35 protein-coding genes and 1 tRNA gene (1 of these 36 cut by a window edge) are annotated in these 42,267 nt (G+C 72.3%); 19 read left to right on the forward strand and 17 right to left on the reverse strand.

Annotated elements, in window-relative coordinates; all coding sequences use genetic code 11:
• The 4 genes from I5Q34_RS18900 to I5Q34_RS18915 form a co-directional block, all read left to right on the forward strand.
• Positions 1 to 183, forward strand: the final stretch of a protein-coding gene (locus I5Q34_RS18900; protein ID WP_199893508.1) for a serine protease. Its footprint begins 615 nt before the window's first position; the window shows 183 of its 798 coding nt (coding positions 616-798); its start codon lies off the left edge, out of view; its stop codon occupies positions 181 to 183.
• A gap of 274 nt (positions 184 to 457) precedes the next feature.
• Positions 458 to 1,012: a hypothetical protein gene (locus I5Q34_RS18905; protein WP_199893509.1), complete on the forward strand. Its 555-nt coding sequence runs from the start codon at positions 458 to 460 to the stop codon at positions 1,010 to 1,012.
• Positions 1,013 to 1,143: 131 nt separating this feature from the next.
• A complete protein-coding gene (locus tag I5Q34_RS18910; protein ID WP_199893510.1) occupies positions 1,144 to 1,827 on the forward strand; it encodes a response regulator transcription factor in 684 nt (227 codons plus the stop codon).
• Positions 1,828 to 1,901: 74 nt separating this feature from the next.
• Positions 1,902 to 3,083: a sensor histidine kinase gene (locus I5Q34_RS18915; RefSeq protein WP_199893511.1), complete on the forward strand. Its 1,182-nt coding sequence runs from the start codon at positions 1,902 to 1,904 to the stop codon at positions 3,081 to 3,083.
• 57 nt (positions 3,084 to 3,140) lie between these two features.
• On the opposite strand, the gene I5Q34_RS18920 is transcribed toward I5Q34_RS18915, so the two are convergent.
• On the reverse strand, positions 3,141 to 3,431 hold the full coding sequence (locus I5Q34_RS18920) for a hypothetical protein (RefSeq protein WP_199893512.1): 291 nt from the start codon (positions 3,429 to 3,431) through the stop codon (positions 3,141 to 3,143).
• 306 nt (positions 3,432 to 3,737) lie between these two features.
• A complete protein-coding gene (locus I5Q34_RS18925) occupies positions 3,738 to 5,492 on the reverse strand; it encodes a beta-galactosidase family protein (RefSeq protein WP_199893513.1) in 1,755 nt (584 codons plus the stop codon).
• Between the two features lie 143 nt (positions 5,493 to 5,635).
• On the opposite strand from I5Q34_RS18925, the gene I5Q34_RS18930 reads away from it, so the two are divergent.
• Positions 5,636 to 5,947, forward strand: a complete 312-nt coding sequence (locus tag I5Q34_RS18930; protein WP_199893514.1) for a chorismate mutase — start codon at positions 5,636 to 5,638, stop codon at positions 5,945 to 5,947.
• A gap of 344 nt (positions 5,948 to 6,291) precedes the next feature.
• A complete protein-coding gene (pepN, locus tag I5Q34_RS18935) occupies positions 6,292 to 8,796 on the forward strand; it encodes an aminopeptidase N (protein WP_199893515.1) in 2,505 nt (834 codons plus the stop codon).
• 108 nt (positions 8,797 to 8,904) lie between these two features.
• On the opposite strand, the gene I5Q34_RS18940 is transcribed toward pepN, so the two are convergent.
• Complete coding sequence (locus tag I5Q34_RS18940) at positions 8,905 to 9,459, reverse strand: F0F1 ATP synthase subunit B (RefSeq protein WP_199893516.1); 555 nt, start codon at positions 9,457 to 9,459, stop codon at positions 8,905 to 8,907.
• Positions 9,460 to 9,712: 253 nt separating this feature from the next.
• Here I5Q34_RS18940 and I5Q34_RS18945 point away from each other — a divergent pair, with 253 nt between their 5' ends.
• Positions 9,713 to 11,155, forward strand: a complete 1,443-nt coding sequence (locus tag I5Q34_RS18945) for a lysine N(6)-hydroxylase/L-ornithine N(5)-oxygenase family protein (protein WP_199893517.1) — start codon at positions 9,713 to 9,715, stop codon at positions 11,153 to 11,155.
• Here the strand turns inward: I5Q34_RS18945 and I5Q34_RS18950 are convergent.
• The gene (locus I5Q34_RS18950; protein WP_199893518.1) at positions 11,111 to 12,931 is read right to left on the reverse strand and encodes a bifunctional UDP-sugar hydrolase/5'-nucleotidase; all 1,821 of its coding nucleotides are present in this window, start codon (positions 12,929 to 12,931) and stop codon (positions 11,111 to 11,113) included. The genes I5Q34_RS18945 and I5Q34_RS18950 overlap by 45 nt on opposite strands.
• A 201-nt stretch (positions 12,932 to 13,132) precedes the next feature.
• On the opposite strand from I5Q34_RS18950, the gene I5Q34_RS18955 reads away from it, so the two are divergent.
• Both I5Q34_RS18955 and pyk read left to right on the forward strand, forming a co-directional pair.
• Positions 13,133 to 13,831 carry an SIMPL domain-containing protein gene (locus I5Q34_RS18955; protein WP_199893519.1) on the forward strand — a complete coding sequence of 233 codons (699 nt, stop codon included), beginning with the start codon at positions 13,133 to 13,135 and terminating at the stop codon, positions 13,829 to 13,831.
• A gap of 144 nt (positions 13,832 to 13,975) precedes the next feature.
• Positions 13,976 to 15,397: a pyruvate kinase gene (gene pyk / locus I5Q34_RS18960; RefSeq protein ID WP_199893520.1), complete on the forward strand. Its 1,422-nt coding sequence runs from the start codon at positions 13,976 to 13,978 to the stop codon at positions 15,395 to 15,397.
• 14 nt (positions 15,398 to 15,411) lie between these two features.
• Here the strand turns inward: pyk and I5Q34_RS18965 are convergent, their stop codons facing one another.
• Positions 15,412 to 16,200, reverse strand: a complete 789-nt coding sequence (locus tag I5Q34_RS18965) for a helix-turn-helix domain-containing protein (RefSeq protein WP_199893521.1) — start codon at positions 16,198 to 16,200, stop codon at positions 15,412 to 15,414.
• 87 nt (positions 16,201 to 16,287) lie between these two features.
• Positions 16,288 to 16,373, reverse strand: a tRNA-Leu gene (locus tag I5Q34_RS18970).
• A gap of 88 nt (positions 16,374 to 16,461) precedes the next feature.
• Here I5Q34_RS18970 and I5Q34_RS18975 point away from each other — a divergent pair.
• Complete coding sequence (locus I5Q34_RS18975) at positions 16,462 to 17,118, forward strand: ANTAR domain-containing response regulator (protein WP_199893522.1); 657 nt, start codon at positions 16,462 to 16,464, stop codon at positions 17,116 to 17,118.
• Positions 17,119 to 17,179: 61 nt separating this feature from the next.
• On the opposite strand, the gene I5Q34_RS18980 is transcribed toward I5Q34_RS18975, so the two are convergent.
• The 7 genes from I5Q34_RS18980 to I5Q34_RS19010 all read right to left on the reverse strand — a co-directional run bounded on the left by I5Q34_RS18980 (position 17,180) and on the right by I5Q34_RS19010 (position 25,844).
• On the reverse strand, positions 17,180 to 17,896 hold the full coding sequence (locus I5Q34_RS18980) for an ABC transporter ATP-binding protein (protein WP_199893523.1): 717 nt from the start codon (positions 17,894 to 17,896) through the stop codon (positions 17,180 to 17,182).
• A complete protein-coding gene (locus I5Q34_RS18985; protein WP_199894249.1) occupies positions 17,893 to 18,714 on the reverse strand; it encodes an ABC transporter ATP-binding protein in 822 nt (273 codons plus the stop codon). The genes I5Q34_RS18980 and I5Q34_RS18985 overlap by 4 nt, the downstream gene beginning before the upstream one ends.
• A gap of 44 nt (positions 18,715 to 18,758) precedes the next feature.
• A complete protein-coding gene (locus I5Q34_RS18990) occupies positions 18,759 to 20,483 on the reverse strand; it encodes a branched-chain amino acid ABC transporter permease (protein WP_199894250.1) in 1,725 nt (574 codons plus the stop codon).
• Positions 20,484 to 20,488: 5 nt separating this feature from the next.
• Positions 20,489 to 21,418 carry a branched-chain amino acid ABC transporter permease gene (locus I5Q34_RS18995; RefSeq protein ID WP_199893524.1) on the reverse strand — a complete coding sequence of 310 codons (930 nt, stop codon included), beginning with the start codon at positions 21,416 to 21,418 and terminating at the stop codon, positions 20,489 to 20,491.
• 83 nt (positions 21,419 to 21,501) lie between these two features.
• Positions 21,502 to 22,716 (reverse strand): branched-chain amino acid ABC transporter substrate-binding protein, encoded by a 1,215-nt coding sequence (locus I5Q34_RS19000; protein ID WP_199894251.1) that lies wholly within the window; start codon positions 22,714 to 22,716, stop codon positions 21,502 to 21,504.
• Positions 22,717 to 23,019: 303 nt separating this feature from the next.
• A complete protein-coding gene (locus I5Q34_RS19005; protein WP_199893525.1) occupies positions 23,020 to 23,487 on the reverse strand; it encodes a PaaI family thioesterase in 468 nt (155 codons plus the stop codon).
• 50 nt (positions 23,488 to 23,537) lie between these two features.
• The gene (locus tag I5Q34_RS19010) at positions 23,538 to 25,844 is read right to left on the reverse strand and encodes an FdhF/YdeP family oxidoreductase (RefSeq protein WP_199893526.1); all 2,307 of its coding nucleotides are present in this window, start codon (positions 25,842 to 25,844) and stop codon (positions 23,538 to 23,540) included.
• A gap of 266 nt (positions 25,845 to 26,110) precedes the next feature.
• Between I5Q34_RS19010 and polA the strand changes: the two genes are divergently transcribed.
• Both polA and I5Q34_RS19020 read left to right on the forward strand, forming a co-directional pair.
• Positions 26,111 to 28,954 carry a DNA polymerase I gene (gene polA, locus I5Q34_RS19015; protein ID WP_199893527.1) on the forward strand — a complete coding sequence of 948 codons (2,844 nt, stop codon included), beginning with the start codon at positions 26,111 to 26,113 and terminating at the stop codon, positions 28,952 to 28,954.
• A gap of 210 nt (positions 28,955 to 29,164) precedes the next feature.
• Positions 29,165 to 29,371: a hypothetical protein gene (locus I5Q34_RS19020; protein WP_199893528.1), complete on the forward strand. Its 207-nt coding sequence runs from the start codon at positions 29,165 to 29,167 to the stop codon at positions 29,369 to 29,371.
• Positions 29,372 to 29,383: 12 nt separating this feature from the next.
• On the opposite strand, the gene hrpB is transcribed toward I5Q34_RS19020, so the two are convergent.
• Together hrpB and I5Q34_RS19030 are read right to left on the reverse strand one after the other, a co-directional pair.
• Complete coding sequence (gene hrpB / locus I5Q34_RS19025) at positions 29,384 to 31,924, reverse strand: ATP-dependent helicase HrpB (RefSeq protein ID WP_199893529.1); 2,541 nt, start codon at positions 31,922 to 31,924, stop codon at positions 29,384 to 29,386.
• A gap of 193 nt (positions 31,925 to 32,117) precedes the next feature.
• Positions 32,118 to 32,933, reverse strand: a complete 816-nt coding sequence (locus I5Q34_RS19030; RefSeq protein ID WP_199893530.1) for a class I SAM-dependent methyltransferase — start codon at positions 32,931 to 32,933, stop codon at positions 32,118 to 32,120.
• A 385-nt stretch (positions 32,934 to 33,318) separates the two neighbouring features.
• Here I5Q34_RS19030 and rpsA point away from each other — a divergent pair, with 385 nt between their 5' ends.
• From rpsA to I5Q34_RS19050, 4 genes are all read left to right on the forward strand, one after another.
• The gene (gene rpsA / locus I5Q34_RS19035) at positions 33,319 to 34,815 is read left to right on the forward strand and encodes a 30S ribosomal protein S1 (RefSeq protein ID WP_199893531.1); all 1,497 of its coding nucleotides are present in this window, start codon (positions 33,319 to 33,321) and stop codon (positions 34,813 to 34,815) included.
• A gap of 146 nt (positions 34,816 to 34,961) precedes the next feature.
• The gene (locus I5Q34_RS19040; protein WP_199893532.1) at positions 34,962 to 35,906 is read left to right on the forward strand and encodes a PAC2 family protein; all 945 of its coding nucleotides are present in this window, start codon (positions 34,962 to 34,964) and stop codon (positions 35,904 to 35,906) included.
• A gap of 25 nt (positions 35,907 to 35,931) precedes the next feature.
• Positions 35,932 to 36,540: a dephospho-CoA kinase gene (coaE, locus tag I5Q34_RS19045; protein ID WP_199893533.1), complete on the forward strand. Its 609-nt coding sequence runs from the start codon at positions 35,932 to 35,934 to the stop codon at positions 36,538 to 36,540.
• 50 nt (positions 36,541 to 36,590) lie between these two features.
• On the forward strand, positions 36,591 to 36,992 hold the full coding sequence (locus I5Q34_RS19050) for a M48 family metallopeptidase (protein WP_199893534.1): 402 nt from the start codon (positions 36,591 to 36,593) through the stop codon (positions 36,990 to 36,992).
• Between the two features lie 46 nt (positions 36,993 to 37,038).
• Here I5Q34_RS19050 and I5Q34_RS19055 read toward each other — a convergent pair whose 3' ends face one another.
• Both I5Q34_RS19055 and I5Q34_RS19060 read right to left on the reverse strand, forming a co-directional pair.
• On the reverse strand, positions 37,039 to 37,314 hold the full coding sequence (locus I5Q34_RS19055; protein WP_277965347.1) for a DUF6343 family protein: 276 nt from the start codon (positions 37,312 to 37,314) through the stop codon (positions 37,039 to 37,041).
• Positions 37,315 to 37,367: 53 nt separating this feature from the next.
• Positions 37,368 to 38,333, reverse strand: a complete 966-nt coding sequence (locus tag I5Q34_RS19060) for a glycerophosphodiester phosphodiesterase family protein (RefSeq protein ID WP_199893535.1) — start codon at positions 38,331 to 38,333, stop codon at positions 37,368 to 37,370.
• Between the two features lie 227 nt (positions 38,334 to 38,560).
• Between I5Q34_RS19060 and uvrB the strand changes: the two genes are divergently transcribed.
• The 3 genes from uvrB to I5Q34_RS34815 all read left to right on the forward strand — a co-directional run.
• Positions 38,561 to 40,678: an excinuclease ABC subunit UvrB gene (gene uvrB / locus I5Q34_RS19065; protein WP_234429142.1), complete on the forward strand. Its 2,118-nt coding sequence runs from the start codon at positions 38,561 to 38,563 to the stop codon at positions 40,676 to 40,678.
• Between the two features lie 236 nt (positions 40,679 to 40,914).
• The gene (locus tag I5Q34_RS19070) at positions 40,915 to 41,493 is read left to right on the forward strand and encodes a TerD family protein (protein ID WP_199893536.1); all 579 of its coding nucleotides are present in this window, start codon (positions 40,915 to 40,917) and stop codon (positions 41,491 to 41,493) included.
• Positions 41,494 to 41,606: 113 nt separating this feature from the next.
• Positions 41,607 to 42,267: TerD family protein (locus I5Q34_RS34815; protein WP_234429144.1), on the forward strand; the 661-nt coding region annotated here is incomplete at its 3' end.

The raw sequence follows: 42,267 nt of genomic DNA on the forward strand, positions 1-42,267 counted from the left end.
GACACCTGCCAGGGCGACTCCGGCGGGCCGATGTTCCGCAAGGACGACTCCGGCGCCTGGATCCAGGTCGGCATCGTCAGCTGGGGCACGGGCTGCGCCCGGCCGCACTACCCCGGCGTCTACACCAAGGTGAGCACCTTCGCGAAGGACATCGCGGCGGGCGCCGCGAGCCTGGGCGGCTGACCCCGTCCGGTCCCGAACGGCCCCCGGCCGGACTTCCGGCGGTCCCGCCGGGTGGCGGCCCGTCCGTGCGACCGCGGCAGTACGCGGACGGGCCGCCGTCATCCTTTCGGCCGAGGGACGAATGGTCGGACAGTCGAGGTGTGCGCGGCGCGAAGACCCGTAACGTGATGCACGTGCCCGTGGCGGCCCCGACGGCGAGGACGTCCGGAAGCCGCGGCGCAGGACCAGCGGCGTCGCGCCGCACCACCGGACGACCGACAGAAAGGCACCCGACGTGCCCGCCAGGACCCGCACCGCCGCCGTCACCCTCCTCGCCGCCGCGGGCGCGGTGCTCGCGCCGGTGACCGGCGCACACGCCGCGGAGAGCGGGCACCGGGACCACCCGGGCGGGCACCGGCCCGAGGTCCGCCACGAGCGCGTCCACGAACGCGTCCGGGAGGCGCCCCTCCACGGCGTTACCGTGCGGCAGCGCCCCCAGGACCACCCGGCCGGCGCCGTGGCGAAGGACCGTTCCGCGAAGACCGCCCGGCAGCAGCCGTCCGTCACCCACGGGGAGCACCGCGGCGGCGTGTCGCGCCCGGCCGCGCCGGCGGGGGCGGCGGGAGCGGCGGGAGTGGCCAAGCACCAGGCCGAGCACCCGGGCAGGCACCGCGAGGCGGCGAGCAACCCCGTACGGCGCATGGTCCAGGCCGGGCAGACGGTCAAGGGCCACCGCGACGTGGGCGGGCCGCTCGTCGCGGGCGCCGCCGCCCTGCTGGCCGTCGGCGGCGGCGCGTACGGCGTACGGCTCCTCGGGCGGCGCCGTGCCGCGGGACGGGCGGCCGGCTAGGGCGCGTCCGATGGGCCGGCACTCCGCCCGCCGCCCTGCTGTTGCGGCGCCGGGACGCCCCCGGTGACATGGAGGGACGCCCGGACACCCGGCGGAACCACTCGTACCGGCCACCCCGCGGAGGGGACGACATGGCGATCACCGTGGTCATCGCGGACGACCAGGAGATGGTCCGCACCGGCTTCCGGATGATCCTGGAGAGCCAGCCCGACATCGACGTCGTCGCCGACGTCGTGGACGGCGAGGCCGCGCTGGCCGCCGTCGAGGAGCACCGGCCCGACGTCCTGCTCCTCGACATCCGCATGCCCAAGCTCGACGGCCTGGAGGTCACCCGCCGGCTGTCCGGCCTCGCCGCCGCCGAGCCGGAGCGCGGCGGCCGCCCCCGGATCGTCATCGTCACCACCTTCGACCTCGACGAGTACGTCCACTCGGCGCTGCGCAACGGCGCCTCCGGGTTCCTGCTGAAGGACGCCAGCCCCGCCATGCTCGTGGAGGCCGTGCACGCCGCCGCCGTCGGCGACTCCCTGATCTCGCCCGCCATCACCGTCCGGCTGCTGCGCGACCTGGCCCCAGCCGGCGGCGGCACGGCCCCGGCCGTCAAGTCCCCCTCGGAACCGCTCACCGAGCGCGAGGCGGACGTCGTGCGGTGCCTGGCGCGGGGCTCCACCAACGCCGAGATCGCCGCCGAACTGTTCGTCTCCCTGTCCACGGTCAAGACCCACCTGGCCAACGTGCAGATGAAGCTCGACGCCCGCAACCGCGTCGAGATCGCCGCCTGGGCCTGGGAGAGCGGGCTGGCCACGGGCGGTCCGTGATGACCGCGGGCGGTCCCTGATGGCCGCGGGTGCCGTGACGACCATGGACGGTCCCTGATGACCGCGGGCGGCCCGTGAGCAGACGGGCCGGGCGCAGTGCCCGGCGTCCCCGCCGCGTCGCCGCCAAGGCCGCGTTCGCCCTCGTCCTGCTCGCGCTGGTCGGCTTCGAGGGGCTGGTGCTGGCCCGGCAGCCCAGCCCGCCGCACGCCATCGTGCTCGCCTCGGGCGTCGTGGTCTGCCTGTGCGCCGTGCCCTACGGCTGGATCCCGCTGGAGGTGCGGGCCGGCTTCGCCGTGGCCGTCTCCGGGACCACCTCCGCCGTCCTGATGGCCGGGCGGCACCCCGGCGCCGTCTGGGGCATGGGGGAGGACGTGGCGCTGCTCGTCCTGCTGACCGCCGTCGTCCAGCGTTCCACCGCCCGCGTCGCGGTCGTCCTCGGGCCGGCGCTCGCCCTGGCGGCGGTCGCCGCGCCGATGCGCGACCTCGCCCCGGGCCGGTTCACCGCGGTGTTCAGTGTGCTGACCGTCGTCGTGGGCGCCTACTCGCTGATGCTGCGCGGACAGGCGGTGCAGCGGGTGCGGGACATGGCCGCGGTCCGCACCGCCGAACGGCTCGAACTCGCCCGCGAACTGCACGACCTGGTCGCCCACCACATCACCGGCATCGCCGTGCAGGCCCAGGCCGCGCGCTTCACCTCGCTGGAGGGCGAGGCGGCCGGGCGGGCGTTCGAGCGCATCGAGAGCTGCGCGGGGGAGGCGCTCGGCGCGATGCGCCGCCTGGTCGGCGTGCTGCGCGAGGGCGCCGAGCCCGAGACGGAACCGGTCGCCGGCCTGCCCGAGGTGCGGGCCCTCACCGAGGAGTTCGCCCGTACCGGGCCGCCCGTCGCCCTCTACATCGAGCAGGGCATGGAGGCCTGGCTGCCCGGTGACGTCGCCGCCGCCGTCCACCGCGTCGTCCGCGAGGCCCTGACCAACATCCGCAAGCACGCCGCGGACGCCACCGCCGTGCGCATCGGCGTCCGCGGCGTCCCCGAGGGCGTCGAGCTGCGCATCGCCGACGACGGGCGCCGCCCGGCCGCCCTCACCGACCAGGCGCGCGGCGGCGGTTTCGGCCTGGTCGGCCTCTCGGAACGCGCCAAGGCCATGGGCGGACGGCTGCGGGCGGGGCCGGCACCGGAGGGCGGCTGGCTGGTGACGGCGGTGTTCCCGGTGGAACGGCGGGGCGGGGCGGGGGACGCCACGCGCGTGCAGCCGTAGCGGCCGCGGGTGCCTCGGCCATGCGCAGCGTGAGGCCGGCGAGGCCGGCGAAGGCCGTCATGCAGACGAACATCGGGACGGCCGTGTCTCGCCGCCCAGGCCGACCAGGGGCGCGGCCGCGGCGCTCAGGACGCTCCGCAGGGTGCCGAGGACCGCGGACCCGGTGCCGGCGGCCCCGGGGACGCGGCCGAGCGCGAGCGGGGCGGCGTTGACAGTCACCAGGCAGATGGCGGCGAAGACCACGTAGAGCAGGCCGAGCGCGAGGGGGAGGCTCAGCACGTCGGCCACGGCGGCCGCGCACAGGGCGGCGGAGGACAGCAGCATCACGGCCACGCCGGCGCGCAGCATCGCCCCGGCGCGGAAGCGGCCGAGAGGCGGGGCGGGCCGGACCCGCGACCCGCCCCGCGTCGGCCGCTCGTGGGCCCGGATCGCACCGTGCCGCCATGCGCGGCTGCCTCTCCGGTCGTCCGCCGCCCGCCCGGGCGGGGGAGGTGCGGGTGGAACGTGGAGAACCTGGGGAGAAGCGCCGCCGTTTGGTTCCATCCGGACGGCTTCACGTCGCACGATCTAGGGAACAACCCTCCCAACGGGGTTCCGTCCGTCGGTCACCGTCATCGGCCGGTGACCAGCGGGACGCGGACCCGGGGACGCCTCTCACCGGACGTCCCCGTCCAGTCGCGCCAATGGCTCGCCCGCCCGCTCCAACTCCAGTACCACCAGCTCGTTCCGCCCCTCGCGCAGCACCGGCCCGGGGACGTACAGCGTGTCCTGCGGTCCGGCCGACCAGTAACGTCCCGGACAGAATCCGTTGATCCAGACGAACCCCCTCTCCCAGCCCGGAAGTTCGAGCGCCGCATCGCCCGGCTCCGGCACCCGGCAGGAACCCCGGTACAGGCCCGGCCCGCTGCCGGCGACGGCCCGCCAGGGCACCGTGGCGAGCGCGTCCGCGCCCTCCAGCGCCGCCAGCCGCAGACCGCGTGCCCGGACCCCGTGCACATACGCGCCGCCGTGCGTGAGCCCGCCCGTGAGCCCCTTCGTCTCGCCCAGCCGCGGGCCGTAGTTGACCCGGCCCAGCGACTCCACCCACAGCTCCACCTCCGCCGGGCCCGCCACCTCGCCGACGAGCCCCTCCTCGGTGTCGAGCACGGCCGCGCGCACGCCGTCCACGTATGCCACCGCCCGGTCGCGCAGCCCCCGCACCCGCAGTGGGCGCGGCCCGCGCGGACCCCGCAGGGCGAAGCGGTAGCGGACCACGCCCCGGTCCACCCCGAGCTCCTCGAACGACGGCGGCAGCGGCCCCTCCGCCTCCGCCCCGCCCAGCGCGTCTATCACCTCGCCCAGCGGCGCCCACCGGTCGAGCGGCACCCGCACCGGGGCCCCCAGGACCGGGGGAGCGGGCGGCACCGGGGGCAGCGGGCCCGTCGCGTACCCGGCCAGCACGTCGCGGAAGGCGTGGAACTTGGCCGTGGGCCGCCCGTACTCGTCGACCGGCGCGTCGTAGTCGTACGACGTCACCGTCGGGCGGAGCGCCCCCGAATGCTCCTCCCCGGCACGGTTGGCCCCCGACCAGCCGCCGAAGCTCGTCCCGCCGTGCGCCATGTAGACGTTCACCGAGGCCCCGCACTCCAGGACCTCCCGCAGCACCTCCGCCGCCGTGCCGGCGTCCCGCGCCGCCGCCTCGCCGCCCCAGTGCGAGAACCAGCCGCACCACAGCTCCATGCACATCAGCGGCCCGCGCGGCCGGTGGCGGCGCAGCGTGGCGAACGCCCCGCGCGCGTCCGAGCCGAAGTTCACCGTCGCGATCGCCCCCGGCACCGTCCCGCCGGACAGCATGTGGTCCTCCGGGCCGTCGGAGGTCACCAGCGGGACGGTCACCCCCGACGCGCGCAGCCGCCGCACCAGGTGCCGCAGGTACGCCCCGTCGGAGCCGTACGAGCCGTACTCGTTCTCCACCTGGACCAGGACCACCGGGCCGCCCCGGTCCGCCTGCCGGCCCACGACCTCGTCCGCGACCGCTCTCAGCCAGCCGTCCGCCGCCCTCAGGAACTCCGGGTCGCGGGTGCGCACCCGGCGGCCCAGCCGCCCCGTCAGCCAGTGCGGCAGCCCCCCGTTCTCCCACTCCGCGCAGATGTACGGCCCCGGACGGACGATCGCGAGCAGCCCCGCCGTGGCCGCCGCGTCCAGGAACCGGCCCAGCTCGTCCAGGCCGCGCACCGCGCCCTCGGCGGGCTCGTGCCGGTTCCACGGCACGTACGTCTCCACGCAGTTGAGCCCCATCGCGCGCAGCATGCCCAGGCGGTGGGCCCAAAGGCCCTCGTGCACCCGGAAGTAGTGCAGGGCGCCCGACAGCAGCCGCACCGGGCGGCCGTCGATCCGGAACCCGTCGTCGTCGGCGGTGAACTGCGGCACGGACCCCACCCGCCCTCCCGGCACGCGCCCGCGCGGCACGGCCGCGGACATCGTCGCCCAGGACGCCCGCCGCCGTCACCGGGGCCGCCGGCCGTGACCGCTCCGTCTGCGGGGGACGCCGCTTGCGCATAGGCTCGGACACCATGAACGACAGCACCGACCTCCCCGACCCCGAGGCGCTCGCCGAGCTCTCCCGGCTGCGCGACAGCATCGACAACATCGATGCCGCCGTGATCCACATGCTCGCCGAACGCTTCAAGTGCACCCAGCAGGTCGGCCTCCTCAAGGCCGAGCACAAGATGCCGCCCGCGGATCCGGCGCGCGAGGCGCGGCAGATCGAGCGGCTGCGGGATCTGGCGGAGAACGCGAAGCTGGACCCCGCCTTCGCGGAGAAGTTCCTGAACTTCATCATCGCCGAGGTCATCCGGCACCACGAGACGATCGCCCGGGCGTAGGGGGATCGCTCCCCGCCCCGCCCTTTCACCGTTTCCACAGGGGCCGCGCCCCCGCGCCACCGCCGGGGGCCCGCGCTCCGCGCGGGTGGGCGGGGCTCCGCCCCCGCACCCCGCCGGGGGCTCCGCCCCCTGGCCCACCGAAGCGCCCTTCGGGCGCGGTCCTTCAGTCCCCCGGAGCGGGCGCCCCCCGGACGGGCCGAATCAGCCCGCCCGGCGCTTGAGGACGAACGCGGCGCAGCCGCCTTGCCGGGCAGAGGGGCACGGCCCCGGGAGAAACGGTGTAAGGGCGGGACCGGGGAAAACCCGCTTGCCGAGCCGCATACACGGTGCGGCAGCATGCCCCCATGCCCGTCCTCACACGCGCCGAAGCCCAGGCCAGAGCAGACCTGCTCGACGTCCACAGCTACTCCGTCGACCTCGACCTCACTCACGGCGAGGAACACTTCCGCTCCACCACGGTCATCCGCTTCACCGCCCGCGAACCGGGCGGCGACACCTTCGTCGACGTCCGCCCCAAGACCCTGCTCGACGCCACCCTCGACGGACGGCCGCTCGACGTCGCCACCCTCGACGACAACCGGCTGCCCCTCCCCGCGCTGACCCCCGGCGAGCACGAGCTGCGCGTCGAGGCCGGCATGGCCTACTCCCGCACCGGCGAGGGCATGCACCGCTTCACCGATCCCGCCGACGGCGAGACGTACCTCTACACCCAGCTGTTCCTGGAGGACGTCCAACGCGTCTTCGCCGCCTTCGACCAGCCCGACCTCAAGGCCGAGTTCACCGCGACCGTCACCGCGCCGCCCGGCTGGACCGTGCTCGGCAACACCGTCGCCACCCCCGTGGGGCCGCCCGCCGACGGCCGCTGGCACCTGCCCGCGACCCCGCCCCTGAGCACCTACCTCGTCGCCTTCGCCGCCGGCCCCTGGCACACCGTGCGCACCGAACACGCCGGACTGCCCTTCGCCCTGCACTGCAGGCGCTCCCTCGCGCCCCACCTGGACGCCGACGCGGACGAACTCCTCGACATCACCCGCCGCTGCTTCGACCGCTTCCACGAAATCTTCGACGAGCCCTACCCCTTCGACTCCTACGACCAGGCGTTCGTCCCCGAATTCAACTTCGGCGCCATGGAGAACCCCGGCCTGGTCACCTTCCGCGACGAACTCGTCTTCCGCTCGGCCGCCACCGACACCGAACGCCAGGACCGGGCCACCACCATGGCCCACGAAATGGCCCACATGTGGTTCGGCAACCTCGTCACCCTCCGGTGGTGGGACGACATCTGGCTCAACGAGTCCTTCGCGGAATACATGGGATACCAAGTCCTCACCGACGCCACCCACTTCAAGGGCACCTGGACCGAATTCGGCATCAGCCGCAAGACATGGGGCTACGACGCCGACCAGCGCGCCACCACCCACCCCGTGGCCCCCGCACCCGGCGCCGTCCACGACACCGGCGCCGCCCTGCTCAACTTCGACGGCATCTCCTACGCCAAGGGCGCCAGCGCCCTGCGCCAACTCGTCGCCTGGCTCGGCGAGAAGGACTTCCTCGCCGGCATCAACGACCACTTCACCCGGCACCGGTTCGGCAACGCCGGCCTCGACGACTTCATGGACTCCCTCGACCGGGCCTCCGACCGCGACGTCCACGCCTGGGCCGACCGCTGGCTGCGCACCACCGGCGTCGACACCCTCACCCCCCGGATCCGGGCCACCGAGGACGGCCGCTGGCACCTGGACATCGACCACGAAGGCGCCCGCCCGCACCACCTCGCCGTCGGCCTCTACGACCCCGACCCCGCCGCACCCGACCGGCTCGTCCTGCGCGAGCGGACCACCACCGACGTCCCCGGCGAGGCGCTCACCGGCCCCGGACCGCGCCCCGCCCTCGCCCTCCTCAACGACGGCGACCTCACCTACGCCAAGGTCCGCCTCGACCCCGACTCCCTCGGCACCGCCCTCCGCACCCTCTCCGGCATCCCCGGCCCGCTCGCCCGCGCGGTCGTCTGGAACGCCGCCCGCGACATGGTCCGCGACGGCGAACTCGCCCCCGCCGCCCACCTGGAGGCCACCCGCGCCCACCTCCCGCACGAACGGGACAACGCCGTCGTCCAAGGCGTCCTCACCTTTGCCCGGACCCAGATCGCCGACCTCTACCTCCCCGCGGAGGAGCGCGACGCCGCCCTCGCCGGCCTCCGGGAGACCTGCCACGACATCCTGCGCCGCACCGAGGACGGCACCGCCCCCGGACCGCGCCTCACCGCCGTGCGCGCCCTCGTCGACAGCACCACCGACGCCGCGCCCCTGCACGACTGGCTCCGTGCCGGCACCGTCCCCGGAGGCCCCGCCCTCGATCCCGGGCTGCGCTGGCGGATCCTGGCCCGCCTCGCCGTGCTCGGCGCCACGACGCCCGCCGACATCGACGCCGAACTCGCCGCCGATCCCGGCGCCACCGGACAGCAGGGCGCCGCGCGCTGCCGCGCCGCCCTGCCCGACGCCGCCGCCAAACAGGCCGCCTGGCACGCCCTGTACGAGGACGACTCCCTCTCCGCCTACCTGTGGACCGCCACCGCCCAGGGCTTCTGGCAGCCCGAACAGCTCGCCCTCGTCCTGCCCTACCGCGACCGCTACTACCCGGCCGTCACGGCACTCGCCGCCCGGCGCGGCACCGCCCTCGCCAACTCCGCGGGCAACCACGGCTTCCCCCGACCCCTCGTGGACCACGAGACCCTGCGCCTGGGCGAGCGCTGTCTGGAGGGCACCGGGCCCACCCCCGCACTGCGCCGTCAGCTCACGGACCGGCTCGACGACCTCCGCCGGGCTCTGACGATCCGCTACGGAGAGTAAACACCCGCCCACTGACAACGACGCGACGGAGCAGGCGGCCGCACATGACAAAGGCGCCCGCACCCCCGAGGGGGCGCGGGCGCCAGGCCCGAAAAACGCTGCCGTTCGTCAGCCGCGCTTGTCCTCGACGGCGTCCGCCGGCTGCGCCGTGCGGAGCTCCTCGAGGAAGCGGTCCACGATGCCGCTCTGCCGTGCGTAGTCCTCGACCGACTCGCCGACGATCTTGCCCGCCAGCTCCGTGGCCAGCACGCCGACCTGCTCGCGCAGCTGGGCCTCGGCCACCGCGCGCTCCGCGTCGATCATGGCGTGGCCGGCCGAGACGATCTCGTCGCGCTGGCGCTGGCCCTCGGTCCGCAGCTCGGCGATGATCGCGTTGCCCTGCTCGACCGCCTCCTGACGCAGCCGCGCGGCCTCGTGCCGGGCCTCGGCGAGCAGCTCCTGGTACTCGGCGTGGACCCGCTCCGCCTCGGAACGCGTCTCCTCGGCCTCGCCGAAGCGCCCCTCGGTGGCCTGCTCGCGCTCGGCGAGGACCTTGTTGATCCGGGGGAGGATCCCCTTCGCGATCACCGCGAAGACGAGGAAGAAGAGCACCAGCCCCAGGACGAGGGGGGCGAGATCGGGCTTGAGCGGTCCGATGTCGATAGCGAGGTTCATCATGGCCATGGGGTGCAGGGTAGTCGAAGCCGCTCCCGCGCCGCTCCCCGCACCCCGTCAGGGCCTCCGTGCGCCCCCCCGCCGCACCCGTCGCGGCCCGTCAACCGGGGCAGTACCACCATCGGGGGAAACATCCCCCACAGGGCGTCACCGGTCCGCCACGGCCGGTAGCTTGAACCGGCTCTGCAGCGCTCAACAAAAGGGGCACAGCCGGAATTTGGGGCTGCGCCCACCGCCGACCACGGGAAGGCCGCACTCCCGCATGACCAACCCCCCGTCCCCCGACCACACTCCCGACGCGCCCCTGGACCTCGCGGGCATCGGAATCGGTCCCTTCAACCTCTCACTCGCCGCCCTCGCCCACCCCGTCCCGGACCTCAGGGCCGCCTTCTATGACGAGAATCACACCTTCCGCTGGCACCCGGGACTCCTCATCGACGGCACCCGCATCCAGGTCCCGTTCCTCGCCGACCTCGTCAGCCTCGCCGACCCCACCAGCCCCTGGAGCTTCCTGAACTACCTCAAAACCCGCGAACGCCTCTACCCCTTCTACTTCGCCGAGCGCACCCACATCCAACGCGCCGAGTACGACGCCTACTGCCGCTGGGCCAGCGAACACCTCACCGGACTCCACTTCGGCCACCACATCGACGCCGTCCGCTGGAACCCCGAACGCGTCCTCTTCGAAATCGACTACACCCAGCTCGACCCCGACGGCGAAGCCGAAGCCCTCGGCCGCACCTACGCCCGCAACGTCGTCCTCGGCATCGGCACCACCCCCGACATCCCCGAACCGCTGCGCCCCCTCGCCGAAGCCCACGGCGTCCCCGTCCACCACTCCGCCGACTACCTCGACCACCGCGCCGGCCTGCTCGCCGCCGACCACGTCACCGTCGTCGGCGCAGGCCAGTCCGGCGCCGAGATCTTCCTCGACCTGCTCCGCAACCGCCCCGCCGGCCGCGAACGCCTCCACTGGCTCGCCCGCACCCCCGCCTTCGCCCCCGCCGACCACAGCCGCCTCGGCCTCGAACACTTCACCCCCGACTACGGCCAGTACTTCCACGCCCTCCCCGAACCCGTCCGCGACCAGGCCCTGCCCCAGCAGTGGCAGCTCCACGGCGGCATCGACCCCGCCACCCTCACCGCCATCCACGACGAGCTCTACCGCCGCAGCCTCCACGGCGGCTGGCCCGACACCACCCTCACCCCCGGCGTCTTCGTCCGCACCGCCGGACGCGTCGGCACCACCCGCGTCGAGCTCCACCTCGAACACCCCCAGCAGGGCACCCGCTCCCGCCTCACCACCGACGCCGTCGTCCTCGCCACCGGCTACCGCGAACGCCGCGTCGACCGCCTCCTGGCCGCCCTCGACCCCTACATCCGCCGCGACTCCGCCGGCCGCGCCCGCGTCGACGGCCACCACCGGCTCGTCCTCGACCCCCTCGTCAAGGGCTCCATCCACGTCCAGAACGCCGAAACCCACACCCACGGCGTCGGCAGCTCCGACCTCGGCCTCGCCGCCTGGCGCAGCGCCACCATCATCAACGCCGTCACCGGCACCACCCACTACCCCCTCCCCGAACGCACCGCCTTCACCACGTTCGGCCTGGAGCCGCGACCCACGCCGCGGCCCCGCACCCCGATCGGCCCGGCGACCGACTCAAAAAACCGGCGCGCCATCCCGCGTCAGCTTCCAGTCCACTGACGAGAACCGCGCGACGTCGATCACCTTCTGCGCCTTCACCCAGCCGATGATCGTGTTGCGGATCTCCTCCGGATTCGCCCACACCTGCCGGGCCCGCGCCACATGCGGGAAGTTCCCCCCGCCGCTCGCCCGGTAGTTGTTCACCGCCAGCACGAACCGCGCGGAATCCTCCAGCGGCTTCCCGTCGAACAGCAGCTTCCCGATCCGCGCACCCGGCTCCTTCGCCACGTCGATCTCGTAGGAGAGACCGCTCACCACGTCGTAGTTGTAGTCCGGGATGTTCTCGGCATTGGTCAGCCGCGCCGGGTCCACCGGCCCGCCCGCCGGCGTCCGCACGTAGTACCGGGCCGAGAACTCCAGGTACTCCCGCAGCTGGGCGCCGGTCAGCAGCCGCGCCTCCAGCGTGTTCTCGAACGGATACAGCCCCGCCACCTGCCGGACGGACACCTCGCCCGCCGGCACCGCCGCCGTCCGCGAGAAGCACGACGCCTGCGACAGCACCGGCAGCGAGGCGTACTCCGTGCCCTTCAGCGCCGCCCGCACCGTCTCCGCCTGCACATGGTTGATGAAGTCGATCACCGGCGTGTCCTTGTACGGCGCCTCCGCCGCACTCATCGCCGCGGTGGACGTCCCGATCCGCTGATTGACGTACGCCACCACCTTCTTGTGCTGACCCCGCACCAGACGCGTGACCGCGGAATCCTCCTCCACCGCATTGGAGTTCAGCACCTTCGACGACACCGACTCCACCCGCCAGCCGCCCCGCTCCCACACCAGGTCGAAGTCGAACAGCGTCAGCCGCTGCCCCCACTTGAGCGGCTCCGACAGCACCACCGGCCGGCCCGTCTCCCGGTTGACCACCCGGTACTCGGGAACCTCCACATGCGCATGGCCCACCAGAATCGCGTCGATCCCCGGAACCCGCTCCGCCACCAGAGCCGCCGCGTTCTCCACGTGCGGCAGCGCGTCACCGTACGACGACGTGCCGCTCATGCCCGAGTGCGCCGAGACGATCACCACGTCCGCACCCATCGACCGCAGCCGCGGCACCCACTTCGCCGCCTGCTCCTCCAGCCCCGGGAAGACCATCTTCCCCTGCACATTCGCCTTGTCCCAGATCGCGATCCCCGGGTTCGTCAACCCCAGCACCGCCACCCGCACATCCCGCCCGTGCGGGGTACGCATCCGCTTGATCACAAACGGCCGGAAAGCCGGCCGCATCGTCTTCGCGTCCAGCGCGTTCGCCCCCAGCAACGGGAAGTCGCACTGCCGCTCGAACTTCCGCAGCACCGGAATCCCGTAATTGAACTCGTGATTCCCCAGCGCCGCCGCGTCATAGCCCATCGCGTTCATCGCCAGCGCCATCGGATGCACCGGACCGCGCGCCCCGGTGATCGGCTCCACCCGCGCGTAGTAGTACGCCAGCTGCGTGCCCTGGATCGTGTCACCCGCATCGATCAGCAACGTGTTCCGCCGGCCCTTCGCCGCGCGGACCCGGCGCACCAGCGTGGAGATCTTCGCCAGGCCCACGTCGTTGTGCGCCTTGTCGTCGAACTCGCCGTCCGTGAAGTAATCCCAGTTGAAGACGTTCCCGTGCAGGTCCGTGGTCCCCATCACGGTGAACGCGTACCGCCTCGTCCGGCCGTGGGCGTGACCGTGGCCGTCCCGCTCCGGAGAGGCCGCCGCGGCGGGCACCGCCCCCGCCGCCCCCGTCAGAGCCACCCCCGCACTCGTGGCGGCCGTACGGCCCAGAAAACCCCTGCGGTCGATCGGCATCGAACTCCCCATCCTTCGCCGGACACCCCACGGCGCCCACCCGTCCGAACACGACACCGGAGGGCGACGGTCCACGTCACCCTCCGGTACAACGCGCGTAGATTCTGACCTCCCCGAACACTCCCTCACCACCCTCCCAAGGTTGCGATCCGATGACTCCCGTCAGTCCCCCCGGTCAACGGCGACTGGGACGCTGATCCCATGACCACACCCGAGCCGCTGCCCTACGGAACACCCGGCACCCCCCGCCTCGCCGTCCGCGGCGAAGCCCACCTCGAAGTCGAACCCGAAATCGCCCGACTCGGCATCACCATCAGCGCCCGAGGAACCGACCGTCACAAAGCCCTCGACGACCTCACCCGCCGCAACAACCACGTCATCGACCTCCTCAAATCCCACGGCGACGCCGTCGAGAAAATCGAAACCAGCACCATCACCATCACCCCCCAACTCAACGACAAGGGACGCCACGAACGCATCCGCGCCTACCGCGGACACGTCCACCTCGCCGCCACCCTCGGCGACTTCACCGTCCTCGGCGAGCTCACCACCCGCCTCGCCGACCTTGAACTCACCCGCCTCGACGGCCCCTGGTGGGACCTGCGCAACGACTCGCCCGCCCACCGCGAAGCCCGCCGCCGAGCCGTCCACGACGCCGTCCAACGCGCCCGCGAATACGCCGAAGCACTCGGCTCCCGCCTCGTCGCCCTCGTCGAACTCGCCGACACCGAAGCCGAACACGCCGGCCCCATGGGCCCCGTGCCGCGGCCCGCCGCCGGCGCCATGCGCTCCGCCGGCTACGGCGGCGGCGCGCCCGCCACCCTCGACCTCGAACCCCAGCGCCAGACCGTCTACGCCCAGGTCAATGCACGGTTGACGATGACCCCGCCCGTGCTCTGATGTCCCCGCGCGAGGGGTGCTCCACCGCTCATCGGAGCACCCCCGCGCACGTTTCACTAGTTGTCAACAAGCTTTTACCCAACGGACGTTGGGTAGTTACGGAGGCCCGATTCTCTACCGGCGGGTAGGTCATAAGGTCGTGGCATGCGCCGAGCGAAAATCGTCTGCACCCTGGGGCCCGCCACCGACTCGTACGAGCAGATCAAGGCACTCGTCGAGGCCGGCATGGACGTCGCCCGCTTCAACCTGAGCCACGGCACGTACGCCGATCACGAGGCGCGGTACGAGCGGGTCAGGAAAGCGGCCGAGGAGACCGGCCGCAACGTGGGCGTCCTCGCCGACCTTCAAGGCCCGAAGATCCGCCTCGGCCGGTTCGAGGAGGGGCCCGTACTCCTTGAACGCGGCGACCGCTTCACGATCACCGTCGAGGACGTGCCCGGCGACCGGACCTGCTGCGGCACCACCTACGAGGGGCTCGCCGCCGACGTCACCCGGGGCGAGCGCATCCTCGTCGACGACGGCCGCGTCACCCTGGAGGTCACCGAGGTCGCCGGCCCGCAGGTACGGACCGTCGTCCTGGAAGGCGGCATGGTCTCCGACCACAAGGGCCTCAACCTCCCCGGCGTCGCGGTGTCCGTCCCCGCCCTCTCCGAGAAGGATGTCGAGGACCTGCGCTGGGCGATGAGGACGGGGGCCGACATCGTCGCCCTGTCCTTCGTCCGCAGCGCGCGGGACATCGACGACGTCCACCGCGTCATGGACGAGGAGGGCCGCCGCCTCCCCGTCATCGCGAAGGTCGAGAAGCCGCAGGCCGTGGAGAACCTCGACGGCATCGTGGCCGCCTTCGACGGGATCATGGTCGCCCGTGGCGATCTGGGCGTCGAAATGCCGCTGGAAACGGTCCCGATCGTGCAGAAGCGGGCGATCAAGCTGGCGAAGCGGAACGCGAAGCCGGTCATCGTCGCGACGCAGATGCTCGACTCCATGATCGACGCGTCGCGGCCGACGCGCGCCGAGGCGTCCGACGTCGCCAACGCGGTCATCGACGGCACGGACGCGGTGATGCTCTCCGGCGAGACGAGCGTCGGCAAGTATCCGGTCGAGACGGTCCGGACCATGGGCCGCATCGTCACCGCCGCGGAGGAGGATGTCCTGGCGAAGGGCCTCCCGCCGCTGACCGAGCGCAGCAAGCCCCGCACCCAGGGCGGCGCGGTGGCCCGCGCAGCCGCCGAGATGGGTGATTTCCTCGGTGCGAAGTTCCTGGTCGCCTTCACTCAATCCGGTGACACGGTGCGGAGGTTGTCGCGGTACCGCTCACCGATCCCGCTGCTCGCCTTCACACCGGAGCCGGCGACCCGGTCGCAACTCAACCTCACGTGGGGCGTGGAGACGTTCCTGGGCCCGATGGTGCAGACGACGGACGAGATGGTCCGGCAGGTGGACGAGTACCTGCTGCGGATCGGGCGCTGCCGGAAGGGCGACATGGTCATCATCACGGCGGGCTCGCCCCCGGGGACTCCGGGGACGACGAACCTGGTGCGGGTGCACCACATCGGGGAGGGATAGCAGGGCTGGTACGGCTAGTACTTCGGGCCGATGAGGAGATCCATGAGGGCCACGGAGTCGCGGCGAGCGACGGAGATGTTGAAGGGGTCGGTGCCTCGGCGGGTCATCTTCCACTCGACGCCGACCTTGTCGAGTGTGTCGGAGAAGAGCTTGCGGATGTCGTCCGACTTGTTGGTGAAGAAGTACCGCGTGTACTCGTAGCGTTTGCGTTCCCCTGCCACGACTTTGGTCGCCCAGTTGGTGATGCGGCAGCCGTCGGAGTGGACGAGTCCGCGTATGAGCTCCCAGGGGTGCGCGTCGACGATCTTTTGTTGCCAGGCCTCCAAGGCGATCTCTCGCTCGTGCTTTTTGCCCGGACCATGCTGGGGGAACATGCACCAGAGATGTTTCGAGTAGATCTTCACGTTCTGGCAGCCGGTGCGCTTGACGCGGCACACAGAGTTGTCGGGGAAGACTGCTTGCATGGCCGCTTCACATGCGTCCATGAGGCCGGGCCAGTCATCACCGCAGGTGATCATGAGGCTGGGAACGCGGTGCTGGGAGTACTGGATGATGTGGCCGTCGCCCAGGTACAGCCCGAGCAGGTAGACGTAGGCGGCCTCATCCAGGTCCCGGCCGTGGCATCGCGGGCATTTTGGATCGGGGCGCCCTGGACATTCCCCGCGTCTGGATCGGTCCATGTGCAGCCAGTAACTGACCGTACCGACGGGGACGCCCAGTCTGCGGGCGGCTTCGGCGTTCGAGACTCCGGAACGGATCAGCTTGATCGCTTGCGCGCGCACTTCCTCGCGATGTCTCTCCATGCACGACACTCTGTGTGACGGAGAGTGCTCATGCTGTGAAGATCTGTGGAGTTCACGCGAAGGTGAAGGTCCGCTTTGTGTTGAAGGTGCCCGGTGTGGGATTCGAACCCACATGCCCGCAAGGGCACGAGTGTTTGAGACTCGCGTGTCTGACCAAGTTCCACCAACCGGGCCGGTTGCTGTCACACCATACCGTGTACATGCCGCGCCCCGCCGCTAGGTAGGCTGCTATGGCACCGCCTGCCTGGAACGAGGAGTCCCGTGAGCGCCGCCGAGCAGCCCCGCCCTGTTGACGACGAGCAGTCGCACACCCCTCCGCACACCACGCGCGTCGTGATCGCCGAGGACGAGGCCCTGATCCGTCTCGATCTCAAGGAGATGCTCGAGGAAGAGGGCTACTCCGTCGTGGGCGAGGCCGGGGACGGGGAGACGGCGGTCGCGCTGGCCCGGGAGCACCGGCCCGACCTCGTGATTCTTGACGTGAAGATGCCCGTCCTGGACGGGATCTCCGCCGCCGAGCGGATCGCCGCCGAGTCGATCGCGCCCGTGCTGATGCTCACCGCCTTCTCGCAGCGCGAGCTCGTCGAGCGTGCCCGGGACGCCGGCGCCATGGCCTACCTCGTGAAGCCGTTCAGCAAGAGCGACGTCGTCCCCGCGATCGAGATGGCCGTCTCCCGCTTCACGGAGCTGAAGGCGCTGGAGAAGGAGGTCGCGGACCTCGCCCAGCGGCTGGAGACGCGCAAGCTCGTCGACCGGGCGAAGAGCGTTCTGCAGACGCAGTACGGGCTGACCGAGCCCGCCGCGTTCCGCTGGATCCAGAAGACGTCGATGGACCGTCGGATGTCGATGCAGCAGGTGGCCGAGGCCGTCATCGAGGACGCCCGGGAGAAGAAGGCCGCGAAGGAGCAGGAGCAGTAGCAGTAGCGGTTGTTGATCGTTGAGGGGCCCGTGTCCGTCGGTGGACGCGGGCCCTTCGCGTTCAGTCCTCGCCGAGGTACGCCTTGCGGACGGACTCGTCGCCGAGGAGCTGTGTTCCGGTGCCGGAGAGGACGATGCGTCCGGTCTCCATGACGTGGCCGTGGTCGGCGAGGGTGAGGGCGGCCTGGGCGTTCTGTTCGACGAGCAGGATGGTGGTGCCGGCGGCCTTGAGCTCGCGGATGGTGGCCATGATCTTCTGCATCATGATCGGGGAGAGGCCCATGGAGGGTTCGTCGAGCATGAGGAGTTTGGGGCGGGACATCAGGGCGCGGGCCATGGCGAGCATCTGTTGTTCGCCGCCGGAGAGGGTGCCGGCGGGCTGGCGGGCGCGTTCGCCGAGGATGGGGAAGAGCTCGTAGGCGTGGCGGATGTCGTGGGCGATGCCGTCGGTGTCCTTGCGGAGGAAGGCGCCGAGTTGGAGGTTCTCGGCGATGGTGAGGCGGGGGAAGATGTGGCGGCCTTCGGGGGAGTGGGCGAGGCCGCGGGCGACGATCCGGTGGGCGGGGACGCCGGTGAGGGGCCGGCCGTCGAAGTGCATGGTGCCGGTGGTGGGGCGGAGGAGTCCGGAGAGGGTGCGCAGGGTGGTGGTCTTCCCGGCGCCGTTGGTTCCGATGAGGGTGACGATCTGGCCGGTGTGGACGGTGAGGCTGATGCCTTTGACGGCTTCGATCTTGCCGTAGGCGACGCGGAGGTTGGTGACCTCGAGGAGGGGGGTCATGGGGTCTCGTTCTCCTCGGGGTGGGTGCCGGCTGCCCGGGCGGCTTCGGCGGCCTGGACTTCCGCGGCTTCGGCCTGTCCGGGTGCGCCTTCGTAGGGGGTGCCGAGGTAGGCGGCGACGACGCGTTCGTCGCTCTGGACGGTGTGCGCGTCGCCTTCGGTGAGTTTCTCGCCCTGGACGAGGACGGCGACGTGGTCGCAGAGGTTGAAGATGAAGCGCATGTCGTGCTCGATGACCAGGACGGCGATGCCTTGGTCGCGGATGGCGAGGACGAGGTGTTCGGTGGCGCGGGTCTCCTGGGGGTTCATGCCGGCGGTGGGTTCGTCGAGGAGGAGGAGGCCGGGGTCGCTGGCGAGGGCGCGGGCGATTTCGAGTTTGCGCTGTTCGCCGTAGGGGAGGTTGCGGGCGAGGTGGTCGGCTTTGCCGTGGAGTCCGGTGAAGTCGAGGAGTTCGTGGGCGCGTTGGGTGGAGGCGGTTTCGGCGCGGCGGAAGCGGGGGCCGCGGAGGAGGGCGGAGAAGAGGCCCTCTTTGGTGCGGGTGTGGCGGCCGACGAGGACGTTTTCCAGGACGGTCATGCTGGGGAAGAGCCGGATGTTCTGGAAGGTGCGGGCGATGCCGGCCTGGGTGACGAGGTGGGGTTTAGCGGGGAGCCGGGTGCCGCGGTAGGTGACGGTGCCTTCGGTGGGGGTGTAGAGGCCTGTGAGGCAGTTGAAGAGGGTGGTTTTTCCGGCGCCGTTGGGGCCGATGAGTCCGACGATCTGGCGGTCGTGGACGGTGAGGTCGCAGGAGCGTACGGCGGTGAGCCCGCCGAAGCGCATGGTGACGCCGGTGGCGGTGAGGAGGGGTTGGGCGGTCACGGTGCTCACGCTCCCTCCAGTGGGGCGTCGTGGAATTCGAGTTGTTTCCTGCGGTCGGCGACGAGGCCCTCGGGGCGGAAGCGCATGAGGAGGATGAGGGCGACGCCGAAGAGCAGGAGTTGGTAGTCCTGCATGAAGTCCATTTTGTTCGGGATGAGGTAGAGCAGGGCGGCGCCGACGACGGGGCCGGTGATGGTGCCCATGCCGCCGAGGATGACGGCGGCCAGCAGGAAGGCGGAGTTGGGCGGGACGGTGCCGGCGAATTGGTACTGGTCGGGGGTTGCGGTGGTGATGACGTGGGACTGGACGGTGCCGGCTAGTCCGGCGAGGGCGGCGCCGAGGGCGAAGGCGAGGAGCTTGAGGCGGAAGGCGTTGATGCCCATGGCGGTGGCGGCGGTCTCGTCCTCGCGGATGGCGACCCAGGCGCGGCCGATGCGGGAGTCGGCGGCGCGGCGGAAGACGAGGACGACGGCGATGGTGGCGAGGAGCATCAGGAGGTAGTAGTTGCCGAAGCGTCCGATGGTGAAGCCGAGGAAGTCATGGGAGTCGCCGAAGTTGAAGCCGCCGATGGCGAGGTCGGGGATGTTGGGGATGCCCATGGCGCCGTTGGTGATGTCGGGGCCGGTCTTGCCGTTGAGGTTGAGCATGGTGATGCGGAAGATTTCGCCGAAGCCGAGGGTGACGATGGCGAGGTAGTCGCCGCGCAGGCGCAGGGTGGGTGCGCCGATGAGGACGCCGAAGACGAGTGAGGCGCCGATGCCGGTGAGGACGGCGGCCCAGAAGGGGAAGTGGACGCCGGCGGCGGATTCGGGGGAGCCGGAGACGAGGGCGGCGGCGTAGGCGCCGACGCCGAGGAAGGCGACGTAGCCGAGGTCGAGGAGGCCGGCGAGGCCGACGACGACGTTGAGGCCGAGGGCGACGGTGGCGAAGATGAGGATGCTGGTGGCGAGGTTGGTGTAGGTGTCGCTGGTGAGGGTCAGGGGGAAGCAGGCGGCGGCGGTGAAGGCCGCGGCGAGCGTGATGTTGCGGTGCCGGGCGGTGAGGGTGCTGATGCGTTCGGTGAGGCCGGAGCGGCCGAGGGCGGCGAGTCCGGCGACGGCCAGGAGCAGGTAGCCGACGAAGAGTTCGCCGTATTCGGCGTCGACGCCGTAGGTGAAGAGGAGGAGGCCGACGGCGAAGGCGGCGGCGATGAGGAGGATTTCGGCCCAGGCGGGCAGGGGTGTGGCAGGGCGCGGGCGGCCGGTGGTGAGGCTGTGGCGGAAGCGGTGCCAGGGGCCGGTGGGCGCGTCCGGGGCGAGAGGGCGGTCGGGGGGCAGGGCGAGGGCGCCGAGGAGGGTGAGGAGGGCGGCGGCTCCGGCGATCCAGCCGCCGGGCTCGAGGTTGACGAGGCCGCCGAGTTGCTCGGCGATGGCGCCGAGGGTGTACCAGGTGGCGGCGAGGGTGCCCAGGGCGAGGAGGAGGGTGGGCGCGGTGGTTCCGGCGGGGGCGAGCCAGCGCAGTCCGCGGGGGCGGTGGCCGGCGAGGACGTGGAGGAGGGTGAGGGCGGCGCCGGCAAGGGTGATGATCTGGAGGCCGCCGGGGTAGCCGGTGACGGTGAGGTTGCCGGGGAAGGCGGTGGTCCAGGTCCAGGCGAGGAAGGTGGAGGCGAGGGTGAGGGCGGCGCCGGCGGCGGTGATCAGCCGGGCCGGGCCGGCGGGCAGCGGGAGGAGCGGACTGCGGCTGGTATCCATGGCGGTCACGCCCGGTCCGCGACGCGTTCGCCGAGCAGGCCCTGGGGACGCAGCAGCAGGACGAGGATGAGCAGGACGAAGGCCCAGACGTCCTTCCAGGAGCCGCCGCCGAACTGGGACATGCCGGGTATCTCCTCGATGTAGCCGGTGGCGAGCGCCTCCGCCACGCCGAGGACGACGCCGCCGAGCATGGCGCCGTAGATGTTGCCGATGCCGCCGAGGACGGCGGCGGTGAAGGCCTTGAGGCCGGTGATGAAGCCCATCCGGAAGTCCACCTGTCCGTACTTGAGGCCGTGGGCGACGGCGGCGACGGCGGCGAAGGCGGCGCCGATGGCGAAGGCGATGACGATGATGCGGTCGGTGTTGACGCCCATGAGCCTGGCGGTGTCGGGGTCCTGGGCGGTGGCCTGCATGCCGCGGCCGGTGCGGGTCCTGGCGACGAAGAGGCCGAGGGCGAGCATGCACAGCGGTGCGGCGACGAGCAGGAAGATCTCGCCGCGCTGGACGGTGGCGCCGAGGAAGTGCAGGGATTCGCCCTTGAACTGGGGGAAGACGCGGGCCTTCTTGGCGTCGGGGTACCACTTCCAGATGGCCTGCTGGAGGGCGATGGACAGGCCGATGGCGGTGATGAGGGGGGCGAGGCGGGGGGCGCCGCGCAGCGGCCGGTAGGCGAAGCGTTCGGCGGCGACGGCGACGGTGACGGAGGCGGCGATCCCGCCGAGGATCATGAGGGGGAGGGCGAGTGCGAGGGCGGTGCCGTCGGGGAGGGCGAGGTGGGCGGTCAGGGCGCCGAAGCCGCCGACCATGAAGATCTCGCCGTGGGCGAAGTTGATGAGCTGGACGATGCCGTAGACCATCGTGTAGCCGATCGCGATGAGTCCGTACATCGCGCCGAGGATGAGTCCGTTGGCCAGCTGCTGCGGCAGTTCGTGCACCGCCGGGCCTCCGTGGGTGGGAAGGGGTGCGGGCGGTCGGCGCGGGCGGTCGGCCCGCGCCGCGGGTGCGCCGGGTGCGTGGGTCAGCGCTTGTACTCGGCGCTGTGGCGGGCCTTCCAGGCGTTGCCCTCCGCCTGGTAGGCGGTGATCATCGTGTTGGTGGTGTCGCCGTACTTGTCGAAGGAGATGGTGCCGGTGACGCCGGAGAAGGAGACCTTGCCGAGGGCCTGGACGACCTTGGCGCGGGCGTCGTCGGGCAGTTTGCCGCCGTTGTCGGCGACGACGGCCTTGAGGGCCTGGACGACGGCCCAGGCGGCGTCGTAGGTGGCGCCGCCGTAGGCCTCGTAGCGGTCCTTGTAGCCGGCGGCCTTGTAGTCGGCGATGAACTTCTTGGCGGAGTTGAGCTGTTCGACGGGTTTGCCGACGGAGGTGGCGTAGTCGCCGGCGGACTTCTTGTTGAGGCTGATGTAGTCGGCGCTGTACATGCCGTCGCCGCCCATGAGCGGGACGGTGACGCCGCTCTCCTTGAGCTGCTGGCTCAGTGGTGCGGCGGCGGGGTATTCGCCGCCGTAGAAGACGAGGTCGGGGCGGGCGCTCTTGGCCTTGGAGACGATGGCCTTGAAGTCGCGGTCCTCGGGGTTGACGTGTTCGGTGCCGACGATTTTTCCGCCGAGGGAGGCGAACTTCGCGGAGAAGGCGGACGCGAGGCCGACGCCGTAGGTCTTCTGGTCATCGATGACGTAGGCGGTCCTGGCCTTGATCTGGTCGTGGGCGTACTTGCCGCCGAAGGCGCCCTGGACCTCGTCGGTGGTCGCGGTGCGGAAGTAGGTGGTGAACTGGCGCTTGCGCTTGTCCTGTTTCCAGTCCTTGCCCTGGGTGAGGTCGGGGGTGGTGTTGGCGGGGGATATGAGGGCGATGTTGCTGGACTGTGCCACCTGCTGCATGGACTGGGCGACGCTGGAGTTGAGGGGGCCGATGATGGCGACGGCCTTCTTGTCGCCGGCGAGCTTGGTGGCGTTCTGCTGGCCCGAGGTGGGCTGGGCCTGGTCGTCCAGCGGGTTCAACTCGAAGGTGACGCCGGGGACTTCGTTGCTCTTGTTGGCGTTGGTGACGGCGAGGTGGGCGGAGTTCTTGATGCCCTGGCCGAGGGCGGAGAGGTCTCCGGTCAGCGGGGCGTCCAGGCCGATGACCACGGTGGTCTTCTTGTCCTTGTCGCCGTCGCTTGCCTTGTCGTCGCGGGAACCGCAGGCGCTCAGGCCGAGCGCTCCGGCCGTGATCGCGGAGGTGAGGAGGAGCAGGGAGCGGTGTCGCACGGTGAATCCTTTCCCTGGCGCGGCGGCTTCGCTGAAGTGCCGTGTCGCTCGCCGGGCAACGGCGAAAGGTGGGTAGGTGGTGCGAACCGCCCGGCGGGGTGGTGAATGGCCGTGACTCTAGGGCTGTGCGACGTGCCGGGGCAGAGGTGACGCCCATGCTGTGACTGTCTTGTTATGACGCAGATCACGTTCCGCTTCGCGCGGTCGGCAGGGACGTCGTCACCGGCCGCGGGGGTTCCGCGGCCGGTGTGCGGCGAAGGGCAACTCATCTTCCATGAGCGGGAGTTGTCAGGAGGCGGGGCGCTCCGCGTCACGGATGGCGCAGGTGAGGCGGGCGGTGCAGACGCGCCTGTCCTGCTCGTCGGTGATGACGATTTCGTAGGTGGCGCTGGTGCGGCCGCGGTGCGCGGGGGTGGCGGTGCCGGTGACGAGGCCGGAGCGGGCGCCGCGGTGGTGGGTGCAGTTGAGGTCCACGCCCACGGCGATGCGGGTGGGGCCGCCGTGCAGCATGGCGCCGACGGAGCCGAGGGTCTCGGCGAGCACGGCCGAGGCGCCCCCGTGCAGCAGCCCGTAGGGCTGGGTGTTGCCCTCGACGGGCAGGGTGCCGACGACGCGCTCGGGCGACGCCTCCAGGACGGTGACGCCCATGCGCGCGCCGAGCCGTCCCGCCGAGAAGAGGGTGGGGAGGTCGAGGCCGCTGCCGGCCCACGCGTCGATGATCTCCGGTGTGAAGACGGTGCTGCTCTGCTCGCCCATGGTGGCTCGGCTCCCCTGGTGCTCGGCGGTTCTGTCGTGAACGTTTGTTATCAGGAGGCTCCGCCGGGGAGTGCGCCGGGGGCCGCGGTGGCCTCCAGGCGGACGATCACGGACTTGCTCGCGGGCGTGTTGCTCGCGTCGGCGGTGTGGTCGAGCGGGACCAGGACGTTGGTCTCGGGGTAGTAGGCGGCGGCGCAGCCGCGGGCGGTGGGGTAGTGGACGACGCGGAAGCCGGGCGCGCGGCGCTCGGTGCCGTCCGTCCACTCGCTGACCAGGTCGGCGTACGAGCCGTCGGCGAGCTGGAGTTCGCGGGCGTCGTCGGGGTGGATCATGACGACCCGGCGGCCGTTCTTGATGCCGCGGTAGCGGTCGTCGAGGCCGTAGATGGTGGTGTTGTACTGGTCGTGGGAGCGGAGTGTCTGCAGGAGCAGGCGGCCGTGCGGGGCTTCGGGGAACTCCACGGGTGAGGCGGTGAAGTTGGCCTTGCCGGTGGTGGTGGGGAAGCTGCGGGAGTCGCGGGGCGCGTGGGGCAGGGTGAAGCCGCCGGGGCGCTCGACGCGGGCGTTGAAGTCCTCGAAGCCGGGGATGACGCGGGCGATGCGGCCGCGGATCAAGGCGTAGTCGGCCTCGAACTCCTCCCACGGCGTGCCGCTGGACGCGCCCAGGACGCGGCGGGCCAGCCGGCAGACGATGGCGGGCTCCGAGAGCAGTTGCGCACTGGCCGGTGCCAGGCGGCCGCGCGAGGCGTGGACCATGCCCATCGAGTCCTCGACGGTGACGAACTGGTCGCCGCCGCGCTGCCGGTCGCGCTCGGTGCGGCCCAGGGTGGGCAGGATCAGCGCCCGCGCTCCGGTGATCACGTGGGAGCGGTTGAGCTTGGTGGAGACGTGGACGGTGAGCCGGGCGCGGCGGACGGCGGCCTCGGTGACGTCCGTGTCGGGAGTGGCGGAGACGAAGTTGCCGCCCATGGCGAAGAAGACCTTGGCCTGCCCGTCGCGCAGGGCCCGGATGGCGCGGACGACGTCGAGGCCGTGGTGGCGCGGCGGGGCGAAGCCGAACTCCCGCTCCAGGGCGTCGAGGAAGGCCGGCGCGGGGCGCTCGAAGATGCCCATGGTGCGGTCGCCCTGGACGTTGCTGTGGCCGCGGACGGGGCAGACGCCGGCGCCGGGGCGGCCGATGTCGCCGCGCAGCAGGAGGAAGTTGACGACTTCCTTGATGGTGACGACGGCGTGCTTGTGCTGGGTGAGGCCCATGGCCCAGCAGACCACCGTGCGCCGGGAGGCCAGCACCATCTCCAGGGCCCGCTCGATCTCGGCGCGGGTCAGGCCGGTGGCGCGCAGGGTCTCGTCCCAGTCGGCGGTGCGGGCGAGGGCGGCGAACTCTTCGAAGCCGTGGGTGTGTTCGCCGACGAAGGCGGTGTCGGTGGCGCCCTCGGTCTCCAGGATCAGCCTGCCCAGCATCCGGAAGAGGGCGTGGTCGCCGCCGAGCCGGATCTGCAGGAAGAGGTCGGTGAGGGCGACGCCGCCGCCGGCCAGGCCGCGGGGGGTCTGCGGGTTCTTGAACCGCTCCAGGCCGGCCTCGGGCAGTGGGTTCACCGTGATGATCTTCGTGCCGCCGCGCTTGGCCCGCTCCAGGGCGTTGAGCATCCGCGGGTGGTTGGTGCCGGGGTTCTGCCCGGCGACGATGATCAGGTCGGCCTTGTGGAGGTCCTCCAGCAGGACGCTGCCCTTGCCCACGCCCAGGGTGTCGGTGAGGGCGGAGCCGGACGACTCGTGGCACATGTTGGAGCAGTCCGGCAGGTTGTTGGTGCCGAACTCGCGGGCGAAGAGCTGGTAGAGGAAGGCGGCCTCGTTGCTGGTGCGGCCGGAGGTGTAGAAGACGGCCTCGTCGGGCGACTCCAGGCCGTGCAGCTCCTCGGCGATGATGTCGAAGGCCCGCTCCCAGGAGACCGGTTCGTAGTGGTCGGCGCCCTCGGGCAGGTACATGGGGCGGGTGAGCCGACCCTGCTGGCCGAGCCAGTAGCCGCTGCGGCCGAAGAGGTCGGAGACCGGGTGGGCGGCGAAGAACTCCTCCGTCACGCGGCGCAGGGTGGCTTCCTCGGCGACGGCCTTGGCGCCGTTCTCGCAGAACTCCGCCGTGTGCCGCTCGTCGCCCTCGGGCCAGGCGCAGCCCGGGCAGTCGAAGCCGTCCTTCTGGTTGACCCGGAGCAGGGTGAGCGCGGTGCGGCGCAGGCCCATCTGCTGCTGGGCGGTGCGCAGCGTGTGGGCGACGGCGGGGATGCCCGCTGCGGAGTGCTTGGGCGCGGTGACGTCGGGCGCGTCCTGGACGGGATCACCGGTGGGTGGTTTGCCTGCCATCTCTCTCCCTTTCGCCTGCGGAACCCGCGAAGTGGCGTACTCCGTTGTACCCCTGCCCTCGGACAGTGGTCAGGGCTCGGCCGCCGTGAGGCTCTGCGGAGCCGAGTGAGAAGCCGCCCGCTCGCGGGGTGGAGGAGTCACCTCGTTCCCCTCGGGAGAGAACGGCCGGGCCGCGGTTTCCTGTGGTCCTGATCATGTCACGGGCCACTGACGGCCTCACCACGGTGTGGCGGGGATTGTCAGTGGGTCGTGGCAGGATCGGGGGCGTGGCAGCAAAGGCATCGAAAACACCGTCCGACACCAGTGAGCCGACCGGCACCGAAGCAGTGGAGGGAGGCCGGCCCCGCCTGCTCCTGATGGACGGGCACTCCATGGCGTACCGGGCGTTCTTCGCGCTGCCCGCGGAGAACTTCACGACGTCGGACGGGCAGCCGACCAACGCGGTTTACGGCTTCGCGTCGATGCTCGCGAACACCCTGCGTGACGAGCGGCCCACGCACTTCGCGGTGGCCTTCGACGTCTCGCGCAAGACGTGGCGCTCCGAGGAGTTCACCGAGTACAAGGCGAACCGCTCCAAGACGCCCGACGAGTTCAAGGGCCAGGTCGAGCTGATCGGCGAGATGCTCGACCACATGCGGGTGCCGCGCTTCGCGGTCGACGGCTTCGAGGCCGACGACGTGATCGCCACGCTGGCGACCCAGGCGGAGGCCAGCGGTTTCGAGGTGGCGATCGTCACCGGTGACCGCGACTCCTTCCAGCTGGTCAGCGACGCCGTCACGGTGCTGTACCCGACCAAGGGCGTCTCGGAGCTGACGCGCTTCACGCCCGGGAAGGTCATGGAGAAGTACGGCCTGTCCCCGGCCCAGTACCCGGACTTCGCGGCCCTGCGCGGCGACCCGTCCGACAACCTGCCGGGCATCCCGGGCGTCGGCGAGAAGACCGCCACGAAGTGGATCAACCAGTTCGGTTCGTTCGCCGAGCTGGTGGAGCGGGCCGACGAGGTCAAGGGCAAGGCCGGGCAGAATCTGCGCGACCACCTGGAGGCGGTCAAGCTCAACCGCCGCCTGACGGAGATGGTGCGCGACGTCGAGCTGTCCACCGGCCCGGAGGGGCTGGTGCGCGAGGCGTACGACCTGTCCGCGCTGGGCACCCTGCTGGACCGGCTGGAGATCCGCAACCGCAGCCTGCGCGAGCGGCTGTGGGGCACGGACCCGGCGGCGGCCGTCGAGGAGGCGGCCGAGGAGCTGGAGGTCGAGCTCGACGGACGCATGCTGGGCGCGGACGAGCTGGCTGGCTGGCTGGCGGCCATCCCGGCGGACGTGCCCGCCGCCGTCGCGGCCGGCTACGACTGGAAGCTGGGCAGCGGCGACGTCCACGAGGTGGCGCTCGCCCTGCCGGACGGGCGGGCCTGCTGGTTCGAGCCGCAGGAGCTGTCCGAGGCGGACGACAAGGCGTTCGCCGCCTGGCTGGCCGACGCCGCCCGGCCCAAGGTGCTGCACATGGGCAAGCGCGTGGTGCGTGTCTTCGCCGAGCGCGGCTGGGCCGTCGCGGGCGTCACGATGGACACCGCGGTCGCCGCCTACCTCGACGAGCCCGGCGCCCGCCCCTTCGAGACGGATCCGCTCAACCGCCACCGCCAGAAGCGCGCCGGCAAGGTCCGCTTCAACAAGGGCAAGCGCCAGCTCACCGAGCTGGAGGTGCTCGTCGAGGACAAGCTCGGCCGCACCCTGCCCCGCGTCGACCCGGACAAGGCCGAGGCGGGCCAGCAGTCCTTCGACTTCGACGGCGAGGGCGACAAGGAGGCCGCCGAGAAGCTCATGGTCGAGGCCCGCGGCGTCCTCGACCTCGGCGAGTTCTACGAGCGCAAGCTCGCCGGGACGGGCGCCCTGGAGCTCATGCGCGACCTGGAGTTCCCCGTCGGCGACCTGCTGGTGGCCATGGAGCGCGAGGGCATCGCCGTGGACCGGGCCCGCCTGGAGCGGCTGTCCGAGGAGTACCTGGGCGAGATCGAGCAGGCCGTCGCCGAGGCCCACCGGGCCGTCGGCCGGGAGTTCAACCTCTCCTCGCCCAAGCAGCTCCAGGAGATCCTCTTCGAGGAGCTCGGCCTGCCGAGGACCAAGAAGATCAAGACCGGTTACACCACCGACGCCGACGCGCTCGCCTGGCTCGCCGGCCAGACGGACAACGAGCTCCCGGTCGTCCTGCTGCGCCACCGCGACCGCGCCAAGCTCCGCACCACGGTCGACGGCCTGATCAACAACGTCGCGGCGGACGGCCGGATCCACACCACCTTCAACCAGATGGTGGCCGCCACCGGCCGGCTCTCCTCCACCGACCCGAACCTGCAGAACATCCCGGTGCGCACCGCCGACGGCAGCCGCATCCGCCGGTGCTTCGTGGTCGGCGAGGGCTTCGAGTCGCTGATGACCGCCGACTACAGCCAGATCGAGCTGCGCGTCATGGCCCACCTGTCCGAGGACGAGGGCCTGATCGAGGCGTTCGCCTCCGGCGAGGACCTGCACACCACCGTCGCCTCCCAGGTCTTCGGCGTGGCCAAGGCCGACGTGGACGCCGAGATGCGCCGCAAGATCAAGGCGATGTCGTACGGCCTGGCCTACGGGCTGTCGGCCTTCGGCCTCTCCCAGCAGCTGGGCATCTCCCCGGGCGAGGCCGGCGGCCTGATGGACACCTACTTCGAGCGCTTCGGCGGCGTCCGCGACTACCTGCGCCGCGTCGTCGAGGAGGCCCGCGCCACCGGCTACACCGAGACGATGCTCGGCCGCCGCCGCTACCTGCCGGACCTCAACAGCGACAACCGCCAGCGCCGGGAGATGGCCGAGCGCATGGCGCTCAACGCCCCGATCCAGGGCACCGCCGCCGACATCGTCAAGATCGCGATGCTGCGGGTCGCCGAGGCGCTGGAGAAGGAGAAGCTCGCCACCCGGATGCTGCTCCAGGTGCACGACGAAGTCGTGCTGGAGGTCGCCCCCGGCGAGCGGGAGCGGGTCGAGGAGCTGGTGCGCCGCGAGATGGCCGGGGCCGTCAGCCTGCGCGCCCCGCTGGACGTCTCCGTCGGCGTCGGCGCCGACTGGGAGTCCGCCGCGCACTGATCCGGATGTGATCCGGACGGCCGTGCCGCCCCGCCCCCGCCCCGGGGGAGGGGCGGCACGGCCGTTTCCGCAGGCGATCGTCGGGCGAGATCCTTGTCCGAGATCGTCGGACGAGATCGTTGTGCGAACGCCTCCCCGATGTCACACGATGGAGGGAATCCCTCGGACGGCCCCCCGGGGAGGGGGACCGCGGAGCAGAGGAGGCTCGCCGTGAAGAAGGAGAGTCCCGAGGACGGATCCAAGGAGCGGTCCACCGCGTCCAGGCCGAGCCGGCTGTACACCGGCGCGGAGCGGCCCTTCGACCCGGAGGACCTCGTCCTGGCATCGGGCCACGACATCACCCCGGAGCGGGTCGAGGCGGCCAGGCGGCACATCGAGGAGAAGGGGGCGGCGGCACTCGAGCGGTACCTGCCCTGACCCCGGGTTCCCCTACCGGCGGCGGGTGTTGGTGCGCCGCGTGGCCTCGGCCGTCGTCGGGTCCTCCGGCCACGGGTGGCGTGGGTAGCGCCCGCGCAGCTCGGCCCGTACGGCCCGGTAGCCGTCCCGCCAGAAGGACGCCAGGTCCGCCGTGACGGCCGCCGGCCGCCCGGCCGGTGACAGCAGGTGCACAAGGACGGGCACCCGCCCGCCCGCGACCAGCGGCGTGTGCCGCAGGCCGAAGAGCTCCTGGAGCTTGACGGCCAGGACGGGCTGCCCGTCGCCGTAGTCCACCCGGATCCGCGAGCCGCTGGGCACCTCGATCCGTTCGGGCGCCAGCTCGCCCAGCCGGGCGGCGTCGCCGCTCGCCCAGGGCAGCAGGCGCTCCAGGCAGGCGCGCGCGTCCGCACGCTCCAGGCCGGCGCGCCCGCGCGCCCGGTCCAGCTCCGGGCCCAGCCACTCCTCCGCCCGGGCCAGCAGCGCCGCGTCCGAGACGTCCGGCCAGGGATCGCCCAGTTCGCGCCGGAGGAACGCCAGCCGCTGCCGCAGCCCCGTCGCCTCCGCGCTCCAGCGCAGCAGCTCCGGGCCCTCCGCAGCCAGCCCCTCCAGGAGCGCCGCCCGCAGCCGGGTGCGGTCCGGGGCCGCCAGCCGGGCCGAGGACAGCTCGACGGCGCCCAGCCGGGCCACCCGGCGGGCCACCACGTCGCGGCGCTCCGCGGACCAGCGCACCTCCTCGCCTTCGGTCAGCAGCGCCCCCGCCGTCGCCCGGGCGGTCTCCTCGTCGATCACCGCACCCAGCCGCACCCGGGCCGACGCGGCAGCGACCGGCCGGTCTGCGACGGCCACCGCGAGCCAGGGCATGCCGCGCAGGCGCGAGCCGTCGCCCAGCTCCGCGCCCGTTCCCGACACCATCAGGTACGCGCTCCCGCCGCGGGAACACGCGATCCGTTCGGGAAACGCCAGCGCCGCCACCAGGCCCGCGGCGGCGTCGTCCGTCAGCGGCGCGTCACCGGGGTGCGGGCCGTCCTCCGCGACGCCCCGCAGCGCGCCCTCCAGCCGGCGGGCCTCCGCCCGCCAGCGCGCGCCGTACGCGTCCGCGCCCCGGCGCGCGGCCCGCCAGGCCCCGGCCAGGTCGTCGCCGTACTCCCGGGGCGGTTCCTCGCTCAGCAGCGCCACGACCTCGGCCGCGCGCCGCGCGCCCAGCCGGGGGGCGCCGTCCAGCAGGGCCCGCGCGAGGCGGGGGTGCACACCCAGCCGGGCCATCCGGCGGCCCCGCTCCGTGGGGCGGCCCGCCTCGTCCACGGCGCCCGTGGCGGTCAGCGCGGCGCGCGCGGCGGCCATCGCGCCGGCCGGCGGGGGATCGAGCAGCGCCAGCCCGCCCGCGTCGGGGTCGCCCCAGCAGGCCGCCTGCAGCGCGAACGCCGTCAGGTCCGCGACCGTGATCTCCGCGGCCGGGAACGCCGGCAGCCGCGCCTCGTCCCCCTCCGCCCAGCACCGGTACACCGTCCCCGGGGCCTCGCGGCCCGCGCGCCCCGCCCGCTGCCGCCCGGCGGCCCGGGACGCACGCACCGTCGTGAGCGCGCTCAGCCCCCGGGCGTGGTCCGTGCGCGGCTCCCGCGCCAGCCCCGCGTCCACGACGACGCGGACGCCCGGGACGGTCAGGCTCGACTCCGCCACGGCCGTGGCCAGCACCACCCGGCGGGTGCCCGGCGCGCCGCCCGCGAGCACCGCCTCCTGGACAGCTGCCGGGGCCCGGCCGTGCACCTGGAGCACCTCGGCCCCCAGCCGTTCCGGCGAGCCCAGCGCCCCGGCCACCCTGCCGATCTCGCCGACGCCCGGCAGGAAGCACAGCACGTCGCCCTCGCGCTCGTGCAGGGCCCGCCGCACCACGGCCGCCACGTGGTCCAGCAGTACGGGGTCCACCCGCAGGCCGTGCGGCGGCCGCACCGCGCGCGGCGGAGGCGCCCACACGACCTCCACCGGGTGCGCCGTGCTGTGTGCCGTCACCACCGGGGCTCCGCCCAGCAGCCGGGCCCAGCCTTCGGCGTCGGTCGTGGCCGACGCGGCGACCAGCCGCAGGCCGGGGCGCAGGGCGGCCCGGACGTCGAGGAGGAAGGCGGCGGCGGTGTCCGCGTCCAGGTGCCGCTCGTGGCACTCGTCGAGCACGACGACGTCGACGCCGGCCAGCTCCGGATCGCGCTGGAGGCGCTGGAGCAGGACGCCGGTGGTGACCACCTCGACGACGGTCCGGGGGCCGGCCTTCCGCTCGCCGCGCACGGTGAAGCCGACGCGGCCGCCCGGCTCCTCGCCGAGCAGCCAGGCCATGCGGCGGGCGGCTGCCCGGGCGGCGATGCGGCGGGGTTCGGCGACGAGGACGCGGCGGACCGGGTCGCCGCCCGTCAGCCCCGCCAGGACCAGAGGGACCAGGGTGGTCTTGCCCGTGCCGGGCGGGGCGCAGAGCACGGCGGTGCCGTGCTCGTCCAGGGCGGTGGTGAGGGCGGGGAGGGCGGTGCGGACGGGGAGGTGGGCGGTGGCGTCGTCGGTGCGGGTCACGGGGACAGTGTCGCCGAGGGCGGAAGATGCCCCGGTCCCGCCCTTTCACCGTTTCCCCGGGGCTCCGCCCCGGACCCGGGCGCGGCCCCGCCGCGCGGGAGCGGGGGCTCCGCCCCCTGCGGCCCCCTCCCGGGGCTTCGCCCCTGGCCCCCGCAACCGCGCTCCGTGCGGTTGTCCTCAAACGCCGGACGGGCTATCCGTCCCGCTCGCACACGAAGATCGCCGTCCCGGGGATCAGATGCCCGCGCAGGGGGGACCAGCCGCCCCACTCCTGCGTGTTCCAGTCCGGCCACTCCGGCTCGACCAGGTCGAGCAGGCGGAACCCGCCCGCCACCACGTCCCGCACCCGGTCGCCGATCGTCCGGTGGTGCTCGACGTAGACGGCACGGCCCGTCTCGTCCTGCTCCACGTACGGGGTGCGGTCGAAGTAGGAGGCCGCCACGGACAGGCCCTCCGGGCCCGGCTCGTCGGGGAAGGCCCAGCGGAGGGGGTGGGTGACGGAGAAGACCCAGCGGCCGCCGGGCCGCAGAACCCGGTGCACCTCGCGCATCACCCGCACCGGATCGGCGACGAAGGGAATCGCGCCGTACGCCGAGCAGGCCAGGTCGAAGGAGCCGGCCGCGAACGGCAGCGCCCCCGCGTCCGCCTCGACCAGCGGGACGTCCCCGCCGATCCGCAGCGCGTGCTGGAGCTGCCGGTGCGAGAGGTCCAGGGCCACCGGCCGGGCGCCCTGGGCGGCCAGCCAGCGCGAGCACTGGGCCGCGCCGGCGCCGATCTCCAGCACGTCGCGCCCCGCGAGGGAGCCCGCCGGGCCCAGCAGCCGGGCCTCGGCCTCGTCGAGCCCCTCCGGGCCCCACACGAAGCGGTCGTCGCCCAGGAACGCGCCGTGTTCGTCCTGGTACTCGTCGGCGTTGCGGTCCCACCAGCCGCGGCTGGCCCGGCTGCTCTCCGCGTCGCCGGTGGTCCGCCGGACCGCCTCGGGTTCGTACTCTTGGATTTCTGGCGTCATCTGGGTGGTCGCGATCCCGGTTCGGCTTGGCGGGTGGGTAGAGTGTCCGGCCGTCGACAGGCTGCCGAGAGGTCTTCGAGAGACTTTTCCCGCCTCCTGCAAGGTGAGTTGCGCCGGATTCGGGGAGTTTTGTCCCTGCTGTGCGCCTTCGCGCATTGACCGTGTCCGGCCGTCCCCGTATGCTACAAGTTGCGCTGCGGGCCTGCGCGCCTCGGACCGAGCAGGCCGCTTTCGCACTTGTTGTATGTCCCCTCGGTTGTCGAGGCGCTTCCGGAGCGATCCGGAAAGTGCGCCTCCAAGGCTGTCCGGCTTCGGCGGTGCGATATACGGGCTCTCGGCGTAGCAGTACCTACGACTCAATGTCCGTACCGGAGCCCTTTCCCACATGACGAGCAGCACCGAGACCACCGCCACCACCCCGCAGGTTGCGGTCAACGACATCGGTAACGAGGAAGCCTTCCTCGCCGCGATCGACGAGACGATCAAGTACTTCAACGACGGCGACATCGTCGACGGCGTCATCGTGAAGGTCGACCGGGACGAGGTCCTGCTCGACATCGGTTACAAGACCGAGGGTGTCATCCCCTCCCGCGAGCTCTCGATCAAGCACGACGTCGACCCCAACGAGGTCGTCTCCGTCGGTGACCAGGTCGAGGCCCTCGTTCTCCAGAAGGAGGACAAGGAAGGCCGCCTGATCCTGTCCAAGAAGCGCGCTCAGTACGAGCGTGCCTGGGGCACGATCGAGAAGATCAAGGAAGAGGACGGCATCGTCACCGGTACCGTCATCGAGGTCGTCAAGGGTGGTCTCATCCTCGACATCGGCCTCCGCGGCTTCCTCCCGGCCTCCCTGGTCGAGATGCGCCGTGTCCGCGACCTCCAGCCCTACGTGGGCAAGGAGCTCGAGGCGAAGATCATCGAGCTGGACAAGAACCGCAACAACGTGGTCCTGTCCCGCCGTGCCTGGCTCGAGCAGACCCAGTCCGAGGTCCGCCAGACGTTCCTCACCACCCTCCAGAAGGGTCAGGTCCGCTCCGGCGTCGTCTCCTCGATCGTCAACTTCGGTGCCTTCGTGGACCTGGGTGGCGTCGACGGTCTGGTCCACGTTTCCGAGCTGTCCTGGAAGCACATCGACCACCCGTCCGAGGTCGTCGAGGTCGGCCAGGAGGTCACGGTCGAGGTCCTGGACGTCGACATGGACCGCGAGCGCGTCTCCCTGTCGCTCAAGGCGACCCAGGAAGACCCGTGGCAGCAGTTCGCCCGGACCCACCAGATCGGTCAGGTCGTCCCGGGTAAGGTCACCAAGCTGGTGCCGTTCGGTGCGTTCGTCCGCGTGGACGAGGGCATCGAGGGCCTGGTCCACATCTCCGAGCTGGCCGAGCGCCACGTGGAGATCCCGGAGCAGGTCGTCCAGGTCAACGACGAGATCTTCGTCAAGGTCATCGACATCGACCTCGAGCGCCGTCGCATCAGCCTCTCGCTGAAGCAGGCCAACGAGTCCTTCGGTGCCGACCCGTCCGTGGTCGAGTTCGACCCGACCCTGTACGGCATGGCCGCGTCCTACGACGACCAGGGCAACTACATCTACCCCGAGGGCTTCGACCCCGAGGCCAACGACTGGCTGCCGGGCTACGAGAAGCAGCGCGAGGAGTGGGAGCGCCAGTACGCCGAGGCGCAGCAGCGCTTCGAGCAGCACCAGGCGCAGGTCATCAAGTCCCGCGAGGCGGACGCCGAGGCCGCCGCTGCCGGCGACCAGGCCGGCGCCGCGCAGGCCGCTCCGGCCGGTGGCTCGTACTCCTCCGAGTCGGCCGACACCTCCGGCGCCCTGGCGTCGGACGAGGCGCTGGCCGCCCTCCGCGAGAAGCTCGCCGGCGGCCAGAGCTGAGGCTCTGACCACCGCGGTCGACCGCTGACGAAAGGCCCGTTCCCCCTCGGGGGAGCGGGCCTTTCCGCGTCCCCGGGGCGGGAGCGGGAATGCTCCGGGCCGTCAAGAACGTTCCCCCTGACGGAACATGAGGAGGAACGGTCACCGTGATGGATCCGCAGGGTTTGTACGAATGGGAGCCCAAGGGGCTCGCCGTGGCCGACCTGGCCCTGGCCCAGGACAGCGCAGGGCTGGTCATGCTCTACCACTTCGACGGGTACATCGACGCCGGTGAGACGGGGGACCAGATCGTCGAGCGGCTCCTCGACGGGCTGCCGCACCAGGTCGTGGCCCGCTTCGACCACGACCGGCTGATCGACTACCGGGCGCGCCGCCCGGTCCTGACGTTCGAGCGCGACCACTGGAGCGCCTTCGAGGCCCCCCGGCTCGAACTGCGCCTGGTGCAGGACGCCACGGGGGCGCCGTTCCTCCTGCTGTCCGGCCCGGAGCCGGACGTGGAGTGGGAGCGCTTCGCCGCCGCCGTGCGCCAGATCGTGGAGCGGCTGGGAGTGCGTCTTTCGGTCAACTTCAACGGCATCCCCATGGGCGTTCCGCACACCCGGCCGGTCGGCCTGACGGCGCACGGCAACCGCCTGGACCTGGTGCCGGGCCAGCGCGGCTACTTCGACGAGGCCCAGGTGCCCGGCAGCGCCGAGGCGCTCATCGAGTTCCGGCTCGCCGAGGCGGGCCACGACGTGCTCGGTGTCACCGGCCACGTGCCGCACTACGTGGCGCGCTCCTCGTACCCCGACGCCGCGCTGACCGTCCTGGAGGCGGTCACCTCCGCCACCGGCCTGGTCCTGCCCGACACCGCGCACGCGCTGCGCAACCGGGCGCTACGGACGCAGGAGGAGATCGAGCGGCAGATCGGCGAGGGGGACGAGGAGCTGGTGTCGCTGGTGCGCGGTCTGGAGCACCAGTACGACGCGGTGGCCGGTGCCGAGACCCGCGGCAACCTGGTCGCGGAGCCGGTCGAGCTGCCCTCGGCCGACGAACTGGGCGCCCAGTTCGAGCGGTTCCTCGCCGATCGCGAGGGCGACGGCGGCCGCTGAGGGGCGGACCGATAGCGTGGGGCCCATGTTGACGGTGGGCCTCACCGGCGGGATCGGAGCCGGCAAGAGCGAGGTGTCGCGGCTGCTCGCCGCGCACGGCGCGGTGATCATCGACTCCGACCGGATCGCGCGGGAGGTGGTCGAGCCGGGGACGCCCGGACTGGCGGCGGTCGTCGGCGAGTTCGGGCCCGGCGTCCTGGCGCCGGACGGCTCCCTGGACCGGCCCGCGCTGGGGGCGCTCGTCTTCGCCGACGAGGGACGGCTCGCCGCGCTCAACGCCATCGTGCACCCGCTGGTGCGGGCCCGCTCGGCCGAACTGCAGGCCGCCGCGGCGCCGGACGCGATCGTCGTCCACGACGTCCCGCTCCTCGCCGAGAACGGCCTCGCCCCCCTCTACGACGTGGTGCTGGTCGTGGACGCCGGCGAAGCGACCCGGCTCGACCGGCTGGTGCGCCTGCGGGGCATGGCGGAACAGGAGGCCCGCGCCCGGATGGCGGCGCAGGCGACGCGCGAGCAGCGGCTGGCCGTGGCCGATGTGGTGATCGCCAACGACGGCCCGGTCGAGGAGCTGGCGGCCCGCGTGGCCGAGGTCTGGGCCGGTCTGCGCGAGCGGGCGGCCGGGAACAGGACTTGACCCCGGGGCGTTCCCCGTCTCCCCGGCAGCCGCAGGGAAAGACCGCACTCGTGCCCGAGCCGACGCCCGAACCCCACGTCATCGACTTCCGGACGGCCGAACGGCTGCTGGACGCCCGCGACCCGCGCGGCGCGGTCAAGCTGCTCGACTCGGTGATCTCCTCCCACCCCGGGAACACCGCGGCCCGCCTGCTGCGGGCCCGCGCCTACTTCGCCTCCGCGCAACTGCGGCGTGCCGAGGGGGAGTTCCTGCACGTGCTGGAGCACGAGCCGGACAACGGCTTCGCCTTCCCCCACTGCCTGAACGGCGTGGGAGGTACCCCCATCGCCCTGGGTCGCACGCTGGTGCGCGCGGGCCGGGCGGGGGAGGCGCTGCGGCACTTCCGGCTCGCCGCCGCCCTCGACCCCCGGCCGGACTTCGTGGAGGCGGCCCGGTTCGGCGAGCGGGACTGAGGCGTACGAGGCACTGAGGCGTACGGGGGGCGTACGGGGGCGTATCTCATCGTCGCGGCCTGCGGTCGTCGACAGGGTCGTACGGGGGTACGTCCCGGCCCGGCTGCCAGTGCGGGCCCTGCCGGAGGTGCCGGATGATCAAGGTCAGGTCGACGACGGTCACCAGGGCGAGGACCGCGAAGGCCGCCGCCCACCCCGGGTGTCCCGAGGCGGCGAACAGCCAGGCCCCGCCGGCGGAGACGACCAGGCCGAACGAGGCCAGCCCGCACCGCAGGCGGAGCGGGCTGCGGGCGGTCATCGGCTCGTTGCCGGAACGCTGCACGGCGCACCACCTCCACCTCCCAGGGTCCACCCGGGAGGGGCTCCCGCGCAGGGTCAGCCGATGACGTCCGTCAGGGTCGGCGCCGTGTCCTCGGCCGCGTCCTCGGCGTCCTCCTCCAGTGCGTCGGCCTCCAGCGCGTCGGCGACGACGTGCGCCGCGTTGCTGATGATCGCGTCCACGCCGAGCCGGGCCAGGGCGACCGCCCGGCCGGGGTCGTCCACGGTCCAGGCCGAGACCTCGAGCCGCTTTCCGTGCGGGCCGGTGAGGCGGTGGACCGCGCGGACCCAGCCCGTGGTGACCTTGGTGTGGTCGGGGTTGATCTGGTCGGCGAAGGCCGCGTAGCCGGGCAGGTCGGCGGCGCGCGGGGCGCCCAGGAAGCCCGTCCGCACGTCCGGCCGCAGGCCGTGGAAGGTCTTCAGGGAAGGGGCGCTGAAGCTCTGGACCACCAGCCGCCCGCCGACGTGCCGCCGGTCGAGCCAGCCGGTGCGGCGCAGCGTGTCCACCACCTGCCGTTCGATGCCGGGGTAGAGCTCGGGCGCTTTGATCTCCAGCAGCAGCCGCTGATGGTTGTGGTCCACCCGGCGCAGATAGCGGTCGAGGGTCGGCACGCGCTCGCCGGCGAAGCGGCGGTCGTACCAGCTCCCGGCGTCCAGCTTCCTGATCTCGGCGAGGGTGAAGTCGGCGACCCGCCAGGGCGCCCGGTCCGGGTAGCGCTTCCTGACGTCGGTGGTCCGGGTCAGGGTGGTGTCGTGTATGACGACGAGGGCGCCGTCCTTGGTGCGCTGGACGTCGTTCTCCATCCAGTCGATGCCCAGGCGGGCGCCTCTGTCGATGGACGCGAGGGTGTTCTCGGGCGCCTGGACGGGCACCCCTCGGTGGCCGATGACGTACGGCACGTGCGGCCGTGCGGCGGAGGGGGTGGCCCCGGCTGGCGCGGTGGCCAGGCCCAGCGCGAGCGGGGCGGCCGCGGCCAGGGCGACGAGGGTACGGGTCAGGGTGGTGACGGGGCGGATGCGCATCGGGGCTCCTCGCGGCGTCCGGGTGCCGGGCGCGTGGCGGCCCGGCCCATGGCGTGGGGGTCCTGGGGCGTACGGCACAGTCGTACCGGAAACCGGGCCCGCGCGCAGGGGGCGAGGGGAAACCGACCCGGTCCGTTCGCCGGGCCCTCGCCCCCGGTTCACCGGGGAAACTCCAGGTGGGAGCTGCCCGAACCGTCTTTGTCAGTGGTAGGTCGTACGGTGGTCCCATGCGGCCCGTTTCCAAGATCGAACGCAAGGTGGCGCCCTTCGAGGTCGTCAGCCCCTTCCAGCCCAGCGGCGACCAGCCGGCGGCCATCGCCGAGCTGGAGAAGCGCATCCGCGCGGGGGAGAAGGACGTCGTGCTGCTCGGTGCGACCGGCACCGGCAAGTCGGCGACCACCGCGTGGATGATCGAGAAGCTCCAGCGGCCGACGCTCGTCATGGCGCCCAACAAGACCCTTGCGGCCCAGCTCGCCAACGAGTTCCGCGAGCTCCTGCCCAACAACGCCGTCGAGTACTTCGTCTCGTACTACGACTACTACCAGCCCGAGGCGTACGTCCCCCAGTCGGACACCTACATCGAGAAGGACTCCTCGATCAACGAGGAGGTGGAGCGGCTGCGCCACTCCGCCACCAACTCGCTGCTCACCCGGCGGGACGTCGTCGTGGTGGCCTCCGTGTCCTGCATCTACGGCCTCGGCACGCCGCAGGAGTACGTGGACCGCATGGTCCCCCTCAAGGTCGGCGAGGAGATCGACCGGGACGAGATGCTGCGCCGCTTCGTCGAGATCCAGTACACGCGCAACGACCTCTCGTTCACCCGCGGCACCTTCCGGGTCCGCGGCGACACCATCGAGATCTTCCCGGTCTACGAGGAACTGGCCGTCCGCATCGAGATGTTCGGCGACGAGATCGAGGCGCTGTCCACACTGCACCCGCTCACCGGCGAGGTCATCTCCGACGACCGGGAGCTGTACGTCTTCCCCGCCAGCCACTACGTCGCCGGCCCCGAGCGGATGGAGAAGGCCGTCACGGGGATCGAGGCCGAGCTGGAGCAGCGGCTGGCCCAACTGGAGAAGCAGGGCAAGCTGCTGGAGGCCCAGCGGCTGCGCATGCGCACCACCTACGACATCGAGATGATGCGCCAGATCGGCTCCTGCTCCGGCATCGAGAACTACTCGCTGCACATGGACGACCGCGAGCCCGGCTCCCCGCCCAACACCCTGCTCGACTTCTTCCCCGACGACTTCCTCCTCGTCATCGACGAGTCGCACGTCACCGTCCCGCAGATCGGCGCGATGTACGAGGGTGACGCCTCCCGCAAGCGGACCCTCGTCGAGCACGGCTTCCGGCTGCCGTCCGCGCTGGACAACCGCCCGCTGAAGTGGGAGGAGTTCACCGAGCGCATCGGGCAGACCGTCTATCTGTCCGCGACCCCCGGTCCGTACGAGCTGTCCCGTTCCGACGGGTTCGTGGAGCAGATCATCCGTCCCACCGGCTTGGTGGACCCGGAGGTCGTCGTCAAGCCGACCGAGGGCCAGATCGACGACCTGGTGCACGAGATCCGCCGGCGCACCGAGAAGGACGAGCGGGTCCTGGTCACCACCCTCACCAAGAAGATGGCCGAGGACCTCACGGACTACTTCCTGGAGCTCGGCATCCAGGTGCGCTACCTGCACAGCGACGTGGACACGCTGCGCCGCGTGGAGCTGCTGCGCGAGCTGCGCGCGGGCGAGTACGACGTCCTGGTGGGCATCAACCTGCTGCGCGAGGGCCTCGACCTGCCCGAGGTGTCCCTGGTGGCGATCCTCGACGCGGACAAGGAGGGCTTCCTCCGCTCGGGCACGTCCCTGATCCAGACCATCGGCCGCGCGGCGCGCAACGTCTCCGGCCAGGTCCATATGTACGCGGACAAGGTCACGCCCGCGATGGAGAAGGCCATCGACGAGACCAACCGGCGCCGCGAGAAGCAGGTCGCGTACAACACGGAGCGGGGCATCGACCCGCAGCCCCTGCGCAAGAAGATCGGTGACATCGTCGCCACGATCGCCCGCGAGGAGATCGACACCGAGGAACTGCTGGGCACGGGCTACCGCAAGACGGACAAGGGCAAGGGGAAGGCTCCCGTGCCCACCGCGGGCAAGGGCGGGAAGAAGGCGAAGGCCAAGGAGGTCGTCCCGACCGACCGTCCCGCGGCCGAACTCGCCGAGATGATCGAGGAGATGACGGACCGCATGCGGGCCGCCGCCGCAGAGCTCCAGTTCGAGGTGGCCGCGCGGCTGCGCGACGAGGTGGGCGAGCTCAAGAAGGAGTTGCGGCAGATGCGGGAGGTGGGGCTGGCCTGAGGGCTGTGGGGAGAAGGCTCTGACGGGGTCCTTGCCCAAGGGCGGGACCTTTGCCCAAGGGCGGGACCTTTGCTCAAGAGCGGGACCTTTGCTCAAGGATGACCGGGGGAGATGTTGCAAGACCGCCACAAACCGCACTCGGCCGGGCGGGCGGTCGTGCCAGTGCATAGGGTCGGTCCCGGATGCCGCGTGATCGCGCGGCACGGGGGAGAGCGACGAGCGAGAAGGGACCGCGCGTGAGCGTCAACTTGTCCAAGGGCCAGGGTGTCAGCCTGCAGAAGGCCGACGGGGGATCCTTGACCGCGGTGCGGATGGGGCTCGGCTGGAAGTCGGCCCCCCGCCGGGGACTGTTCCGGTCGCGCACCAAGGAGATCGACCTCGACGCCTCGGCCGTGATGTACGCCGACGGGCAGCCGATCGACGACGTCTGGTTCAACCACCTGGTCAGCAGCGACGGTTCGGTGCGGCACACCGGGGACAACCTGGTGGGCGGCGCCGGCACCGGCGGTGACGACGAGACGATCCTGGTCGACCTGGAGCGCGTGCCCGTGCACATCGACCAGATCGTCTTCACGGTCAACTCCTTCAGCGGGCAGACCTTCGCCGAGGTCTCCAACGCCTTCTGCCGGCTGATCGACGACACCACCGGCCAGGAGCTGGCCCGCTACACCCTCGACGGCGGCGGGCCCTACACGGCGCAGATCATGGCGAAGGTGCACCGGGTGGGCGCCGGCTGGCAGATGACCGCCATCGGCACCCCGTCCAACGGCCGGACCATCCAGGACCTCTACCCGGTGATCGCCACCGTCCTGTAGGCGGCGGCCCGGGGGGGCAGGAGCATCGACACGGGCCCGGCGGGGCGGCGTTCCCGCCGGGCCCGGGGCACAGCGGGCAGGGCAGCACGACAACAAGGGGGAGGGCACAGGCGATGACGGCCGAGCTGGTGCGGGGGCAGAACCACCCGCTGACCGCGAGCCGGTTGGAGATCAGGGTCTCGGTGAGCGACCCGGTGCTGGTGGCGGCGGCGCTCGGCGGCCCGGACGGCAGGGTGTCCGGCCCCAGCCATGTCGTCCACCCCGGAGCCCCGCACGCGCCCGGCGTGGCGGTGACCGGGTCGGCGGAGGCCGGGCAGGGGCTGAGCGTCGAGCTGGACGCCCTGCCGGAGACGGTGCACCGGGTCAGCGTGCTGCTCGCCCTGCCGCCCGGCGGCCGGGGGCCCGCCCGGTTCGGCGCCACGGCCGCGCCGTTCGTCGCGCTGGCCGGCGGCGCGGGGGAGGAGATCGCCGGCTTCACCGCCACCGGGCTGGACGCCGAGACGGCCCTGGTCGCCCTGGAGCTCTACCGCCGGCAGGGCGCCTGGCGGGTACGGGCCGTCGGCCAGGGCTACGCGGAGGGCCTCCCGGCGCTCTTCCGGGACCTGGGGCTCGACGCCCCCGCCGAGCTCGCGGCGGAGGCCGGTGCGGCCGCCGGAAGCCTCGCCGAGGACTTCGTCCTCGCCCCGCCGCAGTCCTCCCCGCGCCGCTCCGGGGGCGGCGGCCGGCACGCCGCGCCCGCCGCGCGGCCGGCCGCCCGCGCCCGGGGGCGGGGGG

It is taken from the genome of Streptomyces sp. AV19, from assembly GCF_015999245.1.
Classification (GTDB): Bacteria; Actinomycetota; Actinomycetes; order Streptomycetales; family Streptomycetaceae; genus Streptomyces.

Bases quoted from the DNA above. Each gene is read 5' to 3' on its own strand.
- I5Q34_RS18910 (WP_199893510.1), top strand. From the start codon at position 1,144: ATGGCGATCACCGTGGTCATCGCGGACGACCAGGAGATGGTCCGCACC.
- I5Q34_RS18920 (WP_199893512.1), bottom strand. From the start codon at position 3,431: ATGCTGCGCGCCGGCGTGGCCGTGATGCTGCTGTCCTCCGCCGCCCTG.
- I5Q34_RS18930 (WP_199893514.1), top strand. From the start codon at position 5,636: ATGAACGACAGCACCGACCTCCCCGACCCCGAGGCGCTCGCCGAGCTC.
- pepN (WP_199893515.1), top strand. From the start codon at position 6,292: ATGCCCGTCCTCACACGCGCCGAAGCCCAGGCCAGAGCAGACCTGCTC.
- I5Q34_RS18940 (WP_199893516.1), bottom strand. From the start codon at position 9,459: ATGGCCATGATGAACCTCGCTATCGACATCGGACCGCTCAAGCCCGAT.
- I5Q34_RS18945 (WP_199893517.1), top strand. From the start codon at position 9,713: ATGACCAACCCCCCGTCCCCCGACCACACTCCCGACGCGCCCCTGGAC.
- I5Q34_RS18950 (WP_199893518.1), bottom strand. From the start codon at position 12,931: ATGCCGATCGACCGCAGGGGTTTTCTGGGCCGTACGGCCGCCACGAGT.
- I5Q34_RS18955 (WP_199893519.1), top strand. From the start codon at position 13,133: ATGACCACACCCGAGCCGCTGCCCTACGGAACACCCGGCACCCCCCGC.
- pyk (WP_199893520.1), top strand. From the start codon at position 13,976: ATGCGCCGAGCGAAAATCGTCTGCACCCTGGGGCCCGCCACCGACTCG.
- I5Q34_RS18965 (WP_199893521.1), bottom strand. From the start codon at position 16,200: ATGGAGAGACATCGCGAGGAAGTGCGCGCGCAAGCGATCAAGCTGATC.
- I5Q34_RS18980 (WP_199893523.1), bottom strand. From the start codon at position 17,896: ATGACCCCCCTCCTCGAGGTCACCAACCTCCGCGTCGCCTACGGCAAG.
- I5Q34_RS18985 (WP_199894249.1), bottom strand. From the start codon at position 18,714: ATGCGCTTCGGCGGGCTCACCGCCGTACGCTCCTGCGACCTCACCGTC.
- I5Q34_RS18990 (WP_199894250.1), bottom strand. From the start codon at position 20,483: ATGGATACCAGCCGCAGTCCGCTCCTCCCGCTGCCCGCCGGCCCGGCC.
- I5Q34_RS19005 (WP_199893525.1), bottom strand. From the start codon at position 23,487: ATGGGCGAGCAGAGCAGCACCGTCTTCACACCGGAGATCATCGACGCG.
- I5Q34_RS19010 (WP_199893526.1), bottom strand. From the start codon at position 25,844: ATGGCAGGCAAACCACCCACCGGTGATCCCGTCCAGGACGCGCCCGAC.
- I5Q34_RS19030 (WP_199893530.1), bottom strand. From the start codon at position 32,933: ATGACGCCAGAAATCCAAGAGTACGAACCCGAGGCGGTCCGGCGGACC.
- rpsA (WP_199893531.1), top strand. From the start codon at position 33,319: ATGACGAGCAGCACCGAGACCACCGCCACCACCCCGCAGGTTGCGGTC.
- coaE (WP_199893533.1), top strand. From the start codon at position 35,932: ATGTTGACGGTGGGCCTCACCGGCGGGATCGGAGCCGGCAAGAGCGAG.
- I5Q34_RS19060 (WP_199893535.1), bottom strand. From the start codon at position 38,333: ATGCGCATCCGCCCCGTCACCACCCTGACCCGTACCCTCGTCGCCCTG.
- uvrB (WP_234429142.1), top strand. From the start codon at position 38,561: ATGCGGCCCGTTTCCAAGATCGAACGCAAGGTGGCGCCCTTCGAGGTC.